Annotated in this window: 38 protein-coding genes (1 of these 38 cut by a window edge); 8 read left to right on the forward strand and 30 right to left on the reverse strand. The window is 72.4% G+C overall.

Features of this window, described 5'->3' with window-relative positions; all coding sequences use genetic code 11:
• On the forward strand, positions 1-428 hold the 3' portion of the coding sequence (locus ACIRQY_RS30685) for a spherulation-specific family 4 protein (protein WP_403931106.1). Its footprint begins 235 nt before the window's first position; 428 of the gene's 663 nt are visible here — the last part of the coding sequence; its start codon lies beyond the left edge, outside the window; it ends in the stop codon at positions 426-428.
• A complete protein-coding gene (locus tag ACIRQY_RS30690) occupies positions 425-1,366 on the forward strand; it encodes an endo alpha-1,4 polygalactosaminidase (RefSeq protein WP_403931108.1) in 942 nt (313 codons plus the stop codon). The genes ACIRQY_RS30685 and ACIRQY_RS30690 overlap by 4 nt, the downstream gene beginning before the upstream one ends.
• Before the next feature lie 169 nt (positions 1,367-1,535).
• Here the strand turns inward: ACIRQY_RS30690 and ACIRQY_RS30695 are convergent, their stop codons facing one another.
• The gene (locus ACIRQY_RS30695) at positions 1,536-4,895 is read right to left on the reverse strand and encodes a S8 family peptidase (RefSeq protein ID WP_403931110.1); all 3,360 of its coding nucleotides are present in this window, start codon (positions 4,893-4,895) and stop codon (positions 1,536-1,538) included.
• Between the two features lie 1,176 nt (positions 4,896-6,071).
• On the opposite strand from ACIRQY_RS30695, the gene ACIRQY_RS30700 reads away from it, so the two are divergent.
• On the forward strand, positions 6,072-7,274 hold the full coding sequence (locus tag ACIRQY_RS30700) for a peptidoglycan recognition protein (protein ID WP_403931112.1): 1,203 nt from the start codon (positions 6,072-6,074) through the stop codon (positions 7,272-7,274).
• A 79-nt stretch (positions 7,275-7,353) separates the two neighbouring features.
• Here the strand turns inward: ACIRQY_RS30700 and ACIRQY_RS30705 are convergent, their stop codons facing one another.
• Positions 7,354-8,394, reverse strand: coding sequence for a VWA domain-containing protein (locus ACIRQY_RS30705; protein WP_403931114.1), 1,041 nt, complete (start codon positions 8,392-8,394; stop codon positions 7,354-7,356).
• Between the two features lie 261 nt (positions 8,395-8,655).
• Here ACIRQY_RS30705 and ACIRQY_RS30710 point away from each other — a divergent pair, with 261 nt between their 5' ends.
• Positions 8,656-9,021: a hypothetical protein gene (locus ACIRQY_RS30710; RefSeq protein ID WP_403931116.1), complete on the forward strand. Its 366-nt coding sequence runs from the start codon at positions 8,656-8,658 to the stop codon at positions 9,019-9,021.
• A gap of 57 nt (positions 9,022-9,078) precedes the next feature.
• On the opposite strand, the gene ACIRQY_RS30715 is transcribed toward ACIRQY_RS30710, so the two are convergent.
• The 5 genes from ACIRQY_RS30715 to ACIRQY_RS30735 form a co-directional block, all read right to left on the reverse strand.
• Positions 9,079-9,942 (reverse strand): ABC transporter permease, encoded by an 864-nt coding sequence (locus ACIRQY_RS30715; protein ID WP_403931118.1) that lies wholly within the window; start codon positions 9,940-9,942, stop codon positions 9,079-9,081.
• A complete protein-coding gene (locus tag ACIRQY_RS30720) occupies positions 9,939-11,051 on the reverse strand; it encodes an ATP-binding cassette domain-containing protein (protein ID WP_351784288.1) in 1,113 nt (370 codons plus the stop codon). Before ACIRQY_RS30720 ends, ACIRQY_RS30715 begins: the two co-directional genes overlap by 4 nt.
• 144 nt (positions 11,052-11,195) lie before the next feature.
• The gene (locus ACIRQY_RS30725) at positions 11,196-11,351 is read right to left on the reverse strand and encodes a VenA family class IV lanthipeptide (protein ID WP_351784290.1); all 156 of its coding nucleotides are present in this window, start codon (positions 11,349-11,351) and stop codon (positions 11,196-11,198) included.
• A gap of 44 nt (positions 11,352-11,395) precedes the next feature.
• Positions 11,396-14,062 carry a class IV lanthionine synthetase LanL gene (gene lanL / locus ACIRQY_RS30730; RefSeq protein WP_403931120.1) on the reverse strand — a complete coding sequence of 889 codons (2,667 nt, stop codon included), beginning with the start codon at positions 14,060-14,062 and terminating at the stop codon, positions 11,396-11,398.
• 433 nt (positions 14,063-14,495) lie between these two features.
• Entirely contained in the window at positions 14,496-16,472 is a 1,977-nt protein-coding gene (locus ACIRQY_RS30735) for a heavy metal translocating P-type ATPase (protein ID WP_403931122.1), read from the reverse strand.
• A 96-nt stretch (positions 16,473-16,568) separates the two neighbouring features.
• Here ACIRQY_RS30735 and ACIRQY_RS30740 point away from each other — a divergent pair, with 96 nt between their 5' ends.
• On the forward strand, positions 16,569-16,958 hold the full coding sequence (locus ACIRQY_RS30740; RefSeq protein WP_403931123.1) for an ArsR/SmtB family transcription factor: 390 nt from the start codon (positions 16,569-16,571) through the stop codon (positions 16,956-16,958).
• Between the two features lie 469 nt (positions 16,959-17,427).
• Here the strand turns inward: ACIRQY_RS30740 and ACIRQY_RS30745 are convergent, their stop codons facing one another.
• Complete coding sequence (locus ACIRQY_RS30745) at positions 17,428-17,907, reverse strand: hypothetical protein (protein WP_403931124.1); 480 nt, start codon at positions 17,905-17,907, stop codon at positions 17,428-17,430.
• Positions 17,908-18,234: 327 nt separating this feature from the next.
• On the opposite strand from ACIRQY_RS30745, the gene ACIRQY_RS30750 reads away from it, so the two are divergent.
• The gene (locus tag ACIRQY_RS30750; RefSeq protein ID WP_403931165.1) at positions 18,235-18,951 is read left to right on the forward strand and encodes a phosphatase PAP2 family protein; all 717 of its coding nucleotides are present in this window, start codon (positions 18,235-18,237) and stop codon (positions 18,949-18,951) included.
• 7 nt (positions 18,952-18,958) lie between these two features.
• Here the strand turns inward: ACIRQY_RS30750 and ACIRQY_RS30755 are convergent, their stop codons facing one another.
• From ACIRQY_RS30755 to ACIRQY_RS30855, 21 genes are all read right to left on the reverse strand, one after another.
• Positions 18,959-20,284 carry a glutamate-1-semialdehyde 2,1-aminomutase gene (locus ACIRQY_RS30755; protein WP_403931125.1) on the reverse strand — a complete coding sequence of 442 codons (1,326 nt, stop codon included), beginning with the start codon at positions 20,282-20,284 and terminating at the stop codon, positions 18,959-18,961.
• Positions 20,285-20,291: 7 nt separating this feature from the next.
• Positions 20,292-20,861 carry a dTDP-4-dehydrorhamnose 3,5-epimerase gene (rfbC, locus tag ACIRQY_RS30760; RefSeq protein WP_403931126.1) on the reverse strand — a complete coding sequence of 190 codons (570 nt, stop codon included), beginning with the start codon at positions 20,859-20,861 and terminating at the stop codon, positions 20,292-20,294.
• A complete protein-coding gene (locus tag ACIRQY_RS30765) occupies positions 20,858-22,096 on the reverse strand; it encodes a polysaccharide pyruvyl transferase family protein (RefSeq protein WP_403931128.1) in 1,239 nt (412 codons plus the stop codon). Before ACIRQY_RS30765 ends, rfbC begins: the two co-directional genes overlap by 4 nt.
• The gene (locus ACIRQY_RS30770; protein ID WP_351784306.1) at positions 22,093-23,040 is read right to left on the reverse strand and encodes a glycosyltransferase family 2 protein; all 948 of its coding nucleotides are present in this window, start codon (positions 23,038-23,040) and stop codon (positions 22,093-22,095) included. Before ACIRQY_RS30770 ends, ACIRQY_RS30765 begins: the two co-directional genes overlap by 4 nt.
• Positions 23,037-24,332, reverse strand: coding sequence for a hypothetical protein (locus ACIRQY_RS30775; protein ID WP_403931130.1), 1,296 nt, complete (start codon positions 24,330-24,332; stop codon positions 23,037-23,039). The genes ACIRQY_RS30770 and ACIRQY_RS30775 overlap by 4 nt, the downstream gene beginning before the upstream one ends.
• 4 nt (positions 24,333-24,336) lie before the next feature.
• Positions 24,337-25,611, reverse strand: a complete 1,275-nt coding sequence (locus ACIRQY_RS30780; RefSeq protein ID WP_403931131.1) for a DUF4910 domain-containing protein — start codon at positions 25,609-25,611, stop codon at positions 24,337-24,339.
• Entirely contained in the window at positions 25,608-26,633 is a 1,026-nt protein-coding gene (locus ACIRQY_RS30785) for an SDR family oxidoreductase (RefSeq protein ID WP_351784312.1), read from the reverse strand. The genes ACIRQY_RS30780 and ACIRQY_RS30785 overlap by 4 nt, the downstream gene beginning before the upstream one ends.
• 3 nt (positions 26,634-26,636) lie before the next feature.
• Entirely contained in the window at positions 26,637-27,284 is a 648-nt protein-coding gene (locus tag ACIRQY_RS30790) for a PIG-L deacetylase family protein (RefSeq protein ID WP_351784314.1), read from the reverse strand.
• Positions 27,281-28,087, reverse strand: a complete 807-nt coding sequence (locus ACIRQY_RS30795; protein WP_351784316.1) for a glucose-1-phosphate cytidylyltransferase — start codon at positions 28,085-28,087, stop codon at positions 27,281-27,283. Before ACIRQY_RS30795 ends, ACIRQY_RS30790 begins: the two co-directional genes overlap by 4 nt.
• Positions 28,084-29,319, reverse strand: a complete 1,236-nt coding sequence (locus ACIRQY_RS30800) for a methyltransferase domain-containing protein (RefSeq protein WP_403931134.1) — start codon at positions 29,317-29,319, stop codon at positions 28,084-28,086. Before ACIRQY_RS30800 ends, ACIRQY_RS30795 begins: the two co-directional genes overlap by 4 nt.
• On the reverse strand, positions 29,316-30,593 hold the full coding sequence (locus tag ACIRQY_RS30805; protein WP_403931135.1) for a glycosyltransferase: 1,278 nt from the start codon (positions 30,591-30,593) through the stop codon (positions 29,316-29,318). The genes ACIRQY_RS30800 and ACIRQY_RS30805 overlap by 4 nt, the downstream gene beginning before the upstream one ends.
• 6 nt (positions 30,594-30,599) lie before the next feature.
• Positions 30,600-31,823, reverse strand: a complete 1,224-nt coding sequence (locus tag ACIRQY_RS30810) for an O-antigen ligase domain-containing protein (RefSeq protein ID WP_403931137.1) — start codon at positions 31,821-31,823, stop codon at positions 30,600-30,602.
• Between the two features lie 121 nt (positions 31,824-31,944).
• A complete protein-coding gene (locus tag ACIRQY_RS30815; protein ID WP_403931139.1) occupies positions 31,945-33,483 on the reverse strand; it encodes a right-handed parallel beta-helix repeat-containing protein in 1,539 nt (512 codons plus the stop codon).
• 263 nt (positions 33,484-33,746) lie between these two features.
• Positions 33,747-35,693, reverse strand: coding sequence for an alginate lyase family protein (locus ACIRQY_RS30820; protein ID WP_403931140.1), 1,947 nt, complete (start codon positions 35,691-35,693; stop codon positions 33,747-33,749).
• Positions 35,690-37,873, reverse strand: coding sequence for a bi-domain-containing oxidoreductase (locus ACIRQY_RS30825; RefSeq protein WP_403931141.1), 2,184 nt, complete (start codon positions 37,871-37,873; stop codon positions 35,690-35,692). Before ACIRQY_RS30825 ends, ACIRQY_RS30820 begins: the two co-directional genes overlap by 4 nt.
• Before the next feature lie 16 nt (positions 37,874-37,889).
• On the reverse strand, positions 37,890-39,824 hold the full coding sequence (asnB, locus tag ACIRQY_RS30830; RefSeq protein ID WP_403931143.1) for an asparagine synthase (glutamine-hydrolyzing): 1,935 nt from the start codon (positions 39,822-39,824) through the stop codon (positions 37,890-37,892).
• 3 nt (positions 39,825-39,827) lie between these two features.
• Positions 39,828-41,348, reverse strand: coding sequence for a Wzz/FepE/Etk N-terminal domain-containing protein (locus ACIRQY_RS30835; RefSeq protein WP_403931145.1), 1,521 nt, complete (start codon positions 41,346-41,348; stop codon positions 39,828-39,830).
• Complete coding sequence (locus ACIRQY_RS30840; protein WP_403931147.1) at positions 41,345-42,730, reverse strand: polysaccharide biosynthesis protein; 1,386 nt, start codon at positions 42,728-42,730, stop codon at positions 41,345-41,347. Before ACIRQY_RS30840 ends, ACIRQY_RS30835 begins: the two co-directional genes overlap by 4 nt.
• Complete coding sequence (locus tag ACIRQY_RS30845) at positions 42,727-43,989, reverse strand: glycosyltransferase family 4 protein (protein ID WP_403931148.1); 1,263 nt, start codon at positions 43,987-43,989, stop codon at positions 42,727-42,729. Before ACIRQY_RS30845 ends, ACIRQY_RS30840 begins: the two co-directional genes overlap by 4 nt.
• Entirely contained in the window at positions 43,979-45,295 is a 1,317-nt protein-coding gene (locus tag ACIRQY_RS30850; protein ID WP_351784338.1) for a nucleotide sugar dehydrogenase, read from the reverse strand. The genes ACIRQY_RS30845 and ACIRQY_RS30850 overlap by 11 nt, the downstream gene beginning before the upstream one ends.
• Before the next feature lie 73 nt (positions 45,296-45,368).
• Entirely contained in the window at positions 45,369-46,859 is a 1,491-nt protein-coding gene (locus ACIRQY_RS30855) for a sugar transferase (protein ID WP_351784340.1), read from the reverse strand.
• A gap of 1,033 nt (positions 46,860-47,892) precedes the next feature.
• Here ACIRQY_RS30855 and ACIRQY_RS30860 point away from each other — a divergent pair.
• The gene (locus tag ACIRQY_RS30860; RefSeq protein ID WP_403931151.1) at positions 47,893-49,089 is read left to right on the forward strand and encodes a PP2C family protein-serine/threonine phosphatase; all 1,197 of its coding nucleotides are present in this window, start codon (positions 47,893-47,895) and stop codon (positions 49,087-49,089) included.
• A 429-nt stretch (positions 49,090-49,518) separates the two neighbouring features.
• Complete coding sequence (locus ACIRQY_RS30865; protein WP_403931153.1) at positions 49,519-50,121, forward strand: hypothetical protein; 603 nt, start codon at positions 49,519-49,521, stop codon at positions 50,119-50,121.
• Between the two features lie 282 nt (positions 50,122-50,403).
• Here the strand turns inward: ACIRQY_RS30865 and ACIRQY_RS30870 are convergent, their stop codons facing one another.
• Positions 50,404-51,318, reverse strand: a complete 915-nt coding sequence (locus ACIRQY_RS30870) for a phosphatidylinositol-specific phospholipase C (protein ID WP_403931155.1) — start codon at positions 51,316-51,318, stop codon at positions 50,404-50,406.
• Positions 51,319-51,654: the final 336 nt, after the last annotated feature.

A 51,654-nucleotide genomic window follows, 5' to 3' on the forward strand; every position in this document is an offset into this window, starting at 1 on the left:
CCGACTGGGACCGCCACCGGGCCTGGTACGGCGTGGACGGCTGCTTCCTCGACCGGACGACCGCCCGGCAGGAAGCCCTGGCCGACTGCAAGCGCCTGGTACGGAGCCTGCGCCGGGCCGGGGCCGGCACCGTGGTCCTCAACCCCGGCGTCCACCCGGCCCCCGGCTACGCCCGGCTCGCCGACCTGACCGTCACCTTCGAAGGCTCCTGGAGCACCTACGTATCGGGGTTCAGCCGCCCCGCGTGGACGGCGCGACTCCCCGCGGAAAAACTGTGCCACCTGGTCTACGGGGTGCCCCTGCCCCTGGTGCCGCTCGCCGTCAGGACCGCCCGCGAACGCGGGGCGACGGTCTGCGGCCCGGTGACCGGGGAACTCCCCAACCCCTGGGCCGCCCTGACCCCGGCACTCACGGAGTCGGACCGGTGAACCACCGCACCGGGGCGGGGACGGCCACCGTGCTGCTGCTCCTGCTCGCCGTGCTCACCGCCTGCTCCGGCACGGCTCCCCCCGACGGCGCCGCGGGCGCGGACCGCACCGCACCCGTGCGGACCACCGATCCCCCCGCCACCCCCGACCGCACGGAGCCGCCGGCCGGGACACGGACCCCCACGCACACGGTCCGGCCGGAACCGACCGGACCGATCCGGACGCCCGGCACCCCCGCCCGCCGATGGCAGCCACGACCCGGACTGACCTGGCAGTGGCAGCTCAACGGCACGATCGACCGGTCGGTCGACGTGGCCGTCTACGACATCGACGCGTTCGAGAACACCGCCGAGGACGTGGCGGCGCTGCACCGGGCCGGACGGAAGGTCATCTGCTACGTCAACGTCGGCGCCTGGGAGAGCTACCGTCCCGACCGCGGCGACTTCCCCGAGTCCGTCCTCGGCGGACCCAACGGCTGGCACGGGGAGCGGTGGCTCGACATCCGGCAGCTGTCCGTGCTGCGGCCCCTCATGGAACGCCGCTTCGACATGTGCCGCGACAAGGGTTTCGACGCCGTCGAACCCGACCTCGTGGAGGGGTACGCCGCCGACACCGGCTTCCCCCTGACGGCACGCGACCAGCTCCGGTACAACCGCATGATCGCCGAGATCGCGCACGCCCGGGGCCTGGCCGTCGGACTCAAGAACGACCTGGCCCAGATCCCGCAGCTCATCGACCACTTCGACTTCGCGGTCAACGAGGAGTGCGCGCAGTTCGACGAGTGCGCGCTGCTGGCCCCCTTCGTCGCCGCGGGCAAGGCGGTCTTCCACGTGGAGTACGAGGAACCCGCGCACGCGTTCTGCCCGGAGTCACGGAAACTGCGGCTCTCCTCGATGCGCAAGCGCCTCCCGCTCGACGCGTGGCGCGACCCCTGCTGAGGAGGAGGGGACGGAGGAGGACGGGAAGGGCCCGGCCACGGGGAAGGGCCGGGACCGACGTACAGGCCCGGTCACAAGGAAGGGCCCGCTGGTGGGGAAGGGCCCGGCGTCACCACCCACATGGTGACGCCGGGCCCGGTAGGGGACGTTCAGCCGAGGCGGACCCGCGTCACTTGCCGAGCCACGCGTTGTGGATCGTCACCGTCGACACATTGCCCTGCTTGTCCGTGACCTTGGCGGAGAGGGAGACACCGGCGTCCTTGGCCGGGCTCCGCACGACGACCAGACCGCTGTGGGACTTGACCGGCTTCCAGGTCTTCCCGCCGTCGTAGCTCACCGACACCGCGAGCGAGGCCAGGTTGCCACCGGCCGCCGCGCCCTGCACCGTCAGCGGCACGGCGACCGGGATGTCGGCGGCGATGCGCGAAGCGAGGTCGACCGGGGCGGCGAACCGCACCGTGGACACCGGCAGCGCCGTGGTGGCCGCGACCTGCTTCGACCGGAACGTGAAGTCCGTCTCGATCCGGGTGGACACGGCGGTGACGCCCACCGGGCGCTCCACCGAGGTCGCCAGCCGGTAGGTGGCGTCGTCGGAACCGACGCTGACCGGCCGCGAACCGCTCAGCGGGTCGGCGATCTCAGCGATCTTCACGCCGTCGCGGTACAGCGTCGTCATGGCCGAGGAGTACCGGACGGAGCCCACGTGACCCTGGCCGTCCGAGAACAGAGGCACGGCGCCGACGATGTGCTGCACACCCGTCACCGGGTCGGGAGCGGTGCGGAAGACACCGGCGTCCTTGTTCAGGAGCGGACCGAAGACGCCGGTGTTGAAGGTCTCCCGGTACGTCCGGCCGGCCTGGTAGCGCTTCGGCTCGGCCGTGTCCTGGTCGCCCTCCCACGCCGGGAAGCCCCACTGGTCGGGAGCGCCCGTCTGGGCCGTGCTCGTCAGCCACGTGACGTCGTCGGCGGTGGAGACGTAGAAGGTGCGGACGCCGGGTGCGGGCTGCCGCGCGTACAAGCCGCTGCCCGCGGGTGCGCCCGGCAGCTGTGCGTACGGGTAGGCGAGGAAAGTCTTCCCGGGCGCGGAGGCTCCGACGCCGACCTTCAGCGTGGCCAGCTCGCTCGCCTTCACGTGCTTGGTGTAGCCGGTGGCGACGGTGTCGGTCCTGCCGCCGAAGGCCACCGAGTACTGGCTGGTGGCGTCCTTGAGGAAGTGCGCGTCCCAGGTCTGCAGGAGCGAGCCGTCGGTGACGGCCGGGCCCAGGTGCGCGGTGCGGAAGCCGGCCATGCCCCGGAGGAGCCAGCCGTTTCCGGCGAAGCCGTTCGCGGTCCTGCGCTCGTAGTACGTACCGGCCAGGTCCGACTGGTCGATGCCCGGCACGGTGAGGTCGACGGGCTTCGTGGTGCGCGCGTCGGCGACGATCGTGGCGTCCCCGGTGACCTCCAGCTTCGGCTGGGCGATCCAGTCGGTGCCCTTGGTGGAGTCCGACGGATCCGTGTACACGGCCGTGCTGAAGATGTACGAGCCCTTCGGCACCCGGACCGTACGGCTGCCCGACTCGTTGTCGACGGAGGTGCCGAAGTTCGCGGCGGGACCGTCGACACCGTCGAGGGTGCTGGAGAAGAAGGTGGCGTCGGCGCCGTCCCGGCCGAGGGCCCGGACCGTCAGCTCGTACGACTCCACCTCGCGCACGGCCACCGCGGCCGTGCGGACCGACTGGCCGCCCGCCGTCGCGGTGACGTATCCGAAGAAGGCGCCGTCGACGTCACCGACGCGGGTGTCGGCGGTCAGGTCCACGTCGGCGGTGCCGCCCGCGGGGACGGTCACCTTCGACGCGCCGAGGGAGAAGAATCCGGCCGCCGCGGGCCTGCCTGCCGCGTCCAGGGTGTTCACCGACAGGTCGAGGGTCACGTCGGCGGTGCCGAGGTTGCGGTACGTGACCTTCTTGGTGACCGGCTTGTCGTCCTGGTGCGGCCACAGCGCCGTGCCGTAGTTCAGCGACACCTGCTCGGCGATCACGCTCTGGTCGAGCGCCTTGTCGAGCTGGACGCGGCCCGAGCCCTGCTGGAACGCGGTGTACGCGCCGCCCTTGGCGGACCCGGTCAGCGCGCCCTTCAGCTCGGCCGACCTCCACTGGGGGTGGCGCTGCTTCAGGATCGCGGCGGCGCCCGCGACGTGCGGGGTCGCCATGGAGGTGCCGTCGATCTGGAGGTAGCCGGGCGCCGGGTGCGGAACGCCGGGATCGGCGTCCAGGACGCTGCCGGGGGCCGCCGCCGCCGTGATGGCCGCGCCGGGCGCGGTCACGTCCGGCTTGACGGCGCCGTCGCCCAGGCGCGGTCCGGTGCTGGAGAACGGCGCGAGCCTGTCGTCCTTGTCGACGGCGCCGACGGTCAGCGCGGCGTCCGCGCTGCCGGGGGAGCCGACCGTGGAGGAACCACCCCTGCCGTTGTTTCCGGCGGCGACGGCGAAGAGGATGCCCTTCTGGGCGGACAACTGGTCGATGGTCGCCTCCAGCGGGTCGACACCGGGGCTGTCGGGGCCGCCGAGGCTGAGGTTGACGACATCGGCGCCCTCGGCGGCGGCCCACTCGATGCCCGCGATGACGGCGGAGTCGTTTCCGTAGCCCTCGTCGTCCAGCACCTTGCCGCTGATGACCTTGGCGCCGGGCGCCACGCCCTTGTACAGCCCGCCGGACCTGGCACCGGTGCCGACGGCGATGGACGCGACGTGGGTGCCGTGGCCGTCCCGGTCCACCGCGTCGGGGGAGGTGGAGAAGTTCTTCTCGCCGACGACCTGGGTCTTGAGGTCGTCGTGGGTCTTGTCGACACCGGTGTCGAGGACGGCGATCTTGACGCCCGTGCCGTCGAACCCGGACTCCCACGCCTTGTCGGCGCCGATCTGCCGGGTGCTGCGGTCGAGCCGCGCCGAGCGGACGCCGTCCAGCCAGACGGTGGAGATGCCCGCGGCGGCGGTGCGGGCACCGGCCCCGCCCCGGTCGGTGAGCGCCTCCCAGACCCGGGTGAGGTCGTCCTGGGAGGCGGTGACCGCGTCGGCGTTCAGCGTCGGGAAGGTGCGCCGCAGCTCGGTCTCACCGGCGGCGCGGACCTCGGCCCGTGCGGCGGCGGCACCTCCCGCGTACCGCACGATCAGCTTCAGTCCTGAGCCGTGGCTCTCGCGCAGCCGGGGGTCGGTGAGGACGCCGAGGTCGAAGAGACGCTGGTCCAGCCTGCCCGAGGCGATCAGCTGCCGGGCGTCGGCGGGCACCACGAGGGTGCGGGCGCCGGTGCGCCGCACCTGTACGGGTATGTGTTCACGGCCGGGGGCGGGCTCGAAGCCCACCATCCGGCCCTTGGCGTTCACCACGACGCGGTCGCCGGTGACGAGCGGGACGCGCCGGTCTCCGGTGACGCTCCGGACGTCGGATGCGGCCGTCGCGTGGGCGTCGACCGCCGTCGCGGGGCCGGTCATGCCTGCCGCCAGGGCCACCGATGTGGCCGCTGCGACGGTGAAGGCGCCTGCTCTCTTCACATGTGCGCGCAAGTCTCCCCCAGGAGAGTGGAATTGGGGTGGGAGTGGTCGGTTCCGGCCGGGGGCACAAGGGGTCGCCCGCCGTCGGTCAGCGCAGTATGTGAGGTCGGCGGGAGGGCCAACAACGCGGACCGGGGCCCGGACGCCCAGGTCATAGGGTTTCCGGCCACCGCGGGGCCGCGCAGTGCGATGGGACCACGACGGGTGTGTGACCGGACGACGACACCGGTGCGATGCCTGTGCGACCGCCGCGTCGGCGGGGTGCCCGGTACCGCGCTCCCGGGCCGGTCCCGGGGCGGTGCCCGGGTCCGGACCCGCAAGATCTCGGCCCGTAAGCCAACTTGGCTGTAATCCGGTCCCGTGCACGCGATTCGGCACCGCCCGCCATGGGGTGGGGATTCCGGGCGGATCGGTAGGGGACGCACCGACGTGTCCCTACGGCAATTCACCGGGTTCCGTTCCCAGTGAACGCGAAAGGGGTATTCCGCCGCCTCTCGGGGAACCGCGCCAACGAGGCGGAGCGGCCCGTCCCCTCGTGCTCGTAAATCTCCTGAAGCTCTTCCGTCGTGGCCTTCCCCGTCTCGTCGATCCGCTGTCCGCACGGGAGTTGCCGAGGGAAAGCAGCGGGGCTCAGGGGGTCTTGTCGGCGCGCTTTCTCCGCCGCCCGCCAGGCGGTCTGCCTGCGGCTCCGCGCGCGGGGAGTTCGATGGAGTCCGCCCGCCCCCGTGAAGCAGACGGTTTTGAGTCAGGCGGCCGAAGCGCGGTCAAACGCCGCAGGAATGCGGCTGGTTGACGCCAAGTCAGTAAGCGTGACGGTTGCGCGGGGTAAAGGCCTGAATGTCCCGCCGCCTGGATTTCGAGGAACCTGATGGTGTATAAGCAGGACGATCTCCCTTCGAACGAAAGAGCGACCATGTCAGCCACGGAAGGCCCCCCGGTCCCGGAAAGGCCCGGAAGAACCGGGACCGTCCCGGAATTCCGGAAGCGCGCCCGCCGTCCCGTGACAACGGCCGCCTTCGCCGGCGGCCCGCCCGGCCCGCAGGACGGCCGCCGCGCCGGCCACGGCGCCATCGGCGCGGGCCGCCACGTCCGGAGCTCCACCACCGCGGGCGCCCCCGGAGGAGACGCCCGCGCGCACACCGACACCTCCACCCGTACCGAACCACGAGGAAATCCGTGACCCCGAAGCCCCTCCGCAGGACCGCCCGCGCCGCCACCGTCGCCGCCCTCACCACGGTCGTCCTGACCACCACCGGTCTGGCCGCCCCCGCCGCCATCTCCGTGCCCGCCCCCGCGCCCACCGCCGACGCCACGGGCAAGGGACTGCGCAGCATCGTCCTCGGCGGCACGGACCCCTCGTACCGAGCCCTCGCCGCCCGCCGTACCGCGCCCTTCAGCATGATCGGGCTCACCTGGGCCGACCCCCGTGCCGAGCTCGGCGGCACCGCCCAGGTCCGCACCCGCGACCACCTCACCGGCGTCTGGTCCGGCTGGCAGACCCTCGACCTGGACGTCCGGACCCCGGAGACCGCCCGCGAAGCCGGTGCCCGCGCGGGCACCCAGCCGCTCTGGACCGGCCCCGCCGACGGCGTCCAGGTCCGGGTCACCGGCGAGAGGAAGCTGCCCCAGGGCCTGCGCGTGGAACTCGTCGACCCGACCGCGACCGGCGCCGCCACCCCGGCCCGGACCGCGACCAGAGCCGTGGTGCCCTCGGAGGCCCGCACCGCCACGGCCGCGACGACGACCGCCACCCAGCCCGCCATCACGCCGAGGTCCGGCTGGGGCGCCGACGAGTCCCTGGTCCTGAACCCGCCGACGTACACCGCCCAGACCAAGGCCGTGTTCGTCCACCACACCGCCGGGAGCAACGACTACACCTGCGACCAGTCGGCCGCCGTCATCCGCGGCATCTTCCTCTACCACGTGCAGGGACAGGGCTGGAACGACATCGGCTACCAGTTCCTCGTCGACAAGTGCGGCACCGTCTTCGAGGGCCGCAAGGGCGGCATCGACAAGCCGGTCCTCGGCGCCCAGACCTACGGCTTCAACACCGACACCACCGGCATCGCCGTCCTCGGCAACTACAACGACGCCGTCTCCACCCCGCCGCTGCTCGACGCCATCGCGGGCGTGGCCGCCTGGAAGCTCGGCCTGTACGGCTACGACCCGGCGAGCACCGTCAACCTCGTGGCGGCGGCGGACAACGGCCTGTACAAGAAGGGCCAGGTCGTCGCCATGCAGCGGATCTCCGGCCACCGTGACGGCTTCCCGACGGAGTGCCCCGGCGCGAACCTGTACGCGGACCTGCCGCTGATCCGCCAGCTCGCGGTGAGCCCGACTCCGGTCCCGGTCCCGGTCCCGGCGGGCCAGGTCGGCTGACGGACCGCCGACGACGGGGCGGCACCCCCGGGCCCGCCCCGTCGTCACGTCCCGCCGTCCGGCCGTCCGGCCCGGGAGATCAGAGCATGAGCAGCAGACGCGTGTTGGTCACCAGCTTCCGGTTCACACTGGTGCTCTGCACGAAGATCGTGAAGTCGTCGTTCTGGTCGGGCTTGACGCGGGCCTCCGCGTCGGGCAGACCGAGCAGCGCACGCGCTTCCGGCCCCGAGTACACCCGGTCCGTCTTCTTCTCCAGCACCGCGATCCGCTTCCCCGCCTGGACCTTCTCCGCCTTGCTCAGCTGGTAGAACGCGCCCCCCGAGCGGTACGTGTGACCGGACTCGACGACCCACTCCCGGATGGCGACGTCACGGGTCACCGGGATCAGCGCGTACGCCTCCCGCTCGACCGGGGTCAGCCCCGCGGCCTCGATGGTCCTGCTGTTGACCGCGTCCGCACCGGTGGAGAACACCGCCCGCGACCCCCGGATGCCCTTGGTGCGCCCGATCATGAACTTCTCGGTGGCCTCCTGGATGACCTGACCGGCCTCCTCCAGACCCCGGGTGCTCGTGGCGTCCCAGACCGCGACGTTGTCCTGGGGGAAGCCGCACCGCACGGCCTCCCGCCTGCCCGCCTGGTCCGGCACCAGGACGGCCAGCGTCCAGTTGTCCCCCTGCCGCTCGATCATCGAGGCGACGGCCCCGGCCAGCGCGCCCGGCCGTCCGGACGGGACGTCCGCGCAGCGGTGGCTCGCGTTCTCCTGGCCGTCGGTCAGGACGAAGGTGAGGAAGCTGTGGTCACCGTACAACTGGGCCGTCCGCGCCAGCTCGTCCTGCGACTTCAGGGTCGCGGCGAGGAGCGCCGTCATGCCGCCGACCCGGTACAGCTCCTTCAGGGACGGCATCCGCAGCACGTCCTTGTCGTAGATGACGCACTCCACCTCGTCCGCGAAGACGTACACCGTGACACGGGTCTCCTGGTCCAGCTCCTGGGACCGGCGGGCCAGATAGGCGATCTGCTGGTCGGCGACCTGGACGACCTTCCGGCTCAGGGCGGACATGGAGGAACTCGCGTCCAGGACGAGCGCGACGTGGTTGATGTAGTTCTGGGTTCCGGACATGGCGGGGCCCCCTCGGTTCCGTCTGGATGATGCTTCCAGCCTGTCACCCGGCACTGACAGTCCACCGGGCGCCGGGGCCGGCCCCGGCCCCGGTCAGGGGCGGGGGAAACCGCCCGCCTCGGTCAGCGGCCTTAAACCGCCCAGGAGTTGTGCCCCGAAGAGGACTGTCTGTCGCGTCCCGATGTCGGATACCAATACTGCGGCGCCTGGTGAGGCCCGCCGAAGGCCGGCGGCAGGTCCAGCGCGCCGGGAGGAAGCCCCGTGTTCCGTGTCCGTCACGCCGCCGCGATCGTCACCGCCACCGCCGCCGTCCTCGCGCTCTCCACCGGACCCGCGTCCGCCGCGCCCGGCGACACCGTCAACATGTGCGCCAGCGCGCTGACCCCGGGCGGCTGGGTGGACGTCCAGTGGTGGAACAGCAGCGGCTGCGGCTCCGGCTTCACGCCCAACAGCAAGCAGATCAAGGACCTGCGCGGCTACCCGGTCGGCACCCAGGTCAACGCCTGCGGTTCCACCTGGCCGCCCGCCGGATGGACCATCGTCAGCACCTTCTACTCCAGTTCCTGCCGCTACTCCGCCGTCCCGAGCCTCGACCCCAACACCTGGTCGCTGAAGCGCACTTCCTGAGCCCCGCCCTCCGTCCTCCCGCCCGGTCACCGGGGCGGGAGGACGGCGGGTCCCCGGTCACTCCGGACGGCTGAAGCGGCGGGTGGCCCACCACAGGGCGAGCGCGCCACCGGCCAGGAGCAGCCCCGCCTCCAGGAGCAGCGGCGGCTGCCAGCCGCCATACGCGATCCCGCCGACCGCCTCCTGGCCCGGCACCCGCAGCCCGATGCTCCGGCGCAGCAGGTCCACCCCGTACGCGATCGGGTTGACGGCGGCCAGGGAGTGCGCCCAGCCCGGCATGTTCTCCAGCGGGAAGAACCCTCCGGAGAGGAAGAGCAGTGGCATCATCACCACTCCGAGCAGCGTGTGGAACGTCTCCGGCCTGCGCAGACCCACGGCGAGGGCCAGGGCGAGCGCGGTGATGGTGAACGAGGCCAGGAGCATCCCGCCGAGGAGCGTCAGCAGCAGCACCGGGTCGTACGGCAGGCCGACCGCGCCGGACAGGGCGAGGATCACGGCTCCCTGGACGGTCGCCACCAGAGTGCCGCCGAGACAGCTCCCGAGGAGCAGGGTCGAGCGGCTCACCGGGGCCATCAGCAGTTCCCGGAGGTAGCCGCTCTGCCGGTCGGTGATCAGTCTGATGCCGACCATGATGGCCGGGGTCTGCACCGTCATCATCAGCATGCCGGGGAAGAGGTAGGTCTGATAGCCCACGCCCAGCGTCGCGTTGGGGATCAGGGCGGCCATTCCGCCGCCGAGGATGAACAGATAGAGCACCGGCTGGAGCAGCATCAGCGCCGTGTGGGCGCGCTGGCAGGCCAGCCGCAGCATGTCCCGGTGGACCAGGGCGTGGATCGCGCGCAGCTCGTGCCGCAGCCGGGGCAGCCGCTCCCCGGCCGTGGTGTCCGGGGAGCCGGGGGTGTCCAGGGTGAGCGTGCTCATCGGCCGCCGCCGTTCTCCGCCGGGGTCCGGACCGGAGCGGGAGTGAGGGGCGCGCGCCCGGACTGCGCGGCGTGGATGCTGCGGCCGGTGTGGTGGAAGAACACGTCGTCGAGGGTGGGCGGGGTCGCGGAGGCGGCGTGCACCGAGACCCCGTGGGCCTCCAGGGTCGCGCACAGCCGGGGGATCCAGGCGCTGCCGTCCGGCACGCGCAGCCAGACCCCGTCGGCGTCCACGGAGACGGCCCGGTCCGGCGGTACGGCCCGCCGGACGACCCGCCGGGCCTGGGTGTCGTCGCTGGTCCGCAGCACCACCCGGTCGTCCCCGATGGCCGCCTTCAGCGCGTGGGGAGTGCCCTGGGCCACCAGCCGCCCGTGGTCGATGATGGCGATGCGGTCGCAGTTCTCCGCCTCGTCCAGATAGTGGCTGGTGACGAAGAGGGTGCTGCCGTGCCTCTCCCGCAGGGCGCGCAGATGCTGCCAGATCTGGGCGCGGGCATGGGGGTCGAGGCCGGTGGTCGGCTCGTCCAGGAAGAGCACGCTGGGGGAGTGCAGCAGCTGACGGGAGATCTCCAGGCGCCGCCGCATCCCCCCGGAGAGGGTACGGACCAGGGAGCGGCGCCGGTCGGTCAGCTCGGCGGTCTCCAGCACCTCGGCGGTGCGGCGGCGTGCGGTGCGGCGGCGCAGCCCGTAGAGACGGGCGTGGATGTAGAGGTTCTGTTCGGCCGTCAGGTCCGGGTCCAGGGCGCTGTGCTGGAAGAGGATGCCGACCTGCTGCCGCACCCGGTCGGGCTCCGTCAGCACATCGGCGCCCGCCACCGTGGCGTGGCCGCCGGTGGGACGGGCGAGGGCGCACAGGAGCGCGATGGTGGTGGACTTCCCGGCGCCGTTGGGGCCGAGGAACGCGAAGGTCTCGCCCTGCCGCACGTCCAGGTCCAGACCGCGTACGGCCAGGGTGGTGGTGCCGTCGGGGCCCGGGTAGCTCTTGACCAGGCCGCGCGTGCTGATGGCGAGGGCGGGTGCCGGAGGGTCGTGGCCGGGCTCCGGACCGGAGACGGCCGTGGTCAGGAGGCCCGCTGGGGCGAGATCGTCGTCACCGGCGTGAAGCTGCATGTCGTCTGGTCCTCGTCCTGGGAGACTTCGGCGGCTGTCCCGCTTGGGGTGCGGAGCCGTCGCCGCTGAGGGGCGCTCCCGGGAAACGGCCGTCGGCCGACGGCTGCCCGGGACAGCCGTCGGCCGGATGGTGCTGCCTGAGGATCAGGCGCAGCTGATGCCGATACAGATGGTGTTCAGGAGCGTCAGAAGCCCGACGCAGCTGCAGGTGCCGCTGAACGAGTCACCGTCGGCCCCGACCGGGTCGGTCTCCGGAAGAGCGTGGAGGGCGGCCAGCAGTTCGAGGTCGTTGTTCTCCATGGTGTGTCTCCTTCTCTGTGATGTGACGGCGGACGGTGTGCCCGCTAGACCGGCTGCTGGACCATCCAGTGCCGGGGGTATGTGTGGTCGGTCCGCAGGAGGAAGGCCAGGATTCCCGCGGAGCCGTCGCTCCAACCGGTCGAGGTCTCCCCGTACTCGTTGGGGAAGACCACGTGACCGTGGCGCCGGGCCCGTTCGGCGACGATGAGCCGGGCCAGCTCCTCGGCCATGGCGCGATAGGCGGGATCGCCCGTCGTCTCGGCCAGGTCGAGCAGGTAGTCGCCGTTCCCCGCGAGCCCGTGACACTGTGTCAGGGCCGCGCGGGAGGCGCGTTCCGTCACGGCGCCCGCGCCGCGCCGGGCGAGGTCGCCGTACCGGTCGTCCCCGGTGGCCCGCCACAGGCGCATCAGGAAGGTGCCGATGCCCGCCGAGCCGTGGCACCAGTACGGGGCCGTGGGCACGTCCGAGGCCTGGGCGGGCCACTGGGCGGTCTCCCCGACGCGTACGGTGTGGGCCACGAGCAGGTCACCGGCCGCCACCGCGAGGTCGCGGTGCTCGGCGCGCCCCGTCACCTCCGACGCGGCCAGCAGGAACGCGCCGATGCCGGAGCTGCCGTGGGCGAAGCCCAGGTACCGTTTGCCGCGCTCCTCGGAGCCCACTTCGGCGGGCACCGCCCAGCCGGCCCCGGCGTCCTCGTGGAGCGCGGCGGCGACCAGCCGGTCGGCCGCGTCGGAGGCCAGCTCCGCGAAGCGCGGATCACCGGTGCGGTGCCACAGGTGGAGGGCGGCCATGCCGCTGCCCGCGGCCCCGTGGGTGATGTCGTGGCTGAGCGTGGCCTCCTGCGGCGCCAGGGCCAGGGCCAGGGCGTGGTCCGTCAGCTTGCGGTCGTCGAGGGCCCGTCCGGCGTCGAACAGGGCCCACGCCGTCCCTCGGCCCCCGAAGTGCAGTCCGGGGCGCGTGGGTCGGGTGACGGGGGCGCGGTCCGCGATCCAGCGTCCGGCGGTGGAGAGCACCTCGGGGAGCCGGGGGTCCTGGGTGAGTTCGTAGTACCGGGTGAGGACGGCGAGGACACCGGCCGCGCCCTGCTGGACGGTACAGGGGTCGGTCTCCCCGGCCATGGTGGACACCGGCCACAGGTGCAGGTCGTCCGCCGGGTTGAGGGAGTCGACGAGGTGGTCCACGATCCCGGCCACGGTGGTGTGCCGTTCGTCGGTGGCCGTGGCCTGTGCGACGGCCGGGACGCCCTGCCGCGCGGGGTGCGTGCCGCGGAGCGCCTCCCGGGCCTCGGCGGGGTCCCAGCGTGCGGCGGGGTCGTCCCGCATCAGGCCGAGGATCATCTCCGTGAGGCCGTCGGGAAGCCCCGCCGGTGCGGCGCAGGCGGCCAGCCAGTCGGCGAGCCGCTGTTCGGCGGGCCGGTCGGCGGGCTCCTCCGCCAGCATGTTCGGCACCTTGCCCGCCATGACGAAGCAGACGGTGGCACCGAGGCTGTAGTAGTCGGCGGTCGGGGAGACGGGTGCGTCCATGAGCCGCTCGGGGGCGCTGAACCCCGGGGTGCCCACCCGGGTCGGCAGCGGATCGTCCTCGGTGAGGACGGCCAGTTCCAGGTCGATGAGGCGGAGTTCGCCGTCGGGACGGACCATCACGTTGGCCGGGGTGAAGTCCCGCAGCACACAGCCGTGCGCATGGGCGGCGGCGACCAGGTCCACGAGCCGCGCGACCTGCTCCAGCGCGTCGGCGCGGTACCGCTCGCTCCCCATGTCACGGAAGTGCTCGGCGACCCAGTTGCGCAGGGGGAGGCCCGGCACCTCCTCCTGGGCCAGGAACAGATGGCCGCCGTGGGTGAACATCGTCAGTGCCTCGGGCGCGAGACCCGTGCCCTTGAGCTTCTCCAGCGCCCGGGCCTCGGCCCGCAGCCAGTCGCGGACGTCGTTCCCCGAGGAGTCGGCCTCCACATGGGGCCGGGTCTCCTTGATCACCACGGGGGCGCCCGTGGTGACGTCGGTGCCCCGGTAGACACCGCCCTTGTTGGTGTGCCGGATCGCCTCCCGCACCGAGAAGCGGCCGCCGAGCAGCACCGGCTTGTTCGCCGCCCCCTCCTTGCGCGGCGGCGCGGGCACCGAGGCGGGGAAGGGGGACACCGCCCAGGACGGCGGGGCGTACTGACCCGTGCGCTTGTCCTCGACCTGATTGCCGTCGGGGTCCTCGATGAACCACACCAGCAGGCCCTCTTCCGAGAGCCGACGCCGGCCGACGAACGCACCGTACCGGTAGTGCACCAGACTGTTCGCCGCGTACGGCTGGTCCGACAGGATCCGGGGGCCGGTGAGCCCCGCCGTGGCGCGGTGCAGCTCCCGGGCGATCCGGGCGGCGTCCTCGTCGGAACGCGGGTACACGGTGATGAACTTGCCCGAGTTCCCGCGCGGGGTGGCACGGGAGTTCAGCGCGCTCACCTGGTCCAGCGACCGGGCGAACTTGAACGTCGACTCCTCCCGCAGCAGCACGTCCAGTGCCTTCGCGAGGACCGCCGGGGCGGAGGCGGCGCTGGCCGACACGTGCAGCTTCCAACCCTGCGTGCGCTGTGCCCCCGAGGGGCTCGAGACCCGGCACCACATGTCGTTGGTGTCGGTCGTCCAGCGTGCTCCGCTACCGGTCGCGTCCAGCGCCCGATCGAGGAGGCTTTCGAACTCGGCTTCAATTGCGTGGCTCGTCATGTGTCCCTCTCAACGGTGAGAACCGCTGGTCGGAACGTTGCCCGAACGCGTTGGGCATACCAACACACCAGACAGCTTTTCACTTGATGCGGCGAGCGCACAGCGCAGTACGCGCCGGTTCACGCGCGCGGGGGCGCATTCGAATACGCCGGTGCGCACGCCGGGCAGGCGGGGAAATGCCGGGAGGGAAGAGGAGAAAGCCCAGGTGACGAAGGGTCACGAGGGGGGAGTGCGCGACGGACCGAACCAGGGAAGTCGCGCGCCCCCCTCCCGTCTTCCGAAGTACCACGAGCCCGCCCGGCCCGCTCGGGGGTACCGGCGGGAATCCCTGGGTGAGCGGCACTTCGGCCTCGGGGGACATCGGTTGTGTCCGGTGTGCCGGGAGGTGTGACCGGCAGCTCGGGGGCGGGGGCGGGATGGCGGGTGCGTCCGCTCAGGCGGTGTCCTCGGCCGGGCGGGGCCAGGCGGCTTCGCGCAGCAGGCGCAGTCCGTTGAGGCCGACGATGACGGTGGAGCCCTCGTGTCCGGCGACGCCGAGCGGCAGGGGGAGGGTGGCGATCAGGTCCCAGGCGACCAGGACGGTGACGAACGCGCCCGCGACGACCAGGTTCTGGACGACCAGGCGGCGCGCGGTGCGGGAGAGCCGGACGACGGACGGGACGGTGGCGAGTTCGTCGCGGACGACGACGGCGTCGGCGGTCTCCAGGGCGAGGTCGGAACCGGCCTTGCCCATGGCGATCCCGGTGTACGCGGCGGCCAGGGCGGGGGCGTCGTTGACGCCGTCGCCGACCATGAGCACCCGGCGGCCTTCGGCCTCCCACTCCTTGACGGCGGCGGCCTTGTCCTGGGGCAGCAGTCCCGCGCGGACGTCGGTGATGCCGACCTCGGCGGCCAGGTGCCGGGCGGCGCGCTCGTTGTCGCCCGTGAGCAGGACCGGGGTGCGCCCGGTCAGGTGGGTGAGGGCGGCGACGGTGGCCGCCGCGTCGGGCCGGAGCCGGTCGGCGAGGCCGAGCACGCCCACCGGCTCCCCGTCGCGCGCGACCACGACGACGGTGCGTCCGGCCTCCTCCAGTGCCATGACGACCGCCCGGTGGGCGCCGTGGCCGGAGTGGTCCGGCAGCCGGGCGGGCGAGCGGACGGCGATGACGCGGCCGTCGACGGTGGCGGTGACACCCCGGCCGGGAGCGGCCGTGAAGTCCCGGGCGTCGGACAGGGGCAGGTTCCTCTCGCGGGCGGCGGCGACCACGGCGCGGGCGAGGGGGTGCTCGCTGGGGTGCTCGGCTGCGGCGGCCAGCGCCAGCAGGCTGTCTTCGTCCAGGCCGCTTCCCGTCAGTGGCCGGATGTCGGTGACGCGGGGAGTGCCCTCGGTGAGGGTTCCGGTCTTGTCCAGGGCGACGGTGTCGATCCGGCCGAGGCGTTCCATGACGACGGCGGACTTGGCCAGCACGCCGTGCCGTCCCGCGTTGGCGATGGCGGACAGCAGCGGAGGCATCGTGGAGAGGACGACCGCGCACGGCGAGGCCACGATCATGAACGTCATCGCCCGCAGCAGGGAGGACTGGAGCGTGGCGCCCAGGGCCAGGGGCACGGTGAAGACGGCGAGGGTCGCGACGACCATGCCGATCGAGTAGCGCTGTTCGATCCGCTCGATGAAGAGCTGGGTGGGGGCCTTGGTCTCGGAGGCCTCCTCGACCATCTTCACGATCCGGGCGAGCACCGAGTCCGACGGGTCCCGCTCGACGCGCACGCGTAGGGCGCCGGTGCCGTTGACGGTGCCGGCGAACACCTTGTCCCCGGCCTGTTTGGCCACCGGCAGCGGCTCACCGGTGATGGTGGCCTGGTCCACGTCACTCGCTCCGTCCACCACCCGGCCGTCCGCGCCGACCCGCTCGCCGGGGCGGACGAGGACCGTGTCGCCGACCACCAGGTCCTCGGTGTCCACCGTCTCCTCCCCGCCGCCGGGCGGCAGGCGGGTCGCGGTGGTGGGCGCGAGATCGAGCAGGCCGCGCACGGAGTCCGCCGTCCGTGCGGTGGCGACGGCCTCCAGGGCGCCGGAGGTCGCGAAGATGACGATCAGCAGCGCCCCGTCGAGGACCTGACCGATCGCGGCGGCCCCGAGCGCGGCCACCACCATCAGGAGGTCCACGTCGAGCGTCCTGTCCTTGAGGGCCTTCAGCCCCTCCCAGCCCGGCTCCCACCCGCCGCTGACGTACGTCGCGGCGAACAGCGCACCCCACAGCCATCCCGGGCCGTCCGTCAGGTGGACGGCCAGCGCGAGGAGGAACAGCACCAGGGAGGCGAGCGCCCAGCGGGCCTCGGGCAGCGCCAGCAGACGGGTGCGGCGCCGGTGCGGCGCCGGGCGCGGGCCGTCGGCGGGCGGCGCGGACCGCTGGTCCAGGACGGAAGGCATGACGGAACGACCCTTCACGGGCGGGACGGGGGCAACACATCCACCATACAGGAATATGTGAACAGGTCTTCATGTGTCATCGGTATGATGGAGCGCATGGGCCACGGACGCCAGACCACCAGCAGTGCCAGTACCCGCGAGCGCCTCGACGCGGTCGGCACCGCTGACGTCGCCGCCACCCTCCAGGCCCTGGCCACCCCCTCCCGGCTCTACATCCTCGCCCGCCTCCAGGAGGGCCCCTGCTCGGTCGGTGAGCTCGCCGGGGCCGTCGGCATGGAGAACTCGGCCTGCTCCCACCAGCTCCGCCTGCTGCGCAACCTCGGCCTGGTCACCGGTGAACGCCAGGGCCGCAGCATCGTCTACTCGCTCTACGACGACCATGTCGCCGAACTCCTCGACCAGGCCCTGTACCACGTCGAGCACCTGCGCCTCGGGGTCCACGACGCCCCGGCCCGCGAACCCGCCCCGGCCACCGCCACCCGCTGAGCGGAGCCCCCACGGCCCGCTGATCGAGCCGCGCCCGCCGTCGGCGTGACCTTCGGCCGGACGACGGCGGCGTCGAAGCGCCGCGTGGTCCACGGCGTGATGACATCGAGGGCCGGGGCGGGCGCGCCGGTCCTCATACCGTCCCGTTACCCCTGGTCTTGACGCCGGGGTTCGCGGACCGCCGGAACCGCTGGTCGTCCAGGGCCCGCGAAGGCGCGTCACGGCCACGCCGACGAGACCGCCGACCTCTGCCGTACGCCGAACTCCTCCGGCGCGCCTCGGAGTGTCGGGACCCTAGGGCCCGTCTGACAATTCCCGCCTGCCTCACGACGCCATGCACGCACTCTCGGCGCACCGGCCCCAGACCCACGTACGTCCAGTACGAGGGCCTGGGGCCAGCACGCCGAGAGCACGCACCTGACGCCGCGCGGCCGCCCTGCGGGCGACGACGGGAATGGTCAGACAGGCCCTAGGAGGTCGATCCTCCGCGCCGGGGGCGGGCCGTGTGGACCGTGTCCGGCTCGGACGGCAGTGGGCGGTCCGGGTGGAAGCGCGGCAGATCGTAGGAGGGTATGAGGAAGCTGCGGTATCCGGCGGGGCCGGAGCTCTCCGCCCAGAACACGCCCCCGGCCACTACATGGCCGTCGCCGCCGGACCCGGTCTCCAGGACGAACGCGCGCCAGTCGTGCCAACGCCGTCCGTCCGCGGCCCGCAGCCGCTCCTCCTCCGTCTCGGAAGCCAGTCGTACGGTCAGGGACGGGTAGTGGTCGCGGATCGAGAGCGCGCCGACATCCGTGAACAGGAGTTCCACCGTGGTGGCCAGCCCGGCCTCGGTGTCCCGCTCACCACGGAACAGGAGCTGGCTGTGTCCGACGACGTACGCGAAGAGACGCAGGGGCCGCTCGAAGGAGACCGGCAGATCCACCGGCTCCGTCTTCCGTCCCGCCATGAGAACCCTCCACCTCCGCCGCCGCCCGGCCGGTCGTCTCCGCCGTCTCCACCGTGTGGGAGAGAGGGCGTCACTGTACCCGTGGGCGGGCGGTCACTGCCCGGGGCGCCGTCCGAGTGATCCCGTACGCCGTGTGCCGCGCCCGGTCCGTTGGCTAGGGTGAGGCCCGAGGGCCGCCCGGCCCCGGCGCGCCGAGGGAACGCACCCTGACGCCGCGCGGCCGCCCTACGGGCGACGACGGGAATGGTCGGACAGGCCCTTGCCCCGAGGGGCAGTTGAGGCCGTCGGACAGCGGCCGGACACGACGAGGGGGCTTCGTTGGACCGCCTGATCACCACCGCCACCACCACCGCGGAACCGGGCGGGACCGGTCGGCCGACACCCCCGGTACTGCCACCCGCGCTGCGGGCGACGCTGGGACCGGCGGCCGTCCTCGCCGCCCTCGTGGTCCTCCTGCTCGGCGTCCTGTACGGCGGCCGTGGCGGGCCCGGCGCCGTGGACGAGCGGATCGCGGCGGCCCTGGACGGCGTCCGGCCGCCGTGGCGGACGCTCGCCCTGGCCGTCGACTTCCTGGGGGAACCCGCCGGAGCGGCGGCGCTGATCGCGGTCGCCGTGGCGGGCTGCCTGCTGCTCCGCCGTCCCCGCGCGGCCGTGTTCGTCGTCCTCGGCACCGGTGTGCCCGTGGTGGCGACGACCCTGCTCAAGCACGTCGTGGGCCGGACCATCAATGGCGGCCACCTGTCCTACCCGAGCGGGCACACCGCCTTCCTCACCGCCCTCGCCCTCGTGGCGGGAGTGCTCGTGGCCGGACGCCTCGGCCTCGCCAGGGTTCCCGGGGCGCTGCTGGTGCTCACCGGGGCCCTGGTCGCCGGGGGCGCCATGGGCTGGGCGCAGGTCGCCCTGGACGCGCACTACCCGACCGACACCGTCGGCGGCTGGTGCACCGCGCTCGCGCTCGTACCGGCCCTCGCCCGGCTGATCGACCGGACGGCCGACCGGCGGGCCGCGCGGACGGCCGCCACCGGCCGCCCCGCACGGCCCTGACGTCAGGTCACGCCAGACGGCGGAACACGGGCTTCACCGGCCGTCCCGCCAGCCACGGGGTCGGGTCCCCGGCGTCCAGCGCCTTGCGGTACAGCGTGCACGCCTCGGCCACCACCTCCACGGTGTGGTCGATGTCGGCCTCGTCGAGCGCGCTGCTCACCACGAACGACGGGGCGAGCACCCCGCCCGTGAGCAGGGCGCGCAGGAACAGGGTGCGGTACTCCTGCGAGGGCCGCCCGGCCCCGTCGAGGGTGGCGAACACCAGATTGCTGGCCCGGCCCCGGACGAGGAGGTGCTCGCCGACGCCCGCTCCGGCCGCCGCCGCGCGGACCCCGGCGGCCAGCCGCTCGCCGAGGGCGTGCAGCCGCGCGGTGATCCCCTCCTCGGCATAGGTGGTGAGGACGGCCGTCGCGGCGGCCAGCGAGTGGGTCTCCGCGCCGTGCGTGGTGGACAGCAGGAACACCCGGTCGCCGGAGTGCCGCAGCCCGCCCCGCTCCATCAGCTCGCGGCGCCCGGCGAGCGCGGAGACGGCGAAGCCGTTGCCCAGCGCCTTGCCGAACGTGGAGAGGTCGGGGACGACGCCGTACAGGCCCTGGGCGCCCGCCTCCGACCAGCGGAGACCGGTGATCATCTCGTCGAAGACCAGCACGCATCCGTGCCGGTCGGCCAGTTCGCGCAGACCCGCGAGGTAGCCGGGCGGCGGCTCGCTGTGCCCCGCGGGCTCCAGGATCAGACAGGCGACCTCGTCCGGGTGGCGGGAGAGCAGTTCCTCCGTGGCGGCCAGGTCCCCGTACGGGAAGGCCAGGGTGAGTTCGGTGGTCGCCGCCGGAATGCCCGCGGGCATCGGCGTGGTGCCGATGAACCAGTCGTCGGTGGAGAAGAACGGCTGGTCGCCGCAGACGGCCACCCGGGGGCGCCCGGTGACGGCGCGGGCCAGGCGCACCGCCGCGGTCGTGACGTCGGAGCCGTTCTTCGCGAACTTCACCATCTCGGCGGTCGGCACCGTGGCCAGGAACCGCTCGGCGGCCTCGACCTCCAGGATGGACGGCCGGACGAAGTTGCCGCCCCGGTCCAGCTCCCGCCGTACCGCCTCGGTGACGCGCGGATGGACATGGCCGAGACTGACCGACCGCAGACCGGAGCCGTACTCGATGTAGCGGTTGCCGTCCACGTCCCACACATGGGCGCCCCGCCCGTGGCTGATGACCGGGGCCAGGTCCTCGGGGTACTGGTCGTCGCCCTTGGCGTAGGTGTGCGCGCCGCCCGGGATCAGGGCGTGCAGCCGCTCGTTCGCCCGCCGCGAGCGGGGGAGGGAGAAGTCTTCGGTGTTCACGCTGATCTCAGTTCTCCTCGTGCTTCAGAGCCTCGGCGTGCTTCAGAGCCTCGGCGAGACTCGGCGCCTCCCGGTCCCGCAGGGACACCGAAGCGACCGGCAGCGGCCACGGAATGCCGAGCTCTGGGTCGTCGAAGGCGATCGTCACGTCCTCGGCCGGATCGTGCGGCCGGTCGATGCGGTACGCGATGTCGGCGGTCTCGGTGAGCGCCTGGAAGCCGTGCGCGCACCCCGCCGGGATGTAGAGGGTCCGCTGCGTCTCGCCGGAGAGGTCGAAGAAGGCCGTGTTGCGGTACGTCGGGGAGCCCGCCCGCAGATCGACGACGACGTCGAAGATCCTCCCGTACGAGCACCGTACGAGTTTGGCCTCCCCGGCGCCCGCGCGCAGGTGCAGACCGCGCAGCACGCCCCGGACTGACCGGGACAGGCTGTCCTGGACGAAGGCGTCCGGGTCGAGGCCGACCGAGCGGACCACCTCGGCGTCGAAGGTGCGGCAGAAGAAGCCGCGCTCGTCGGCGTAGGGCGTCGGCTCGAACAGGTAGGCCCCGTCGATCTCCGGGACCGGGGTCGCTCTCATGTGTTCTCCCGCAGGGCGTGGGTGTGGGCAGGACCGGTCCTCGGGAAGAGGGCCGAGGTCAGGGCGGCGAACTGGTGGTCGAGGCGCCGGGCCGCGGTCCGGTTGCGTTCGGCGAGGACGCTCCGCAGTTCCACCGAGCGCCGTTCGAGCTCCCGGAACTGTTCGAGCAGCCGGTCGGCGTCCACCTCGCGCGCCGGATGGCGGTACGCGCCGAGGCCCATCTCGGCCATCAGCGCGTCGCTCTTCGCCGCGTAGCTGAGCGCGAGCGTGGGCGTGCCGACCTTCAGCGCGCAGACCAGATTGTGGTAACGGGTCGCCACCACCGTGTCGGCGGCGGCCATCTCCTTCATCAGATCGCCGAGCGAGGCCGCCTCCGAGGCGGTGACCAGCGGAGAGTCCACCGCTTCGAGGATCGCGGCCACCACCGGCGCGTCGCACGCGTCCCCGGTGACCAGCCGGACCGGCCGTCCGTCCTCGGCCAGCGCACGGACGAACCGGGTCGTCCCGTCGAGATAGCGCCGGTGGATCTCCTCGGCGCGGTCGCGGTCGTCGTTGCCCCCGTGGAAGGCCATGACACCGACACAGACCGGGCCCGGCGACCCGGGAGGCGTGCCCGGCGACGGAGCCGGGAGGGCGAACGCGAGGTCCGGATACACCTCGTCGCGCGAGGTGTCCACGCCCATCGCCCGCATCGCGTCCCGCGACAGGGTGTCGCGGTACGACCGGTACGCGGCCAGCCGCGCCGACCAGCGCACCAGCGCCCGGGTCGGCCGCTCGCGGATCGTGTCGGCGCCGACCCCGGCCAGCGCGACCCGGGTGCCGAACAGCCGCCCGGTCGCGCAGAGCAGGAACAGCGCGTACGGGAAACCCCACGGCCGCAGCGGCAGCGTGGCCTCCAGGACCCCCATGCCCGGCACGATCACCACATCGTGGCGGCGCACCCAGACGGCCGTCCGCACGGCGTCGACGAGCTTGCCCAGGCCCTTGCCCGCGACCGCGCCCGCCCGCGACGCCGTCCGGTACTCCCCGCCGTACCAGTGCAGCCGGGTCGCGGGGACGCCGTACCGGGCGGTGACCGCCTCGGGCCCGCCGCACAGCGCGTCCACCACCGCTCCCGGATGCTCCGCGCGGAGGTAGCCGAGGACCGCTTCGAGTGAACCGTCGTTGCCCAGGTTGCCGGAGCCCAGCAGCCCGAACACCCCGACGCGCGCCGCGCCCCGCCGGGCGGAGCTCACGCCTTCCTCCCCTCGCGCCCGGCGACCAGGTCGTCTAGGGAGACCGTGGTCCGGCGCGGGTCGACCGGAGCACGGTCCTCGACCCGCTCACCGGCACCCGGCCGGACCCGGCTGGTCGCCCACGCGACCAGATGTCCGTAGCAGGCGCGCCGGTCCGCCGTGGACAGCGGCGCCCGCCGGATCGCCGACACGAAGCCCGCCACGTACTCGGCGAGCAGCCGGGGCGTCGGATGCAGCGGACCGGCCCGGCGCGGGTCCAGGTTGACGCACCGGGAACGCTTGGACGGATTGGCCCGCTCGGCCCGGGTCGGGTGGTCGCGGCGGAAGTACAGCAGCTCCGGCACCTGGTGGAACGGCCCGTGCAGACCGATCTCGGAGACGAACGTGCGGTCCGCGTGGTGGTAGCTGTCGTGCGGCTTCACCCGGCGCAGCACATCGGCCCGCATCACCCCGTAGAAGTCGTCGCCGCCGGGCTCGAACAGCATGCTGCGAAAACGCGTCGGCGCGTGCGGGGAGTCGGTGGCGAGACCGTACGCGTACGGCACCTTCACCCGGCCCTCGCCGTCGATGACCGCCTGCCCGCTGTGCGCCAGGATCACCTCCGGCCGCTCGTCCAGCGCCTCCACACAGGCCCGCAGCAGGTCCCGGGCGTACAGGTCGTCGTGCGAGGCCCACTTGAACAGCTCGCCCCGGCACTCGGTGAACACGTAGTTGTGGTTCGGCGCGGCGCCGATGTTCCGGGGCAGCCGGATGTACCGGACGCGCGAGTCCCGCTCGGCGTAGCGGCGGCAGATGTCCCGGGTCCCGTCGGTCGACGCGTTGTCGGAGACGACCAGCTCGAAGTCCTCGTACGTCTGGCCGAGCAGGGCCTCGAACGCCTCGGCGAGGTACTCCTCGCCGTTGTACACGGGCAGTCCGACGCTCAGCCGGGGAGGGGTGGTCATGTGGTCCTCACTTCACGGATGGTGTGGTGATCGTGCGCGCGCAGGGCCGACCGCAGCTCCAGCCACCACACGGCGGAACTCACCGCCGTCGCTCCGGCGACGCCCCAGGCGGAGCCGACGGTCCCGCCGACGAGCGCCCCGCCGAGCCCGCCGCAGACGTAGAGGGTGGAGGCGATCAGCTGACAGCGCAGACTGCGCCGGGCGGCGGCGAGCGCGCGCAGCCCGGACGCCGCGCCGGTGCCCAGGCTCGCGCCCGCGACACCGAGCGTGGCCGGCACGATGAGCTGCGAGGCGGCGTACCAGACACCGCCGAGCACGAACTCACCGAACCGGTCCGGTACGAAGAGCAGCGCCGCGCCCCAGAGCAGCGCGGCGACGGCCTGCCCGCCGCCGAGCAGCAGACAGAACACGCGCAGCCGGTGCGGGGCCTGCCGCAGGACCCGCGCCGCCTCCGCGACGGTGACGAGCGAGAGGCCCATCAGGACCGCGAGGAACGGGCCGAGCAGCAGCTCGGAACCCCGGACGACGCCGACCGCGCTGACCCCGACGATCGCGCCGAGCCCGTAGGCGCGCAGCTGGCCCGCCCCGCTGACGCCGACGTTCTCGACGAGGTACCGGTAGCCGAGGTCGCGCTGTTCGCGCAGCCAGGCGCGCGCCTCGGTCACCCGGGGCCGGATGCCGGACTGGTAGCAGCCGTACGCCGCCGGAACGGCGGCGGCGGCTCCCCAGGCGAGCACGAACCCGGCGACGCTGCCCACCCGGGCCGCGACCACCATGGCGGGGACCAGCGCCAGACCGCCCAGGAGGTCGTTGGTGAAGGCCTTCCGCCCGGTGCCCGCGGCGAAGAAGGAGAACCGCCAGGCGTCCTGGAGCAGCAGCGCGGGCAGGACGGCGCCGAGGCAGGCGAACGCGTGCCCCACCCGGCCGCCGATGCCGAGCCCGGCCGCCAGGCACACGGTTCCGATGACGGCGGCGACACAGAGCGCGGTCCCGGTCGACCGGGCCGCCGCCGGGCGCCAGACCCCCGTCGGCACCCCGCTGAAGCGCACCATCAGCGGGTCGGTGGCCAGCCCCCGGGAGACCCCGAGCACCACCCCGTAGGTCACCCAGACCAGGCTGAACACGCCGAACGCGGCCAGCCCGAGCGACCGTGCGACATAGACCCCCACGACGAAGTTGGTCATGCTGCAGACCGCCTGGTCGGCCAGCCCCCAGGACAGCCGCCCGGCGATGGTCCGCAGGGCGGTGGGCCGGGCCGGGGGCACCGCCGTCCTCTCGCTTCCGGTGCTCATCGGGTCACGCCTTGATCAGTCCGGCGTCACGCAGGGCGTCGGCCGCGTCGGCGACCGTGTCGAACGGCAGGCCCGAGCGCTCGGCGACGTCCAGCAGATCGTGCTCGCCGTCCGACATGCTGAGCACCCAGAGCATGGCCATCTGCGCCTGTTTCGCGTCGCTGCGCCCGCCGAGCGAGTCGTACAGCCCGCGTCGGCCCAACTGCGGTTCCCCGTAAGGGCTGAGGTTCTGGTACCGCCGGTTGCGGTCCAGCACCGCGAACACCTCGCGGCAGACGGCGAGCGTGTCAGCCATCGCCTCCGGGGAGACGAAATCCGGATTGTCCGCCGAGGTGTGGTACTCCGGATAGGCCGCGTACGGGGTGCGGCTGAGCGAGCCCACACCGAGATTGAAACCGGGGGAGCAGTACTGCCGTTCGTCGTAGCCGTACGGCGTGAACTCGTCGATCCGGTGCGGCCGTTCCGAGGCCGTCAGCACATGCCGCACCACCCGGTCGATGTCCGCGTCGCCGCGCCTGCTCCGCTTGTACGTCAGCCGGCCCGGGTCCCCGGCGCAGGCCAGCACCAGACCGTGCTCGACCCGTTGCACCCGCTCCGCGTTGCGGGCCAGCCAGGTGATCGCCCCGATGGTCCCCGGCGCGAAGACGAACCGGTAGGTGTAGTACGGCGTCCGCTCGGCCAGCTCCTTGGCCAGGAACGCCGCCACCGCGACACCGGCCATGTTGTCGTTGGCCAGCGAGGGGTGGCAGATGTGACAGGAGACGATCACCTCCTCCGGCACCTGCCCCGGCACCACGTGCTCCGCGTAGGTGAGGTGGCCGTCCGCGAGGGTGGAGTCGATCCGCACCTCGTAGTCGCCGTCCGGCATCGCGTCCAGGGTCTCCTGGGACAGGCAGAACCCCCACTCCGGCGTGTAGTAGCTGGTCCGGTACGGCACCCAGGAAGGCCGGTCCGGCAGGGTGTGCAGATGGTCCCGCAGTTCCGCCAGCGGCATGGTCGCCGCCACTGGCACGCTGTAGCCGAGCACGTGCAGACTGGAGGCGGCGAAGTCGACGACCCGTCTGCCGCTCGCGTCGGCGATGTACGCGTCCCGGATGTTCCACTCCTGCGGCACCGTCCAGTCGAGCACCCGCGTCCCGGTCGGCACCTCGTGCACCTGGAGCGGGAGGTGTTCGCCCACGATGTCCAGGGTGGCGCGCACCCCGTCGCCCGTGATGCTCCGGCAGAGCGGGTACAGCCGCTCCACCAGGGCGTGCATCTCCTCGCCGACCGTCGTCATCGGCGCCACCGCAGGGTGCCGTCGACCGCGCCGCTCTCGGACCCCGCGCGCAGCACGGCGAGCCGGGTGAACCGGCGCTCGAAGTCCTCCCTGGTCAGCCCGTGCTCCCGGTAGGCGTCGGCGAGTTCGAGAGCGCCCCGCTTCACCGTCCACTCGCAGTCGAAGCCGGGGATCGCCGCGCGGAACCGGGAGAAGTCCACCCGGTACGAGCGGGGGTCGGCGCCGTTCTCCCCGGTGATGCGGACCTTCGCGCCGGAGACCGCCTCGGCGACCTGTTCGGCGATCTCGGCGACGGTGACGTTGTTGGCCTCGCCGCCGATGTTGAACGCCCGGTCGTGCACCGCCTCGCGGGGCGCCTCCAGCGCGGCGGTGAAGGCACGCGCGATGTCGGCGGCGTGCACCAGCGGCCGCCACGGCGTGCCGTCGGAGAGCACCAGGACCTCGCCGGACAGCAGGGCGTGGCCCACCAGGTTGTTCAGGACGATGTCGGCGCGCAGCCGGGGCGAGTACCCGAAGGCGGTGGCGTTGCGCATGTACACCGGGGTGAAGTCGCCGTCGGCCAGCGCGTGCAGATCGTCCTCCACCCGCACCTTGGACTCCGCGTACGGCGTCACCGGACGCAGCGGGGCCTCCTCGGAGACCAGCTCGTCGCCCCCGGCGGCGCCGTAGACGGAGCAGGTCGACGCGTACAGGAAACGGCGCACCCCGGCCTCGCGGGCGAGCCGGGCCAGCCGCACGGAGGCGTGGTGGTTGATGTCGTAGGTCAGGTCCGGCGCCAGCGAGCCCAACGGGTCGTTGGAGAGCGCGGCCAGATGGATCACGGCGTCCACCCCGGCCACGTGCTCGGCCGTGACGTCCCGGAGGTCCACCCGGTGGCCCGCCGGGTCCTCCGGCCGGGGGCCGAGGACACAGTCCGCGAACAGGCCCGAGTCGAGGCCGACGACCTCGTGCCCGGCGGCGGCGAGGACCGGGGCCATCACGGTGCCCAGATAGCCCTGGTGTCCGGTCAGCAGTACGCGCAAGGTTCATTCCCCCAGGTCGAGAGTGAGTTTGGTGACGGCGAACGCCTCGGCGTAGCGCTCGTGGCATTCGATGCCCCGGATCCGCGCGAGGCCGAGGAAGGCCTCCCGGTCGTACCAGGGCCGGTGCCGCTGCGAGGGGTAGTGCTCCTGCAGCAGCCGCACCTTCCGCTCGGCGGTCTCCGGCGACAGCGGCTGATAGGCGGAGGGACGGCCCAGGTCGCCGTCCCACTTGACGATCTCGTAACCGAGCACCAGATGGTCACGGAATCCCGTGGTCATCAGCTTCGCCAGGCCCCGGTGGTCCTGGTGCGCGTCGTCGGTGCGCGGCGCGAGGACCAGGTCGGGATCGGTCCGGGCGCGCAGCTCCTCCACCGCGGCCTTGGCCTCGTCCCAGTGCGCGGGCAGCCGTCCGTCGGGCAGCTTCAGCACGGTCAGCCGCAGATCGGCGTCCGGGCAGAAGGCGGCGAGCGCGGCCCGCTCCTCGTCCTCCCGGTCGCCGCCACCGCCGGAGAGCACCAGCGCGTCGACCCGGACGCCCGGCCGGGCGAGACACACCGTCAGCAGGGTGCCGCCCGCGCCGATCGCGATGTCGTCGCAGTGCGCGCCCACCGCGACGATCCGGTCCAGGCCCCCGGCCCCGAGACGTATCACGCGGTCCCCACCCCGCCCGCGGTCGCGCCGTCCCGCTCCCACACGGCCCACGGGCGGTCGCCCCGGGCGTACCCGGCGTCGAGCGCGGCGCGTTCCTTCACGGTGTCGGTCGGCTTCCAGAAGCCCCGGTGCTGGTGCGCCACGAGCCGCCCGCTCTTGGCCAGGCCCGCGCAGCCGTCCGCGACCAGGTCCCCGTTCTCCGGTATGTGGTCGAAGACCTCCTGCCGGAGCACGAAGTAGCCGCCGTTCTCCCACAACGGCAGTTCGCTCACGGCGGTGATGCCGCCGACCAGGCCGTCCTCGGCGAGTTCCACGCAGTGGAACGAGGACTGCGGCGGCACCACCATCATCGACGCCCCGGCGTCCCGCCGGGAGAACCGGTCGATCATCTCCGGCAGCGGGGCGTCGGTGAGCACGTCGGCGTAGTTGGCGAGGAACATCTCGTCGCCTTCCAGATGGTGCCGCACCCGGCGCAGCCGCTCCCCGATCGGCGACTCCACCCCGGTCTGCGCGAACGTGATCGTCCAGTCGGAGATGTCCGTGGACAGCAGCTCCGTACGGCCCCGGCGCAGCACGAAGTCGTTGGACGTCGTCTCCTCGTAGCGGAGGAAGAAGTCCTTGATGTGATGGGCCCCGTACCCCAGGCACAGGATGAACTCCTTGTGCCCGAAGTGCGCGTAGTAGCGCATGACGTGCCAGATCAGCGGCCGGGGACCGACCATCGCCATCGGCTTGGGCACGTCGTCGGCGGTTCCGTTGCGCATCCGCATCCCGTAACCGCCGCAGAACAGCACGACCTTCATGACTTCACCTCGACGACGCTCAGTTCCGGGATGGGGAAGACCAGCCGGCCGCCCCACTCGTGGACGAAGGACAACTGCTCGACCAGCTCGTCCCGCAGGTTCCACGGCAGGACCAGGACGTAGTCCGGCCGGTCGGCGGCTATCCGCTCCGGCGGAAGGATCGGGATGCGGGTGCCCGGAGTGAACCTGCCGTGCTTGTACGGGTTGCGGTCCACCGTGTACGCCAGCAGGTCCGGCCGCACACCGCAGTGGTTGAGCAGGGTGTTGCCCTTGCCCGGCGCGCCGTAGCCGACGACCGTCTCACCGCGCTCGGCCGCCTCGACGAGGAACTTCAGGAGGTCCCTGCGCACCTTCGCCACCCGGGCCGAGAAGTCCGTGTACCCGGACAGCTCCTGCAGCCCGGCGGCCTTCTCCCGGGCCAGCACGTCCGCCACCCTCGGCGTCGGCTCCCCGGCTGCCTCCGACGGCCGGGCCCACAGCCGGATCGAACCGCCGTGCGTGGGCAGCAGCTCGACGTCCACCAGGGTCAGCCCACCGCTCGCGAGCGCCCGGATCGCGGACGCGACCGTGTAGTACTGGAAGTGCTCGTGGTAGATCGTGTCGTACTGGTTCTCCTCGATCAGGGTCAGCAGGTGCTGCACCTCGATGGAGACCCAGCCGTCGTCGGCGACCAGCGAACGCAGCCCCTGGGTGAAGCCGACCACGTCGGGGATGTGCGCGTACACGTTGTTGGCGACGACCAGGTCCGCCGGACCGTGCTCGGCCCGGACGGCCGAACCGGTCTCCGGGGACAGGAACGCGGTGAGCGTGGGCACGCCCGCCTCCCGCGCGGCGGCGCCCACGTTCACCGAGGGCTCCACCCCGAGGCAGCGCATCCCCCGGTCCACCACGTGCCGCAGCAGATAGCCGTCGTTGCTCGCGACCTCGACAACGAAGGCGTCCGGGCCCAGACCCGCCCGCCCCACGGCGTCCTCGACGAACACCCGGGCGTGCTCCACCCAGGACGTCGAGTACGACGAGAAGTACGCGTACTGCGTGAACGTCTCCTCCGGCGTGATCAGCGGAGGTATCTGCGCGAGCCAGCAGTCGGTGCAGACCCGCAGGTGCAGCGGGTACGTCGGTTCCGGCCGGTCCAGCTCCTCGGCGGCCAGAAAGCTCTCGCACGGCGGAGTCGCCCCCAGATCGACGACGCTGACCAGCGCCTCCGAACCGCAGAGTCGGCATCCTGTCATCTACTTCCCCCATCCCTGCCCGCGCGGTCGTCCCGCCGCGGGCCCGTGTTCCCGTTGCCTGTCGGCGGCGCGCCGTGCCCGCCGCCGGACCGCCCCGCCATCGCGGCGCGGTACCCCTCCACCAGACGTTCCAGGCCGACGGCGGGGCTGAAGCCCCGCTCGTAACGGCGCCGGGCCGCCCGGCCCATCTCCTGGTTGCGGTCCGGATCGGCCGTGACCTCCCGCACCCGGGACGCCAGCGAACCGGGCTCGCCCGGCCGGTGCAGCAGCCCCGTCACCCCTTCCTCGACGAGCTCGACGAAAGCGCCGTGACCGGCGGCGACGGCCGGAACCCCGGCCGCCATCGCCTCCGCGACCACCAGACCGAAGGTCTCCAGAGCCATCGAGGGAGCCAGCACGGCCACCGAACGGGCGACCGCCTTGCGGCACTCCGCCGGATCCAGCAGCCCCGCGTACCGCACGTCCTCCCGGCCCGCCGCCCACGCGGTCACCTCCGGCTCCAGCGGGCCCGCCCCGGCGATGACCAGCGGCACGCCCACCCCGCCCCCGGCGGCCAGCTCGTCCCACGCGGCCATCAGGAGCCGTATCCCCTTGGCCTCCGCGAGCCGCCCCAGGAACAGCAGGTGCTCCCCGGGGCCCTCCCGGCGGTCCGCCGGATCGGGCACGAAGTTGTGCTTCACCGCCAGCCGCTCCGACGGCATCCCGGACCGCACCAGCACGTCGCGCTGCGCCTGCGAGATGCAGAAGAACCGCTCCACGCCGGACCACCACCGCCGCCGGTTGACCGACAGACCGACCGCGATCGGAACCGTCGCGAGCCGGGAGTCGCGGTAACAGCCGTGCCGGACGGCGGGCAGCGCCCACGCCGTCCCCACGCACTCCGTGCACGACCGGCCCTCCCGGTGCAGCGTGCCGGGCGGGCACACCTGGGTGTAGTTGTGCAGCGTGGCGACGACGGGCACACCGACGTCGGCGCAGGCGGCCAGCACCGAGGGCGACAGCAGCGGAAAGACGTTGTGGACGTGCACCACGTCCGGCCGGTCGGCCCTGAGCCGGGCGGCGAGCTCCTTGCGGACCCCCGGGTTCCACGGCACGAGCAGCGGCACGGCCACCTTGCCCGCCAGCGACCGGCCGGCGATGTCGTCACTGCGCCGCTCGAACAGCTCGACCCGGTGGCCGCCCGCCCGCAGCAGCTCCACCTCCTCGTCGACGACCCTGTTCTCCCCGCTCGGCTGCGCCGAGGAGTATCGGTTGTGGACCACCAGGACATACATCTCAGGTCACCTCCGGGCCCATCGCGGGACACGTCGTCGGGGCATGTGGGGTGTCGGAAGGGGCTCGGCCGCGACGGGGGCCGCGAGCAGCGAGGCGGCCAGGGCCAGATGCAGGAGGTACGCGGAGGCGTCCCCGAGCCCCACCTCGGTGTACGAGGAGATCGCGCAGTAGCTGATCAGGAAGATTGCGCAGGCCCTCGGCAGCGACGGCGGCCGGAGCAGCGCGACACCCCCCAGCACGATGATCATCGACGCGACGAGCGCGACCCCGATCAGCCCCTGCTCGTGATAGACGGCCAGCCAGCTGTTGTCGATCGGCAGGCCGTCGAACGACTTGTCGCCCAGGCCGGTACCGAACGCCTGCTCCCCGAGCGTGCGGGGCATGGACAGGAGCGAGTCCCACACCACGGCCCGGCCCGTGAGGTTGGCGAAGTTCTCCTGGCTCTGCCCGCGCAGGAACCACGCCTGCATCGCGGAGCTGAACGCCACCGCCGCCACCGCGCCGCACACCACCGCCCAGGCGAAGAACCGGCGGGCGGCGGCGCTGGTCAGGACGAGCGAGCCGATCGCGAGGGACAGCCCGGCCAGCAGACCGAGCGTGGCCGTCCGGGTGTGCGTCATCGCGAGCAGGACCGCCGACAGCACGATGACCGCCGCCGCGTTGGCCCCACTGGTCCGACGGCCGATCAGCAGGAGCACCGTCAGCCCGATGATCACCGCGGAGTACTGCCCGATCTGCGGCGGGGTCAACGGCCACAGCGCGCCGACGAGCCGCCCCCCGTAGTACTCGGGCATCGCCGTCCCCGGCGCGACCGCCAGCCCGACGGCCACCAGCACGAGCACCGCGAAGTACATCCGGACGTGGTACCGGACGAACGTCAGACCACCGTCCCACCAGCGACTGAGCAGCCACAGCGTGCCGACGAACAGCGACAGCCGGGCACAGCGGAACAACGCGCCGAACCCGACCTCCAACTGCACACTGGCGATCAGACTCGGCACCAGCAGCAGCGTGAGCAGGAACACGAAGGCACTGGGCCGCACGCGCAGCCGGGGATTGAGCACCAGCGCCAGGGCGAACGCGGTGACCAGCGCGCCCATGGTGGCCATCTGTATCAAGGAGCGCGGGATCGCCACGACGGTCTTCGCCCCGGCCGAGCCCAGCGTGTTGAGACCGAGCAGCGCCCAGACGACGCCGACGGCCTTCGGCGTCCCGACGAGACGCGCCACGGCCCCGGGCTGTTCCTCGGACGCACCGGACGCACCGGACGCGCCCGACGCCACGGCGCCGGTCCGCGCCTCCGGCCCGCCCGTCCCGTCCCGTTCCGAACCCCTGGGGTCCTCGCTCATCTCAGCCCCCCGACCGCGCGGTGAAGGTGCTGCCCGCGTCCTGGAGGTACGGCGCCCGCCGCCACTGCCCCGAGTCGAGTCGCCGGCTCGGATCGTTGGCCACGAAGGTCCACGGCCCCCGGTAGACGTTGTCGTGCCAGCGGTTGTGCTGTTCCAGGGTGATCGCCCGCGCCACCCGGTCGCCCTGGTAAGGCGACCAGTCCGGGTAGGTGCCGTAGTTGGCCACCACCGCCATCCGGCCGCACCCCGCCGTGCACGCGAGGACGGACGGGTCGAGCAGGAACCGGTTGTCGTGGATGTCCACCCGCTGGGTCCGCCACCGGCAGTCCGCGTAGAGCGGAGCCCCGGCGATCGCCGGACGCGCGCAGCGCCCGGTGTCCTTCACCAGCAGCGTGCAGTATCCGGTGGAGGTGTTGGCCGGACTGTTGCAGAACCGGTCCGCGTTCTCCCACAGGGTGATCCCGTTCCAGTTGTCCTCCAGCACGTTCCGGTAGATCTCGATCTTGTCCGTGCGGGCCGGGACCCGTGGCTCGCCGCCGGACTCGGAGACGTAGACCGTCGCGTACGGGAAGTCGTCGCCGCCGTCGGCGGACGCGCGGCCCTCGACCCAGTTGTTCCGCCGGATCGTGTTGTTCCGGATGACCGCGTTGTAGCTGGTCTCGTACACCAGCGCGGCACCGTCATTGGCCTCGATGACGTTGTCCTCGATACGGAAGTCGTTGTTGTTGTTGTCCGCCCACAGCCCGGTGCCCCGGTTGTCGTGCACCCAGTTGCCCCGCACGTCGGCACCGTCGACCGCCCAGAACTTGATGCCCCCGCTGCATCCGCAGCCCGGGTCCCGCCGCTCCCAGTCGTCGGTGTTGTTCCCCACGACCTCGTTGCCCTCGACCACCAGACCACGGATGGAGTCGCCCGTCTTGTACGCGTTCATCCCGTACTGCCCGTTGGCGCGGAGGCAACTGCCCGTGAGCCGCTGACGCGCACCGGCCATCAGCCCGGCGCCGGAGTTGTGCTGGATCGTCATGTGCTCGATCACCCAGCCGTCGGCCATGTCGTGGTTGACCACGCCCTCGTTGTTCGGCGCGACGAAACGCTGCACCGTCAGATGGCCGAGCGTGACGCCCCGGGCGGTACCACCGAACGCGTACTGGTTGACCTTCCCGCCGTCCAGGACGGAGCCCGGCGCCCCCAGGTAGCGGTTCCCCTCCTTCGGCACGACCTGCGCGTACCGGTCCCCGTCCAGCCAGTGGGTGCCCGGACGCAGCCAGAACGTGGTGCCCGGGGGGCTGCCCGCGGTCTTCGCCGCCAGATCACCGACCACCGAGGGATCGACCGTCACCGCGCCCGCCGGGGCGGACGATGGCCCCGGCGCGGTCCCGTCGCACACCCGGGCCACGGACACGTCGGACGCCCCGGACGCGCTGGGCGCGCCCGTCGGAGCCACCGGGGCGCCCGACGCGCCCGTACAACCGGCCGCCACCGGCAGGACGAGCGCGAGCACCGCCACCGGCAACGCCCAGCGCCGCCTCCTGAACACCACGCCCCCTCCCAGAAACATGTCCCGCCGATCCGTACCGGGCTCGCGGGGCCCGGCCTCCCGTGTCGTCCCCACCCACGCGAGGGGCGCTAGGGCGTGTTTCGAAAGTCCCGCCTGCCTGGCGACGCCTGGCACGCACGCTCGCCGCGTTGTCGGGATCACCCCGATACATCAAGTATCGGGGCGACCCTCCGCCTTGCGATCGCACGCACCAGACGCCGCCAGGCCTGCCCTCCGGGCAGACGACGCCACTTTTGAAACCCTCCCTAGCCGTGGAACGTGAGCACCGTGACGAACCCCTCCGCGCCCTCCGCCAGACCGGTGCCGGTACCGACCAGCGTGGTGGCGGGCTCCTTGCGCCCGAAGCCCGCGGAGTACCAGCCGAGCGGCGGCTCCGCCTCACCCCGGTGCGCCCGCCAGGACAACTGGCCCGGGAGGTCGAGCACCGCCGAACGGTCCTCGCCGTCCCGGCTCCAGGTGAGCACCGCCCGGTTCCCCGACAGGTCCGCGCCGATCGCCGGACCGAGATGGAACGCCAGGCGCACGGGCCGGTCCCCACGGATCTCGTCGACCACCCGCACCTCCCGCTCGGCGCCGGTCAGCTCCACCCGGCGGCGGTGCGTGGCCGGCTGGTAGCCGTCGTGCTCGGCGCACCAGCGGGCCACCCCGTCGGTGCCGGGGTCCGCGACCAGCACCCGGGTACGGGCCTGCCGGGTCCACAGGAACGGGCCGCCGGAGGCGGACTGGTCGGCGCCGTCCCACTCCAGGGTGTTGTGACCGATGGTCGAGCGGAAGTACCGCCGCCACTCGGGCTGCCCGTGATAGCAGAACGTCCCCGGGTCGGCGAGCACGTCCACCCCGTCGTGCCGCACCTCCACCGACAGCGCGTCCGCGTGGGCGTGCGCCGCGATCGACAGGAACCCGTGCGGACCGCCGTCGCAGCGGCACCAGATCCCCCCGGGACCGCGCAGGACGGTCATGCCCGCGTCGGCGAAGTGGGCCGGACGCTCCGCCGGACGGGTCACGGCCGGAGCCGTGGGCCGCACGAGCGCCGCCAGCAGCGGGGTGCGCACATCGGTACCGGTCACCTCCGGCCACCAGTCGAGACGCCCGAACACGGCGTCCCCGGTGGCCAGCAGGGACCCCCACCGGTCGGTGCCCGTGCCGTCCACCACCAGACCGTGACCGTCGTCGGCGTCCCCCTGGCGCGGCGGCCGCAGCCGGTCGTCCACGACGGCCGCGAGCGCGTCGGTCATCCGCAAGAGCACCAGCCGCACCGTCGGGGGCACCGGCGCCCCGACGGCGTCCGCCTCCGCCACCGCCGCGAGCCCCAGCTCCAGCACCAGACCGTGATACTCGGAGGCCAGCTCACGGTTGAGGCCGGAGAGGAAGGTGTTGCTCCGCAGATGGCGGCCGAGCGAGCGCATCGCGTCGGCCCGCCACTGCCGCGAGCTGGGGAACCAGCCGAACGCGCAGGCCGCCGCGAGCTGCCCGGCCGCCTCGGCGATCACATGGTTGTTCGCCGAGGAGCCCCGGCTGGGGAAGGCGGCCAGCCACCGCTGGTGGTGCCAGATCTGGTTCACCGCCACCGGGTTGTCCTCGAAGAGACCGGCCGCGCCCGGCCAGCCGTCGAGCAGCCGCCGGATCCACACCCAGGACAGCAGCCGGATGCCCAGCTCGATGCCGCTGATCCAGTGCACCCCGCGCAGCGGAGCGTTCCCCGCCCACCACGACCGCAGGTGCTCGGCCACCCGCTCCGCGTACCGCTCGTCCCCGGTGACCGCGTAGGCGGCGGCGAGCACGGTCAGGTACTGGTGCCGGGACGGCTCCCAGATCTGCTTGATGTCCCCGACGGCCTCCTCGTCCCGGTACGGCACGTCGAATGCGTACCCCCACGGAGCCCGGCGCCCGGTCTTCGGGTCGTACCACCAGTCCGGGGCGACCAGGTCGTCGCGCTCCACCCCGAAGAACTCGCCGTGCCCGGCCATCAGCCGGTCCGCGTCCGCGACCAGCCGCTTCGCCGCGTCCGGCGGCACCGAGGCGAGCGCCCCGGCGGGCAGCACCGAGGTGAAGCGGGCACCGGTCACCCGGGGGCAGTGCGGCGGCGCCGACCGCCACCGCCGCCTGCGCACCGCGTCGCCCACCCGGCCGCCGACCTCACCCGGCTCCATCCGGGACAGCCGCCGCAGGTACCAGCCCGCGCTCATGGTCATCGCGGCCCCGCCAGCGTCACCGGCGCGCCACCGGCCAGGCTCGCCCCCACGGCGAGGGTCGCCGCCGTCGTGGCGACCAGCGACTCCAGCGGCACCGGCATCGGCCCGCCGGTCCGCACGGCCCGCACGAACGAGGCCAGCTCGGCGGACTGGCCCTTGTCCCGGGCCTTGGGCAGCCGCGAACTGACCCACCGCTTGCGGCCGTACACCGAGGCGCGCACGAAGTCGTCGAGCCGCAGCACCCTGCCGTCCGCCAGGAGGTCCAGTGTCTCCTTGGGGAAGCCCGAGGCGCCGGTGGTGACGTAACTGATGGTGGCGGTCGACCCGTCCGGGTAGCCCAGCACGACCTGGAGGTCCTCGTTGCCGGGCGTGGTGACCGCGTACACCGAGACCGGGTCGGCCCCGAGCAGCCAGCTCGCCGTGTCGATGAAGTGCCCGCCCTCGCCGACGAACCGCGAGCCCTCGCTGCCCTGCCGGAGGTACCAGCTGCCGTGTTCGAGTCGGCCCGCGTTGACCAGGTAGCGCAGGCTCGCCGGGCCGGTGCGGTCGCCGAACTGCTTCCTGGCGTGCTGGAGCAGCGGGGCGAACCGGCGGTTGAAGCCCACCTGGAGCCGGTCGTTGCCGGACTCCTCCACCGCCGCCAGCACCCCCGCCAGCTCGTCCCCGGTGAGCGCCAGCGGCTTCTCCACGAACACCGTCTTGCCCGCGAGCAACGCCTTGCGGGTCAGCTCGGCGTGCGAGCTGTGCCGGGTGACCACGAACACCGCGTCGACGGACGCGTCACCGAGGACGGCGTCGAGATCGGTGGTCGCGCGGGCGAACCCGAACTTCCGCTGCGCGTTGGCCCCGGACAGCGCCGTGGTGGTGACGACCGTGGACAGCTCGACGCCCTCCCGCCCGGCCAGGTGCGGAAGCAGCATCGACGTCGCGTAGTTCCCCGCGCCGACGAACGCGAGCCGCACCGGCTTCCCGGCGGACCGGGCCTTGGCGGGCGCCCGGTCGCCGCGCGACACCACGGGCACGGTCACCGACGGGGCCGCCTCCCGCTCCGGGGACTCCTCCGGATACCGGAACAGCACGGCCACGGCCTTCAGCTCGCCGTCCTTCAGCCGCCGGTAGGTGTCGACGGCGTCGTCGAAGTCGGCGATGTGCGAGACGAGCGGCTCCACGTCCACGCTTCCCCGCCCGAGGAGGTCGAGGAAGCAGGCAAGATTGCGGCGCTCGGTCCAGCGGACGTAGCCGATCGGATAGTCCCGCCCCTCCAGCTCGTACTCCGGGTCGTACCGCCCGGGGCCGTAGCTCCGGGAGAACCGGACGTCCAGCTCCTTCTCGTAGTACGCGTTCCACGGCAGGTCCAGACGGCACTTGCCGATGTCGACGACCCGGCCCCGGTCCCGGCACAGCCGGGCCGCCAGCTCGACGGGCTGGTTGCTGTCGCCGCCCGCCGCCAGATACACCTGGTCCACGCCGTGACCGTCGGTCAGCTCGGCGACGGCTGCCTCCACGGCCGCCGACGAGGGATCGCCGCAGGCCACGGCGCCGAGCTGCTCCGCCAGCTCGCACCGCGCCGGATCGGGATCGACCCCGACGACCCGGACGCCCGAGGCGGTGAGCAGCTGCACCACCAGCTGTCCGATCAGTCCCAGACCGATGACCAGCGCCGACTCACCGAGCTGCGGCTCGCCCTGACGGACGCCCTGGAGTGCGATCGACCCGACCGTGCCGAAGGCCGCGTGCCGGGGCGCGAGCCCGTCCGGCACCCGGGCGTACAGGTTCTTCGGCACCCAGTTCAGCTCGGCGTGCAGCGCGTGCTCGTTCCCCGCGCAGGCCACCAGGTCGCCGACCTTCACATCGTCGACCCCGGGGCCGACCTGCTCCACCACCCCGCACAGCGAGTAGCCCAGCGGCGTGTACGAGTCCAGCTTGCCCATCACCTTGCGGTAGGTCGCGGGCACTCCGTTGACGGCCACGCTCTGCATGACCTTGGCCACCTGGTCGGGGCGGGAGCGGGCCTTGCCCAGCATCGACATCCCGGCCTCGGACACCTTCATCAGCTCGGTCCCGGTGGAAATCAGCGAATAGGCGGTACGGACCAGTACCCCGCCCGGCTTGCACCCCGGCACCGGCACGTCGAGCACCGTCAGCTCACCGCTCTTGTAGTTCTGCACGACCTGTTTCACCGAAGTCCCCTTGCTCCTACGCCGTCGGGCGTGCGTTCTCGCCGGACCCGGAGGTCGCGGCGCGGTACCAGTACTCGAGGGTCAGCACATGCCACAGATGTTTGGAGAAGTCCCGCTGTCCGGCGGCGTCCTCGGCGACCATCCGGGCCAGCGCGTCCCGGCGCAGGAACCCGGAACGGACGAGGACGCCGTCGTTCACCACCTCGCGCACCAGCGGCGCCAGGTCCCGGCTCATCCAGGCCCGCAGCGGGGCGCTGAACAGGCCCTTGGGCCGGTACACGATCTCCCGGGGCAGGATCGAGGTGGCCGCCTCCTTGAGGACGGCCTTGCCCTGCCGGCCGACGATCTTCCGGTCGCCGGGCACGGCGAACGCCGCCCTGACCACCTCGACGTCCACGTACGGCACCCGGACCTCGGTCGAGGCGGCCATGCTCGACCGGTCCGTGTACGTGAGGTTGAGACCCGGCAGGAACATCCGGGTGTCGCCCAGGCACATGCGGTTGACGAAGTCGTCGAGGTCGTTGTCCCGGTAGACGTCCGCGTGCTCGGTCAGCACGTCGTCGACCGTCCCCGCCAGGTCCGGATCGACCAGGTCCAGCAGCTCGCCCCGGTCGTACATGGTGTAGCTCCGGCGGAACGCGGTCTCCTCCGGCAGATCGGCGAAGGACAGGAACCGCTTCGCGAACCGCACCGACCGGTACCCCCGGCGGGCCGAGGCCACCGGCAGCCGGTCCACCGCCGCGGACAGACCGCGCCGCACCGGCCGGGGCACCCGCTGGTAGCGCAGCGCGATCAGGTTCGCCAGGTGCTTGCGGTACCCGGCGAACAGTTCGTCGGCGCCCATCCCCGAGAGCATCACCTTGACCCCGGCCTCCCGGGCGGCCGAGCAGATCAGGAAGGTGTTGATTGCGGCCGGGTCGCCGATCGGCTCGTCCAGGGTCCGCGTCATCTGCGGCAGCAGGTCGAGCACGTCCGGGGCGATCTCGATCTCGTGCAGGTCGACGCCGAACCGTCCGGCCACCTGACGGGCGTAGCGCAGGTCGTCCGGCATCGCCTCGAACTTGGCGTCCTCGGCGCGGAACCCGATCGTGTAGGCGGAGATGCCGGGCAGCTCACGGGAGGCGAGCGCGGTCAGATAGCTGGAGTCGAGGCCGCCGGAGAGGAAGGTCGCCACGGGGACGTCGGAGAGCAGATGACGCCGGGTCGACTCCTCGACGACGGCGGCGATGTCCGGCACGTCCCCCGAGAGGGCCCGCTCCCGGCCCTCCGCGGCGACTTCCCGGAGGTTCCAGAAGCGCCCCCGCTCCACCCGGCCGTCCGGGCGGCACCGCAGCCAGGTCCCCGGCGGCAGCTTCTCCGCCTCGCGGTACGCGCACCGGGTGTCCGGCACCCAGTAGTAGAGCAGCGAGGCCACCAGGGCCGCGTGGTCCACCTCCAGCGCACCGCCGGTGGCGGCGGCCAGCGCCTTCAGCTCGGAGGCGAACACCAGACCCCCGCCGCGCCGCAGCAGGAACAGCGGTTTGACACCGAGCTGGTCGCGGGCGAGCACCAGCTCACCGGTCCGCTCGTCGAAGATCCCGAACGCGAACATGCCGCGCAGCCGGGGCAGACAGTCCGTGCCCCAGCGCCGCCAGGCCTCCAGGAGCACCTCGGTGTCGGAGGTGCCCCGGAAGCGCACCCCGGCGGCCGTCAGCTCGGCGCGCAGCTCGGGCGCGTTGTACAGCTCGCCGTTGTACGTCAGGACGAGGCCGTCCGAGACCATCGGCTGGGCGCCGGTCTCCGACAGGTCGACGATGGCCAGCCGACGATGACCGAGCTGTACCTCGCCGTCACCCACGGGATGGCCGTACCGGCCCGACCCGTCCGGCCCCCGGTGGGCGATGATGTCGGTGAGCCGGTCGGTCACGGCCTTCCCGTCCGGCCATCGGTAAGTCCCTGCGATGCCACACATGTGCTAGCGCGCCTCCTGGTCGCTGTCCGGGACCCGTGCCGCCCACATGGGCAGCCGTTCCGTCCGATGCCGTCCCGTACCGTTCTGTCCCGCCGTCCTGTCTCGCCGACCGCGCAGCGCGGTGTCGAGCCCGTCCCACAGCGTGCCGTCGGTACGGTCGCGCGGATCGGGGTCGATCAGCACCACACCGATCACCGGAATGTGCTGGTCCGCCAGCTGCCGTGCCACGGTGTGCAGCCAGGCGGCACTGCCGTGCCCCGCCCGTACGACCAGGACGGTCTGCGCACCGAGGTGCTGGAGGTCGGTCCACGCGGTGCCGGGCGCCACCGTGCCCACCCCGATCCGTAGTTCCTGGCCGGGTACGGCCGGGGCGCCCTCGTCCCTGACCACGGTCGGGCCGCCCTGCTCGGCGCGCCGGTCGGCGAGCCGTCGGCGGGGCAGGGCGTCGACGACGACCACGGGTCCCTCCGCCCCCAGGGCCCCGGCGAGGTCCAGGGCGATCGTGCCGGTGGCGCCCGCGCAGCCCAGTTCGAGGAGCGACACCGGTTCGGTGGTGCGGCGCAGGGTGCGCGCCAGGGACGAGGTGAGCCGTTCCCGTGCCTCCCGGTCCCGTCGGCGGCCCCACAGCCGGGGCGCACTGCGCGGGAGTTCGGCGATGACGGAGGCGCCGAGGTGCGCGGCGACGTCCCGGCGCAGCACGGGGCGGTCCGCCACCACCGCGCCGACCGAGGCCACCGCGAGCCCGAGCGCGAGCCCCAGGGCGAGCCCGACCGCCGCGTTGGTGGCGGCGGTCCTGGGCAGGGAGTGCCGCACCACGCGCGGGGCGTCCACGATCTGCGTCCCGGCGACGAGCCGGGGCGTGCCGATCCCCGCACTGGCCGCCCGCTGGGCGAAGTCCGCGATCTGGGAGCTGAGTTCGGCCCGGCGGGCGAACAGCGACTCCATGTCCGCCGAGGCCTTCGTCCCGTTCGTCGCCGTTCCCTCGCCGATCGCCTTGTTGACCTGGGCGAGGTCCTTCCGCAGCCGGTCGCGCTGGTCGAGGAAGGCCTTGGCCTCGGCGTTCGAGACCTCCCGTATGCGCCGTACGTGGTCCACCACGAACGCGTCGGCCAGTGCCCGCGTCCGGGCCACGGCCTCCGCGTCGGTCGCGCCCGTCACCGTGATCTGGAGGACGTTGTTGGTCAGCCCCGCGCCCTCGTAGTCCCGCATGAAGTCCTCCGGTTCCTCGCTGGACCCGAGGGACCGCAGGGCCGCACCGGCGATGCGTGTGGTGTGCAGCAGGGCGACATCGGTACGGATGAGTGTTCCGGGGTCGTTCGGCTGGTCCTCCTGGTGGGCGACCAGCACCTTGGCCGTGGCGGTGGGCGGCGGCGGCAGCAGGACCGCGAGGGCCGCTCCGGCGAGCAGCCCGAGCAGCGCCACGGCGGACCAGAGGCGTCGCCGCCTCCGTACGGCCACCACCAGGCTCTGGAGGTCGAGGAGCGGGGTGGGGGCGGTGGGTTCCTGGGCCGGGCTCGTCGTCACTCGGCACCTCCAGCGGGCCGCGCGTCGGCCGAGGGCGCCGGGGCGGCGCCCTTCTTCCGGGAGCGGTCGGCGGACCGTGCCGAAGCGGCCCGGACCGTGCAGGCGACGACGACGCCCACGACGCCGTGCCCGGCGTCCGCGCACGCCTCGCCGATGCCGGACAGCTCCCCGGCCGTCCAGCTGCCCGCGCTGAGCACCACCACCGCCCCCGACTCGTCGTCGCGGTCCCGCACCATCGGCTGGGACACCGACACCTCCACCACCCGGTGCTCCCGGTGCACGCCCCCCGGAGCACCGGCGGCGGTCTCGGCGGCGAGCTCCGCGGCGGCCCTGCGCGCGGGCTCGTCACCCTCCGGGACGACGACCAGGAGCCGCAGCGGGGCCGGGACCTGCTCCCGGAGACGGGCGCCCACCCGCCGGTAGCGGATCCGGCCGCTGGCCTCGTCACCGGTCAGCGGGGTGGGCAGGTCCCATCGGACGTCGATGCCGAGGAGCCGACGCGCCAGCACCCGGGGGCCGGCGCCCTTCGTCCGGTCCGCCCGCCGCTCACCGGGCACCTCGACGGTGCCGAGGCTCGGCGCGCCGAGCGCCGCGGCGATCTCGGGCTCGGTGCGCAGACGACGGCCCAGCCGCGCGGTGGCGAGATGACCGAGGACCGCGACCAGGAAGAACAGGACCGCTCCGACGCCGACCAGCTGCGTCTTCGTCGGCGGCGCCTCCCCGGTCGGCCGGGTCGACGGCCCCATGACGACCATGTTCGCCTTGACGGCGGGCTGGTCGGCCCGGTTGAGCTTGTCCACGGCGTCCTGGAGCGCCGTCCGGAGCTTCGCCAGCTCCGTACGGGTCTGCACGCTCTCCACCGACTGCCCCTTCCCGGCGCCGTCGGCCAGTTCCGTGATGCGGAGGCTGGTCCGCTCCACCAGCTTCCGCAGCGCCTCGGGGCGCGTGGCGGCCTCGGGGTCGGTGTCGGCACCCACGACCTGGGCGGCGTACGTGACGAACTGCTGGGCCGCCTGGTCGGAGAGCCGCTGGGCACCCTCCGGGGTGTCCGCCGTGCCGGAGATCCTGATGATGTTGCCGTCGGCGACTCCGGCGCCCACCCGGTCGCGCAGCTCCTCGCCGTCGACCCCGGGCAGGCCGAGGGCGGTGGCCGTGCGGTCGAGCACCACCGAACTGATGGCGATCTGCGCCTGGGTCATCAGTTCGCGCTCCTCCCAGGCGCCCGGCAGCAGCACCGACGCGGAAGTCGTGTACCGGGGCGGGAGCAGCCAGGAGGTGCCGTAGCCGACGAGCGCGCCGACCACGGCGAGGGTGATGAGGAACCGTCGGCGCCGACGGATAATCCGCCCGATGGTGACCAGGCGTATCGTGTCATCGCTCAACGGCGGTGCCTTTTTCCCTTTCGTACCGGGCCGCCCGCCGAGACCGGGACCTGGTCACGGCAGGCGGCGGCGTACGCGGCGAGCAGCGCACGCTGGGAGTTGCGCCAGGCCAGCGGGCCACTGATCCGCTCCTGGCCGATCTTGCCCATCCGGGCCCGCTCCTCCGGGTCGTCCAGCAGCCGCGCGACGAGCCGAGCGAACTCGCCCTCGTCGTCGTCGGCGGCGTAGACGGCCGCCTCACCTGCGGACACCCGGGCCTCGCGGAGGTCGAACGAGACGATCGGCCGGCCCATCACCATGTACTCCAGGACCTTGTTCATGGTCGACACGTCGTTGAGCGGATTGCGCGGATCGGGGGAGAGGCACACGTCCGCCGTGGACAGGTACCGCACGAGCTCGGCGTCCGGTACGCGCCCGGTGAACCGCACGTGCTCCGTGAGCCCCAGCCGCCGGGACAGCTCCACCATCGCGTCGAAGGCGTCGCCGCCGCCGACGAACACCGCGTGCCAGTCGGTCCTTCCGAGCTCGTCGCGCAGCTTCGCCAGGGCCCGCAGCGCGTAGTCGACCCCGTCCTGGGGGCCCATCACACCGAGGTAGCACAGCAGATGCGGCTTGCCGTTCTTCAGCTCGGGCTCGGGCGGCACCGGATGGAAGCGGTCGATGTCGGGCGCGCTGCGCACCACGAACACGTCCTCCGGCCGTCGCCCGCCACGGCGCAGCGCGACGTCCCGGTAGCTCTCGTTCGTGGCGAGCACGATGTCCGCCGCCCGGTACGTCCGCCGTTCGAGGGCGCACACGGCCCGGTAGAGCAGGTCCTCGCCGCGGTCGAACCGGGAGAGGTACAGCTCGGGCACCAGGTCGTGCTGGTCGAAGACGAACCGTGCCCCGTGCCGCTTCAGCCACAGCGCGGGCAGGAACAGCAGGTCCGGCGGATTGCAGGCGTGCACCACGTCGACCGGGCCGACCCGGCGGGCCAGCCGGAGCGTGTGCCACAGTGCCGAGCCGTACTCCCGCAGGTACCCGGCCGGTCCTCCGGTGGCCGCGCGCAGCGGATAGCGGTGGATGTGTACGCCGTCGATCACCGCCTCCGGTTCCGTGTCCCGTTTCTCCCCCCGGGGGCAGATGACGTGCACCTCCCACCCGGCGTCACGGAGCGTCGTGCACTCCTGCCACACCCGCCGGTCGAACGGCACCGACAGGTTCTCCACCAGGATCAGCGCGCGACGGCCCTGCCCGTCGCCGCTCGTGTCACCAGGCAAGGCCCATGTACCCCGGTTCGGCCCGGCGCGCCTCGGCGTCGGGAAGGCGGACGAGATCGACGATCACCGGACCGTCGCCGTGGGGGAGCGCCGCGTGCACGGCCGGATCGGTGGTCCCGACGAGGCACACCTCGGCGTGGTCGAGGACCTCGTCGACGGAGTCCGCGAGCAGTTGCGCCAGATGCGGCAGCCGGGTCTCGATGTACTCGCGGTTCGCGCCGAGCAGCCGGGACAGGTTGACGTTGGGATCGTAGATCCGCAGGTCGTACCCCTTGCCGAAGAGCCGCTCGGCCAGCTCGACGAGCGGGCTCTCGCGGAGGTCGTCGGTGCCGGGTTTGAAGGACAGGCCGAACATGCCCACCCGCCGTTTCCCGGTGCGCTCGACCAGTTCGACCGCGCGCTGCAGGTGATCGGAGTTGGAGGGCAGGACATGGGCGAGGATGGGCACCGAGACGTCGGCCCGCTGGGCCGCGTGGACCAGGCTGCGCAGGTCCTTGGGCAGGCAGGAGCCGCCGAAGGCGAAGCCGGGCCGCAGATAGGCGGGGCTGATGTTCAGCTTGCGGTCCGCCAGGAAGACGTCCATCACCTGGTGCGAGTCCACCCCGAGCGCCTGGCACACCGCGCCCAGCTCGTTGGCGAAGCCGATCTTGAGGCCGTGGAAGGCGTTGTCCGCGTACTTGATCGCCTCGGCCGTCGGGACCGGGACCCGGAACACCTCGCCGGGCAGCCCCTCGTACAGCGCCGCCACGGTGTCGCCGCTCGCCGCGTCGAGTTCGCCGATCACCGTCTTGGGCGGGTCGAAGAAGTCCCGGACGCTGGTGCCCTCGCGGAGGAACTCCGGGTTGACCGCGACCCCGAAGTCGACTCCGGCGGTGCCGCCGGCGTACTTCTCCAGGATCGGCACGAGCAGGTTCAGACAGGTGCCCGGAAGCATGGTGCTGCGGAACACGACGGTCTGCCGCCCGCCCCGCTCGGCCACGGCGGCACCGATCTCCTCGGTGACCCGCTCCAGAAAGGTGGTGCACAGACTGCCGTTGGCTTCCGACGGCGTGCCCACGCAGATCAGGGACACCTCACTGTTCGCTATCGCCTCGTGGACGTCAGCGGTGGCGCGTAACGCCCCCGCCTCCACGACCTCGGCGATCAGTTCGCCGATCCGTTCCTCCACGACCGGCGCCTTGCCGTCGTTGACCAGGTCGACCTTCACCTGGCTGACGTCCACTCCGATGACCTCGTGCCCGAGGCTGGCCAGGCACGCGGCCGACACACAACCCACATAGCCGAGCCCGAAGACGCTGACCCTCATGTTCCGTTCCTCCCCCAGGGCAGACCCTTGTGGCCCGCCGTGCGCGCACTGACTGACGACGCCCCCCCGTGCGTCAATAAGCTCCCTGCCCGTAGAACACCGCCCGCATCGTCTTCCAGAGGATCACCGCGTCCAGGGCGAGCGACCAGTCCTCCACGTACCGCAGGTCCAGCCGCACGGCCTCCTCCCACGGCAGGTCGCTGCGTCCGCTGATCTGCCACAGACCGGTGAGCCCGGGTTTCACCAGCAGCCGCCGCCGGATGTCCGGGGCGTACGCGGCGGACTCCTCCGGCAGCGGGGGCCGGGGGCCGACCAGCGACATCGACCCCGTGAGCACGTTGAACAGCTGCGGGAGTTCGTCTATCGAGTACCGGCGCAGCACCGCCCCCACCCGGGTCACCCGGGGATCCCTGCGGAGCTTGAACAGCAGACCCGCGCCCTCGTTGCGGTCCGCAAGCGCGGCCCGCGCCCGGTCGGCCCCGGAGACCATGGTGCGGAACTTCAGGATGGTGAACTCGCGCCCGTCCTTGCCGACCCTGCGCTGGCGGTAGACCGCCCCGCCCCGGCTGTCCGCCAGGACGAGCAGCCCGACGAGCAGCATCAGCGGGGAGAACAGCATCAGCAGGACCGCCGCGCCCAGCCGGTCGACGACCTCCTTGACGGCCCGGTGGCCCCCGGTGAAGGCCGGCATGCTGACCCGCAGCAGCGGTATCCCGAGCACCGCGTCGACGTGCAGCCGGGGTCCGGCCACCTCCATGAGCACCGGCGCCACGACCATCTCGGCGTCGCTGCCCTCCAGGTTCCAGGCCAGCCGCTGGAGCCGGTCCGGCGACCAGTGCGGGTCCGGGGTGACCGCGACGACCCGGTAGCCGTCGCGCCGGACGTGCCCCGCGACATCGCCCAGCCTGCCGACGACCGGCACGCCGTCCAGCTGGTCGCCTTCGAGCGAGGGACTGCCCGCGGTGCACACCGCCTCGACCCGCCAGCCCAGGTGCGGGAACTTACGGGTCCGCGATATCAGGTCCCGCACGGTGGCCAGGCTCCCGGCCGCGAGCACGGGCCGCAGGCACCGCCCCTCTTTCCGCTGCTTGTGCAGCCAGAGACGGAGGAGATACCGCTCGGTCATGGTCACGAGTGCGATCGCGGGAATCGCCACGAAGATCCACAGTTTGATATTCCGCGAGGTGAGGGCTATTCCCCCCAGCGACAGTACGACGGTCGCCGTGAACAGTGAGCGTCCGAGACGCCGGAATTCCTCGGCGCCCTGGCCGAGAACGGCCGGAGCCCACGATCTCGTCACCGCGAGCGCGCCCAGCACCAGCAGTTCGGTGCCGAATGCGAGAATTCCCCACTTCTCGTGCCAGTTGGCCGCGTCCCGGGCCCCGAAGAAGTTCCCTATGGCCGCCACGACGAAGGCGGTCGCCGCGGTGTCACTGAGGATCACCGCACGGCGGTACCGCTGCTCCCAGTCGCTCGCGGGCTGTCTGACCGCCCGGTTGATCGGCCCGTTCTCCAGCGGTCCGCGCGCCGATGGAAACGGGCTGACTAACTCCCCCTGCTGCACGGACCCCCCCAGGGTTCCAGTGGATTCGACGTGTTGGCTCCACACGGTTCTTCTCCCCCCACGGAGGCCCCCGCCTCCCGCACGATCCTCCCCTCGGGAGGCCCCCGCCCCCCGTGCCGCGCCGTTCCTCCGCGCGGGAGGTCATCGGCCTCCGCGCATGACGTGCTGATTACCGCAGTGCGTCATGGACACCCCGGCCGGCGGCGCACTGGTACGGCCGCCGGATAAAGGAGGTGTGCCGGATTCCGTCGAAACCCCGGGTGCTCCCCGCACCCGAGACCTCACCCGGTCTCCGGGAATTGATCGCCCCTATGTGTGGCGCAAGGGGCGTTGTCGCTGGTATTCCGAGGCGCAGGGCCTGTAGATCATCTTTTGTCGCCTCGTGTCCGATCATCTGAAGCACGGTCAATCTAGACCATCGAGGCCCCTCTGGAGGGTGGATGAGTGGAATTCGTGGTCAACCTTTGAAGGTTGATCCACCGCCGTCCGACCGCCCGATGACACCCAGGGGACGGCCATATGCCCCGTGACCTGTGGTGACGACGTTTCTGCGGACCGTAGGCGACCGAGGTGGCGACGTATCGCGCCACCACAGGTTGGCCTGTGTTGAGTGGATGTGTCTGAGCCACCTGTCCGACGCGTCCACACCTATCCGGAACCGGGTGCCGGTCCCGGGCGGATCCCGGTGCCCCGGACCGGACCATCGCCGTCGAGCCGCTCCGCGCGCCCGGCGGCCGGCGCGCCCGAGACGTGTCCCGGCGGCTTCGCCCGTACCGCCGGGCGACGCCGTCCCGCGCCCCGGGGCCGACGACCACAGGGCGTACGCGGCCGAGCCTCGCCGACGCGACCCCTCCAGCGCATTCCGTGGATAAAGGACCAAAGTCCTGATTAGCGACTGAAGCATTGAAAAGCGGATGATCCGCTGATTATTGTCGGCCGCACTCAGCAGGGAGGGGGCAGGGATGCGAGAACCGGTCCCGGTGCCGCGCCCGCCCCACTCCATGAGGGGGCGCCCCGATCCCCCGGAGGAGAGATGAACGCCCCACGACGCCAGGTCCTCGGTCTCGTCGACGGCTACGGAGTCGGCGCGGTCATGGCCGTGGCACTGCTCGACGCGACGGCCATGGACGAGGTCAGACTCCCTCCCGCCTACGCCATCGGCCCCGCGGTCGCCGCCGTCCGCAACCGTGCGGCCGCCGTGCTCGGCACCGGGGCCGTCGCCCTCCTCGCGGCGCTGCTGCTCGCCCACCACGACGGCGTGCCCCCCACGAGCCGGGGAGTCATGGGCCTGGTGACCATCGCGCTCGTCACCCTCTTCTGCGCCCTGGCCGCCCGGGTCAAGCAGCGCCACACCCGCCGCCTGGAGGTCGTCACCGAGGTCGCGCACGCCGCACAGGAGGCCATCCTGCCCACCGTCCCCGCCTCCCGCGAAGGGGCGGTGCGCATCGCCGCCTCCTACCGGTCCGCGGCGGACGAGGCGAGCATCGGCGGTGACTTCCACGACGTCGTGCCCGTCCGGGACGGGGTCCGCGTCCTCATGGGCGACGTCCAGGGCAAGGGGCTGGAGGCGGCCGGTGCCGCCGCCGCGCTGCTCGCCGCGTTCCGGGAGAGCGCGGCCGTCTCCCAGGACCTCGACGAGGTGGGGCTGAGACTGTCCTGCGCCCTCGCGCGCCGCGCCGGGGACGACCGGTTCGCCACCGCCGTACTCGCCCAGGTGACCGGCGACGGCCGGATCACCACCCTGAACTACGGCCACCCGGCACCCCTGCTGCTCCGCGCCTCCGGCGGCACCCAGCGGGCGGAACCCCGGGACCCTGGCCTGCCCCTGGGCCTCGGACACCTGGACGGGCTGCGACCGGGCCGCCACGAGGACACCCTCGGGCCGGGCGACCGGATCCTCTTCCACACCGACGGACTGACCGAGGCCCGGGACGTGTCCGGGGCCTTCTACCCCCTCGACGAGCGCACCGACCGGCTCAGGCACGGCACTCCGGCCCAGGCCCTGAGCCTCCTGGGCGAGGACGTGCGCGCGCACACGGCGTCGGCGCGGGCGGGCGCGGACGACGACTCGGCCCTGCTCCTCCTCCAGTACGACGGAAGCCGGGGCGTCCCCGTACCGCCCCGCGCCCCTGACCTCCTCACCCGGAGCGAGCTGGGCTGTGACGTGTGCGCGGTGAAGTCCTGCCCGGTCGCCGCCGAGCTCCCGTCGGATTCCGGGGTACGGGAATGACAGCGCCTCCCGTGGACGGGAGCGCGGGCCCGGCTACGACCGGCCGTCGACCCGGCTCACCCGGTGGGCGTACGGTACCCGCCGACAGTGGCTCGTGGTCCGTGGTCCGTGGTCCGTGGTCCGTGGTCCGTGGTCCGTGGTCCGTGGTGTGTGGCCCGGGCCGACGGCGGCCCGGTCCGAGGCGCGGTCTCCCTCCGACGTCGGAGGGTGGGAGGAGACGGGGTGCGCAGCGGGCCCGTGCGGCGTCCGAGGAAGAGACCCTCGGAGACCCGGACGGTCTTGACACCCCGGACGGTCTGGACGGCCTGGCTCGTGCCGGATCGGTCGGCTGTCGCTCCGCCGGTGGCGCGAGCGGTCGAAGGGCTCGTCCGAGAGCTGCCCTCGGGTGCTCCGCATCATGCGCCTGGGGCCGGTGACGGCGGCTGTGGCATGGTGGCGATCATGGGTAATTCAACGGCGTATCCCCTGTTCAGGAGTACCGGCGCAGCGGACGCGCTCGCGTTGGCACGGCGTCTGTGCTCGCTGATGGAGAGGCGGGATCCGGTTGTCGAGCTGACCGCTGAGCTGCAAACGGCCGAGGACGTGTGGCGGATGCTGGATGTTCTGCCCGAGGCCGTCTACATCGCAGAAGGCCTGCCGTTCGACTCGTACCAGTGGACTCATGAGTACCGGGCGGACACATTGCCCAGGGATTCGTACGGGCTTGTCACGTTGCTGCCGTTCCGCGTGGACGTCGAGACGCAGGTGAATGACGAGCTGGAGGATCTTTTCGTTCGGACCTTGGGGGGTGGCCCCGCCTCGATCTACTGGGACGGCAGCTGGCCGGACGTACCGGAGCTCGATCTCCAGGCGTACGCGAAGTACGAGGCGGTCCAAGTCGTGTTCAACAGCCTCGATCTCGACGGGGAACTTCCCGCCGATGAACACACGGTGTTCGTGCACCTTTCCAAGTTCGGGGATCTCCCCCGGGCGGAGTGGCTGGCGCGACAGGTCGGTGGGGAGGTGCTCGGGGAGTCCGTGCCCGGCAGGTGACCGAGGCGATGGACTGCCGGGTCGTGGCCGACTGCCAGGAGCCGACACTCGTGAATCGCCTCCGCCCGCGAGTGCGAGGGTGTGCGGCCGGGCGATGCCGTAGTCCTCGGACTGCTCGGCGACCGCGTTGGTCGTGGGTGAGGACAAGGGTGCCGTGCACGATGAGCACGGCACCCTTCGCGGATCTCCGTCGGAGCTGGAGCGTGAGCGGGGGACCTGGATGGTGGACGACGCGGTCTGCGACTGATGCGGATACCGCGAGCAGCGGCTACGGGACGATCCTCAGATGAAGTTCTTGTCGATCAGGAGGTCGAGGATGTCGGTGCGGTAGTTGGGGAAGTCCATCGGCACCATGCCGAAGCGGGCTCGCTGATTCCTCCGGGGGTCCAGGTAGGCGTAGACGCTGGGGAAGATCTTCTTGGCCCCGATGGAGGGATCGGGGATGGGGCCCTTGGCGGTGCTGGTGAAGTTGATGAACATCTTGGACGTGCCCTGGTCGTAGAAGGCCGCGTCGAACTGCGCGACGATCGCCTTCCTCTTAGCGTCGTCGGGGACGTTGTACTGGTCCTGGATGTCGCAGTGGTCGCTCCACCTGAGGGTGGCCCAATCGTGGGTGAAGTCGGTGAGGAGCACGACCTTCCCGCGAGCCTGTCCCAGGGTGGGCCACGACGGGTTGGTCCAGAAGAGCGGACGGAAGCCCATGGACGGGTCGTCCAGGTACCAGTTGAAACGGCGCTTGAATTCCTCCGAGTCGAGCTTGTTGCCGCCCGCGTACTCGTTCTTGATCCGCATGACGATCACCTCTCCCGGATTGCCGCGGAGGAAGTAGTCGCAGTCGTTGAGGACGTCCTGGTAACGCTTCTTCATGTAGATGTCGCTGTGGTAGAGGCCCATCTCGTTCCTGGTCCCCGCCAGGCCGTTCAGGCGGATGTCGAGAAACCGGATGCCGTTGCCGAGCTGGGTCAGCAGGTCCCAGTCCTGACACTTGGCTGCGGGTATCCCGCTGGTGGAGCAGGTGTTGTGGGTGCCGGGGATCGTCAGGCCGGTGAGGGGCAGGCCGCTGGAGAGCGAGCCCATCCAGGACCGGTAGGCCCAGCTCGCGGCCCCGGCCGTACTCGGGATGCCGAGCACCGCGGCGGTGGCGAGGCCACCGGCACCGGCTCCCCACTTCAGAACGTCACGACGGGTAGGGCGCATGCGCACACTCCAGTTCGCAGGAGAATCACCGCGTTCACCGGGAGCGTACGGTCATTGCCGAGGAGCCATATCCCGATCTGGAGAATACGCCAATTTGACGCCCCGTCAGGCATGGCTCCATATTCTTGCCGTTTGATCCTGTCTTGGGCAATTCAGAACTGGATTCCTCGGTTCAGGAATTCCGGAACCGAGGATACTGCGATATTCCGGGCGAACGGGGGAGCGGGCTGCCGCGCGCCGAACTGAGACCGCGTTTGAGATCTGCCATGGGACGATCGGTCGGTGACTCGACTCGTGGACCGTGACCGCTCCCTTGAGGAGCTTGAGTGTGACCGC

Source organism: Streptomyces sp. NPDC101490 (assembly GCF_044767145.1).
Taxonomy (GTDB): domain Bacteria; phylum Actinomycetota; class Actinomycetes; order Streptomycetales; family Streptomycetaceae; genus Streptomyces.

Excerpts from the sequence above, each read along its gene's own strand:
- lanL (WP_403931120.1), bottom strand. The coding sequence starts at position 14,062 with ATGACGAGCCACGCAATTGAAGCCGAGTTCGAAAGCCTCCTCGATCGG.
- ACIRQY_RS30800 (WP_403931134.1), bottom strand. The coding sequence starts at position 29,319 with ATGACAGGATGCCGACTCTGCGGTTCGGAGGCGCTGGTCAGCGTCGTC.
- ACIRQY_RS30725 (WP_351784290.1), bottom strand. The coding sequence starts at position 11,351 with ATGGAGAACAACGACCTCGAACTGCTGGCCGCCCTCCACGCTCTTCCG.
- ACIRQY_RS30805 (WP_403931135.1), bottom strand. The coding sequence starts at position 30,593 with ATGTATGTCCTGGTGGTCCACAACCGATACTCCTCGGCGCAGCCGAGC.
- ACIRQY_RS30745 (WP_403931124.1), bottom strand. The coding sequence starts at position 17,907 with ATGGCGGGACGGAAGACGGAGCCGGTGGATCTGCCGGTCTCCTTCGAG.
- ACIRQY_RS30820 (WP_403931140.1), bottom strand. The coding sequence starts at position 35,693 with ATGACCATGAGCGCGGGCTGGTACCTGCGGCGGCTGTCCCGGATGGAG.
- ACIRQY_RS30795 (WP_351784316.1), bottom strand. The coding sequence starts at position 28,087 with ATGAAGGTCGTGCTGTTCTGCGGCGGTTACGGGATGCGGATGCGCAAC.
- ACIRQY_RS30780 (WP_403931131.1), bottom strand. The coding sequence starts at position 25,611 with ATGACGACGGTCGGCGAGGAGATGCACGCCCTGGTGGAGCGGCTGTAC.
- ACIRQY_RS30770 (WP_351784306.1), bottom strand. The coding sequence starts at position 23,040 with ATGACCACCCCTCCCCGGCTGAGCGTCGGACTGCCCGTGTACAACGGC.
- asnB (WP_403931143.1), bottom strand. The coding sequence starts at position 39,824 with ATGTGTGGCATCGCAGGGACTTACCGATGGCCGGACGGGAAGGCCGTG.
- rfbC (WP_403931126.1), bottom strand. The coding sequence starts at position 20,861 with ATGAGAGCGACCCCGGTCCCGGAGATCGACGGGGCCTACCTGTTCGAG.
- ACIRQY_RS30865 (WP_403931153.1), top strand. The coding sequence starts at position 49,519 with ATGGTGGCGATCATGGGTAATTCAACGGCGTATCCCCTGTTCAGGAGT.
- ACIRQY_RS30860 (WP_403931151.1), top strand. The coding sequence starts at position 47,893 with ATGAACGCCCCACGACGCCAGGTCCTCGGTCTCGTCGACGGCTACGGA.
- ACIRQY_RS30775 (WP_403931130.1), bottom strand. The coding sequence starts at position 24,332 with ATGAGCACCGGAAGCGAGAGGACGGCGGTGCCCCCGGCCCGGCCCACC.
- ACIRQY_RS30705 (WP_403931114.1), bottom strand. The coding sequence starts at position 8,394 with ATGTCCGGAACCCAGAACTACATCAACCACGTCGCGCTCGTCCTGGAC.
- ACIRQY_RS30735 (WP_403931122.1), bottom strand. The coding sequence starts at position 16,472 with ATGCCTTCCGTCCTGGACCAGCGGTCCGCGCCGCCCGCCGACGGCCCG.
- ACIRQY_RS30720 (WP_351784288.1), bottom strand. The coding sequence starts at position 11,051 with ATGCAGCTTCACGCCGGTGACGACGATCTCGCCCCAGCGGGCCTCCTG.
- ACIRQY_RS30870 (WP_403931155.1), bottom strand. The coding sequence starts at position 51,318 with ATGCGCCCTACCCGTCGTGACGTTCTGAAGTGGGGAGCCGGTGCCGGT.
- ACIRQY_RS30715 (WP_403931118.1), bottom strand. The coding sequence starts at position 9,942 with ATGAGCACGCTCACCCTGGACACCCCCGGCTCCCCGGACACCACGGCC.
- ACIRQY_RS30850 (WP_351784338.1), bottom strand. The coding sequence starts at position 45,295 with ATGAGGGTCAGCGTCTTCGGGCTCGGCTATGTGGGTTGTGTGTCGGCC.
- ACIRQY_RS30740 (WP_403931123.1), top strand. The coding sequence starts at position 16,569 with ATGGGCCACGGACGCCAGACCACCAGCAGTGCCAGTACCCGCGAGCGC.